Below are 53967 nucleotides of genomic sequence, written 5' to 3'. Positions count from 1 at the left end.
GCCGCTGGATCACCGGCGCGGAGGCCCGGCGCTACGTGCATCTCATGCGGGCACGCCATGATGCCGTGCTGATCGGGGGGGGAACCGCGCGGGCGGATGATCCCGGGCTGACGGTGCGCGATCTGGGCGATGTGCCTTCCCCCGTCCGCGTGGTGGCCGCTGCGGCGCTGGACCTGCCGGTCGATGGCCAGCTTGCGCGCACGGCGGCGGAGGGGCCGCCGGTCTGGCTGCTCTTCGATGCCGCGCGTGCCCCTGCCGCGGCGCGACGCTTCTGGGAGAAGGCGGGTGCGCGCCTGCTGCCGGTGTCCCCGGACGCGACGGGTGGGCTGGACGCGCGTGCCATGCTCGCAGCCCTTGGCGCGCAGGGCCTGACGCGGGTGTTCTGCGAGGGGGGAGGGATGCTCGCGGCTTCCCTGCTTCGCGCGGCGGTCGTGGACGATCTGGCCATGTTTACAGCCGGTCGCGCGATAGGGGCGGACGGTCACGCCGCCGTGGGGCCGCTGCTGCTCGACCGACTGGCGGATGCGCCGCGGTTCAGCCTGCGGGAAAGCCGGGCGATCGGTGCTGACATGCTGACCCAGTGGGAGGCGGTCTGAAGCATCGCCGCCTTGCTCCGTCTTGCCCTTCACGCCCAGTGGAGCTAGGGGTAGGCGCGAAAGGAACCGGCCATGTTCACGGGGATCGTCACCGATATCGGAGAAGTGCTGGCGCTGGAGCAGCGGGGCGATCTGCGCGCGCGGATCTCCACGCGTTACGACGTGGACCAGATCGACCTCGGGGCATCAATCGCCTGTGACGGCGTCTGTCTGACGGTCGTGGAAACCGGGCATTCCGACACCTCCGGCTGGTTCGAGGTCGATATCTCGGCGGAGACGATTGCCGCCAGCGCGCTTGGTGCGTGGGTCGCTGGCCGGCCGGTCAATCTGGAACGCGCGCTCCGCGTGGGTGACGAACTGGGCGGGCATATCGTCTCCGGCCATGTCGATGGCATGGCAGAGATCATGGAGATGCGTCATGAGGGAGACAGCACCCGCGTGACCCTCAAGGCGCCGGAGCTTCTCGCCCCTTTTATTGCACCCAAAGGCTCCATTGCGCTCGATGGCATTTCGCTGACGGTGAATGAGGTCAACGGACCGGACTTCGGGGTGAACCTCATCCCGCATACCAAACAGGTGACGACCTGGGGCAAGCTCGCCGTGGGTCAGGTCGTCAATATCGAGATCGATACGCTGGCGCGCTATGTCGCACGCCTGCGGGAATGGAGCAAGCCGTGATCGACCATACCCCCTCTGTCTATTCCGACGCCGTTTCCTCCATCGAGGAGATCATCGACGATGCCCGGAACGGCAGGATGTTCATTCTTGTTGACCATGAAGACCGTGAAAACGAAGGCGATCTGGTCATTCCGGCTCAGATGGCCACGCCCTCCGCGATCAACTTCATGGCGACCTACGGGCGCGGGCTCATCTGCCTTGCCCTGACTGGAGACCGGATCGACGCGCTGAAGCTGCCGCTCATGTCGGCCAACAACTCCACCCGGCACGAAACCGCCTTCACCGTGTCCATCGAGGCGCGGGAAGGCGTGACGACCGGGATCTCTGCGCATGACCGCGCGCGTACCGTCTCGGTCGCGATCGACCCCACCAAGGGCGCGAGCGATATCGGCACGCCGGGCCATGTCTTTCCGCTTCGCGCGCGAGAGGGGGGCGTGCTCGTCCGCGCCGGCCACACCGAAGCGGCGGTGGATATCGCCCGGCTGGCTGGTCTCAACCCCTCGGGCGTGATCTGCGAGATCATGAACGAGGACGGGACGATGGCGCGGTTGCCCGATCTCGTCGCCTTCGCACAGAAACATGGGATCAAGATCGGTACGATTTCCGACCTGATCGCCTATCGCCGTCGCTACGACAACCTCGTGCATGAGGTTGCCGTGAAGAAGGTCACCTCTGCCTATGGCGGCGACTGGCTCATGCGGCTCTATTCCGATGAGACGCAGGCGGCGGAGCATATCGTGCTTTCCAAGGGCAATATCGGCCTGGCGGAGCCGCTTCTCGTGCGGGTTCACACGCTGGACCCGCTGGAGGATGCGCTCGGCATCGGCGGGGCATCGGGCAATCTGGCCGCGGCGATGCGCCTGATCGCGTCGGAAGGGCGGGGTTTGATGGTGCTGATCCGCGATACCTCCATGAAACTCTCCACGCAGGAGGAGGCCGCACCCCATACGCTGCGGCATTACGGGGTGGGGGCGCAGATCCTCGCGTCGCTCGGTCTGTCCAAGATCATCTTGCTGTCCAATTCGCCGACACCGCGCGTCGTCGGCCTTGACGGTTACGGTCTGTCCATCGAGGGCACCCGGCCGATCCCCAAGGAGTGAAACCATGGCCTCGGCCGAAACGCATTACTCGCCGCCGGTTCCGGCTTTCGACACAGCCCCGAAGGTTCTGATCGTCGTAGCGCCCTACTACAAGGATATCGCCGACGCGCTTGTCGCGGGGGCAAAGGCGATGCTGGAGAAGTCCGGCGCGACGTGGGAGCTGGTTGAAGTGCCCGGCGCACTTGAGATTCCGCTCGCCATCGGCATCGCGCTCCGGCAGTCGGATTATGACGGCTATGTCGCGCTCGGTTGCGTGATCCGGGGGGAGACGACGCATTATGAGACCGTGTGCAACGACAGCTCCCGCGGTCTGATGCAGCTCGGCCTTGGCGGCGCCTGTCTCGGCAACGGTATCCTGACGGTTGAGAACCGCGACCAGGCGGTGGTCCGCGCCGACCCGGATGGCCAGGACAAGGGGGGCGGGGCGGCGGCTGCGGCGCTGCATCTGGTCGCGCTCACACGCTCGCTGAAGCGCGTGCCCCGTGAAGTCGGTTTCGTGCGGAAGGCTGGCGAATGACCAGCGCTCCCAACAAACGGCAGATGCGGTCGGCTGCGCGGCTTTACGCCGTGCAGGCCCTGTTCCAGATGGAGGCCTCCGGCACCACTGTGGACAAGGTAATGCGCGAGTTCGAGACATGGCGTTTCGGCGCCGAGATCGACGAGGGAACGGCGCTGACCGAGGGCGATGTCGATCACTTCCGCAAGGTGGTGGAAGGCGCGGTGACCTGGCAGGCCAGGATCGACCAGATGACGGACCGTGCGCTGGTCGCCAAATGGCCCATCGACCGGATCGACCCGGTGATCCGCGCGTTGTTCCGCGCGGCGGGGGCGGAGCTTGCCGCCACCGATACGCCTCCGCGTGTCGTCATCACCGAATATGTCGATGTGGCGCATGCCTTCTTCCCGGATGGCCGGGAGCCGAAGTTCGTCAACGCCGTGCTTGACCATATGGCCCGCGAGGCCCGGCCCGAAGCGTTCTAGGGGGAGGGGGCGTCTTCGCTCCCCGCCCGCAACTCGACTTCGAGAAACCGCTCGAAGGCGTCGAGTTCCACCGGCTCAAATTGCCCAAAGCCCTGCATCCAGACGGAGGCTTCGCGCAAGGCGTCCGGGTCGAGTTTGCACCAGTTGATCCGGCCGCGCTTCTCCTGCGTGATGAGACCTGCTCCCGCGAGGATCGCGAGGTGCTTGGAAATCGCCGCGAGCGAGATGTCGAAAGGTTGCGCCACATCGCTGACGGCCATGTCATCTTCCAGCAGCAGCGCAAGGATCGCGCGCCGCGTGGGGTCCGCAAGGGCCGAAAACACCAAGTCCAGTCGAGTGTCCATGCGCCGCCATAGGCCGGAAGGCACCTGACGGTCAACCTGTCGGTTGAATAACACGCGCAAGCTGCGGGCGCCAACATGTCGCACACGGCTATAGGCCGAAAGTATTAATGATAATAAATCAAATAATAACAGTATATTACATCGCATTTCTAAATTAATATGTCAGCTTGACTTGAGCGCAAGCTCCCCCTAGGTTCGCCGCAACTTTCCGGAAGGTGCGGGAATGACGGAAGAACCGGATCAGGAGCGGCTGCGCCAGCTCGAAGAACGGCTCTCCCGAATGAAGCGGGACAAGGCCCCCGTCGCACGCAAGGAACAGGGTGGTTTCACCCAGGGCGAAGTTGCCTGGCGGATGGTGATCGAGATGGTCTCCGGTCTGCTGATCGGCTTCGGTATTGGCTACGGGCTCGACTATCTGTTCGGGACGCTGCCGATCCTGCTGGTGATCTTCACTCTTCTCGGTCTTGTGGCCGGGGTAAAGACGATGCTCGGCACCGCTGCCGAATTGAACGCCAAGACCGGGCAGGCGCCTGCCAGCCGCGACGACGAGGGAAACTGACTTGGAACACGAAAGCTCGAGCCCCTTTGCGATCCACCCGATGGATCAGTTCGTCGTCAAGCCGCTGTTCGGCGGCGGCGAGGTTCACTGGTACACGATCACCAATGTGACGCTGTGGCTCGCTCTCGCCGTTCTGGCCATTTTCGCGGTGCTGGTGCTCGGCACCCGTCGTCGCGGGATCATCCCGTCGCGCAGCCAGTCCGTCGCAGAGCTGATCTATGGCTTCATCTACAACATGGTGGAAGAAGTGACGGGGCATGAGGGGGTGAAGTATTTCCCCTGGGTGCTTACCTTCTTCCTGTTCATCCTGTTCGGGAACCTGCTGGGCCTGATCCCTGGTTCCTTCACCACGACCTCCTCCCTTGCCGTGACGGTGACGCTGGCGCTGCTGGTGTTCTTGGGGGTCACGATCATCGGTTTCATCCGCAAGGGTCCGGGATTTCTCAAGATGTTCTGGGTGACCTCGGCGCCGCTGGCGCTGCGGCCGATCCTTGCCGTGATCGAGGTGATCTCCTACTTCGTGCGTCCGGTCAGCCACTCCATCCGGCTTGGCGGCAACCTCATGGCGGGCCACGCCGTCATCAAGGTGTTCGCCGGTTTCGCCACCGTTCTGGCCATCGCGCCGGTTTCCATTCTCGCTGTCACCGCGATCTACGGGCTGGAAGTGCTCGTGGCCGTTGTGCAGGCCTACGTCTTCACCATTCTGACCTGCGTCTATCTGAAGGACGCGGTGGGCGACGCCCACCACTGACCCCGGTCGGATCAACTTATCCCAGCCATTCCCATCAAGGAGATACGACATGGAAGGCGAACTCGCTCTCATGGGCAAATACCTCGGCGCTGGCCTCGCGGCCATCGGCCTCGCGGGCGCTGGCCTCGGCGTCGGTAACATCGCCGGCAAATTCCTCGAAGGCGCGCTGCGGAACCCGTCCGCTGCTCCGGGCCAAACGGCGAACCTGTTCGTCGGCATCGCCTTCGCCGAAGCTCTGGGCATCTTCTCGTTCCTGATCGCCCTCCTCCTGATGTTCGCCGTCTGATCCGACGGATCGACGAACGACAGTAGGGCGGTGCCTGGCGCCGCCCGCTTCAGGCTTTCGGGGGACGCGACATGGATTACGCACAGGAGGAGGCGGTCGCCGCGGCGGGTATGCCGCAGCTCGACTTCTCGGTCTGGCCAAACCAGATCTTCTGGCTCCTTATCGCGCTTGGCGCGATTTACTTCATCCTGACGCGCATCGCGCTGCCCCGGATCTCCGGCGTGCTGTCCGAGCGTAACGGGACTATTGCCAACGACATCGCCCAGGCGGAAGAACTCAAGCTGAAGGCGAAAGCGGCGGAGGAGGCCTACACCAAGGCGCTCGCCGACGCGCGGACAGAATCTGGCCGCATCGCCGAGGCGGCCCGTGCCGAGATCCAGAAGGACCTCGATGCGGCGATCGCGCATGCAGATGCGGAAATCGCGGCCCGGACTGCCGAATCCGAAGCGCGGATCGCGGATATCCGCGCCGGTGCTGCGGAGAGCGTACGTGAAGTCGCGCATGAGACCGCGCGCGCCATCGTGACCGCTCTGGGTGGTCGTGCCGGCGACGACGCGCTGGTGCAGGCAGTCGATCAGCGGGTGAAAGGGTGAGGGTCATGCGAATCATAACGACCACCGCCGTGGCGCTGACGGTTGCGAACCCAGCGCTCGCTGCGTCGGCGAACGGGTTCTTCACCTTCCACAATACGAACTTCACGGTGATGCTAGGCGCGCTGGTCTTTGTCGCCATCCTGCTGTGGTTCGGTGTGCCGGGCAAGATCATGGGCCTGCTCGACAAGCGGGCAGTCACGATCAAGAGCGAGCTGGAAGAAGCGAAGGCGCTTCGTGAGGAGGCGCAGAAAATCCTGGCTTCCTATGAGCGGCGCCAGCGCGAGGTTCAGGATCAGGCGCAGCAGATCGTCGCGAACGCGAAGAAGGAAGCCGAGGCTGCCGCCGCGCAAGCCAAGGTCGATCTCGAACGCGCTGTCGTTCGGCGGCTGCAGACTGCCGAAGGGCAGATCGGTGTGGCGGAAGCCGAAGCCGTGCGCAAGGTGCGTGACGAGGCTGTGGCTATCGCAGTTGCCGCCGCAGGCGAAGTCATTGCCAAGCAGATGACCAGGGATGAGGGGAACGAGATGATCGACCGCTCCCTTGGCGAAGTGGAAAAGCGCCTTCACTGAAGGCGTCTGTCCAGACGGAAAAAGCCCGGCAGCATTGCCGGGCTTTTTCCATTTCAACATCGGATGAGCTACCGCGCCGGTTCACCCATTCGGGCGGATGGTGATTTCCACACGACGGTTCTGAGCACGGCCCTCTACGGTCGCGTTGCTGGCGATGGGCTGGGTCGAAGCGCGCCCGACGGTGCTGATGCGGTAGGCGGGAACACCATTGGCGGTCAGCACATTGGCGACCGATTGTGCGCGGCGCTGGGACAGGTCCTGATTATGCGCCGCCGTTCCGGTGGAATCGGTATGTCCGGTCACGACGATGGTGCTGTTGGGATACTGGAGAAGGTTGTTGGCGACAGCAGAAATGTCGCGCTGGGTCTGGATGCTCACCGTCGCGCTGTCCGTGGCGAAGGTAATCGCTTCCGGCAGCGTCACAACGAGTTCGTTGCCGGTGTTAACGATGCCGATATTGGGGTTGTTGACGTCGCGCCGCAGGTCAGCGGCCTGTGCGTCCAGCGTGGAGCCGAGCGCCCCGCCGATGCCTGCACCGATCGCACCGCCGACAGCGGACGTGACCCATTTGTTGTGCGACTTGCTTGTGGAGCCGATAGCGGCGCCGCCAAGCGCGCCCAGAATGGCGCCGGTCTGCGCCCCGGAGTTGCTGCCATCGCCCGTCGCGCAGCCGGAGAGCGCGAAGGCCCCGAGCATCGCGGTGATGAGATAGGTTTTTGCGTGCATGTCCCGCCTCGCCCTGTGCTTTTTCTTTGCCCGAGATCACGGGCACACGGGCTATAGCACCGCCGCTCCCGATGCGGCAACTCAGGCAAGACATTTCACGAAAATGCGAACGCTTTCAGCTGATTGCCGCGTCAAGACGCGCGGATTCCCACGCCAGCATGGCGCGTTTGACCGGAAGCCCCCAATGATAGCCGGTCAGCCGCCCGGTGGAGGAGATCGCCCGGTGGCAGGGGATGATCCAACTGATCGGATTGCGGCCCACTGCTGCCCCGACGGCACGGTTGGCCTTGGGAGAACCAATGGCGCGCGCGATCTCACCATATGTCGTCACGTGACCGGTGGGGATCTGCATCAATGCCTCCCACACCTTGATCTGGAAAGGCGCCCCGATCAGATGGAGCCGGGTTTCACCTTCGCCACCAAAGGCGGGGGAGAGCAGGGCTGCCACGCTTTCATCGGCCTGAAAGGTCGCCCGGGGCCAACGTGACGTCATGTCGGCCATCGCCGCTTCACGCCCGGTTTCCTCTGCAAAGGCCAGCCCGCAAAGCCCGCGCTCCGTCGCCATGACAAGCGTGTCGCCGAAGGGGCTCGCGGCAAAGGCGTGGCGGATGGTCAACCCCGCGCCCCCTTTGGCGTAATCGCCGGGGGACATGGCTTCCCAGCTCATGAACAGGTCATGCAGGCGCGACGGCCCCGAAAGGCCGCTGGCGAGCGCGGTGTCCAGCACCGTGAACCGCTCCGCCAGCAGCCGGCGTGCATGGCCGAGCGCCAGATACTGTTGATACCGCTTGGGCGAGACGCCAACCCAACGGGAGAAGGTGCGCTGGAAATGCGCGGGAGACAGGCCCAGTTGCGCGGCCAGCGTCTCAAGCGGCACTTCCCCTTCGCGGTCGATGATGTCCAGCGCGCGGGCGATGAGCGCATAGTGATAGCTGGCGGGCGAGATATCGTTGGACATGGCGTTTCTCCTTGCCCGTAACATAAGCCCGCAACCGCGCTTTCGCGACCCGGATCCTGCGGAATGCTGAGGGGGGTTGTCGTGCTGCCCGCGGGGAAGTAGGCGAGGAGCATGGTCAGACAGCTCGACTACAGCGACATGAAGGAGATCTTCCGCCGGTTCGAGGAGCGGGAGCCCGAGCCTGTGGGGGAGCTGAACTACACCAACGCCTTCACGCTGCTGGTCGCGGTGGCCCTTTCCGCGCAGGCGACGGATGTCGGTGTCAACAAGGCCACGAAGGGCCTGTTCGAAGTGGCCGATACACCCGCGAAGATGCTGGCCCTGGGCGAGGAGGGCCTCATCTCTCACATCCGCACCATCGGCCTTTACCGCAACAAGGCCAGGAACGTGCTGAAACTCTCCGCCCTGCTGGAGGAGCATTTCGGGGGAGAGGTGCCGTCCTCTCGCGCGGCCTTGGAGACGCTCCCGGGGGTGGGGCGGAAGACGGCAAATGTGGTGCTGAACACGTGGTTCGGCTTCCCCGCACAGGCGGTAGACACCCATATCTTCCGCGTCGGCAACCGGAGCGGCATCGCCGTCGGGCGCAATGTGGAAGTGGTGGAGCGGGCGATCGAGGATAACGTGCCCGTTGAATTCCAGCGCCATGCGCATCACTGGCTGATCCTGCACGGGCGCTACACCTGCAAGGCACGTGCGCCCCTTTGCCCCGTCTGCCTGATCCGGGACATCTGCCTTTACGAAGAAAAGACGCTCGCGGGCGGCAAGATGTCCGCTCCGATTGATCCTTGAGCCGAAAGCGCTACGTGCCGCCCTGTTCGCAAGGAGGATTCCATGACCACTCTCTATTTCCGCAACGGCACCTGTGCGCTTGGCCCGCATATCGCGCTTGAATGGATCGGTGCGCCTTATGACGCGGTCGTTGCCCCTGCCGGTTCGGCGGAACTGCTGGCGATGAATGCTTCCGGTGCCGTGCCGGTGCTGAAGGAGGACGATGGTTGGGTGCTGACCCAGGCAGGCGCGATCCTGCGCTACCTGCTGATGAAGCACCCCGAGTCCGGTCTGGGCGGAGAAGACGGCGCGCGCGGTCAGGCGGAGCTCGAACGCTGGATCTGCTTCCTCACGGGCGATCTGCATCCCGCGTTCTATCCCGTCTTCATGCCCGACCGCTACACCGCCGACCAGAGCGATGGCGCGAAAGCGAAGGTTGTCGAAGCGGGTGTCGGGCTGGTGCGGAAGAATCTCCGGCTGCTGGACGCGCAGCTTGAAGGGAAAGAATGGATCCTCGGACCCCGGTCGGTCGCGGATGCCTATGCCTTTCCGATGATCCGCTGGGCGCGGGCCAAGCTGCCCGACGGGCTTGACGCCTATACGAATGTCCTGGCGCTTTATGACCGGCTGGCCGCAGATCCCGCCGTGCAGCGTGCCGTCAAGTTTCAGGCGGAGGCGAAAGCCCCCTGAGGCGCTTTTGGGCTTCCGTTCCGACGGCGAAAATCGGAGGGTCCGGCCAATTCAACGGAGGCCCGAATGAAGAAATACCAGGTCGTCGGCATCGGTAATGCCATGGTTGACGTGCTGTCTCGCACCGACGATGCCTTTCTTGAGCGGAATGGCGTCCAGAAGGGCATCATGCAGCTCATCGACATGGATCGCGCGGTTGAGCTCTATGGCCATATCGGGCCCTCGCGGGAGATATCGGGTGGCTCGGCGGCCAATACGGTCGCCGGCATCGCCGGGCTGGGCGGGCGGACGGCCTATGTCGGCAAGGTGCGGGATGACCAGCTCGGCGCGATCTTCGCCCACGATCTGCGGGCGCAGGGTGCCGATTACGACACGCCGCTCGCCCCCGCCGGTTCTCTGCAGGAGACAGGGCGCTGCATCGTGCTGGTGACGCCGGATGGCGAGCGGTCGATGAACACATATCTTGGCATGTCGGAATTCCTGACGCCTGCCGATATCGACGAAGGCCAGATGGCGGCGGCGGACTGGATCTATCTGGAAGGCTACCGTTTCGATGGGCCGGAGAGCATGGAAGCCTTCGCCAAGGCGATCCGGGCGACGAAAGGGGCGGGGGGCCGCGTGTCTCTGACCCTGTCGGACCCGTTCTGCGTGGATCGTCATCGCGATGCCTTCCGGCAGATGATCCGGGAGGATCTGGACCTGCTCTTTGCCAACCGGGCGGAGATCGTCTCCATGTATGGCGGCACGTTCGAGGAGGCGATGGCCGCCGCGGCGGCAGAGCTGGAGATTGCCGTGGTGACGGATTCGGAGAACGGCGCCCATGTGATGCAGGGCGGTCAGCACTGGCATGTTCCGGCGGTAAAAACCGCGATCGTGGATGCGACCGGCGCGGGAGATCTGTTTGCTGGCGCCTTCCTCTGGGGGCTGTCGGAGGGTTATGAGCCGGAAATCTGCGGCCGGATGGGCTGTCTGGCTGCGGCGGAGGTCATCTCGCATATCGGGGCGCGCCCGGAGCAGGATCTGCGCGCCCTGTTCGCGCGGAACGGGCTGGTCTGAGCGGGTGGAGGCGGGGGAGCACGCTCCCCCGCACCCCCTGTCCGGTGGGCAGCGCCCCCCCCCGGAGCCCCTCGATCCGTCAGCGGCACCAGTCGATCGGCGTCTCCCCCCTTGCCGTTAGCCAGTCATTCGTCCGGCTGAAAGGACGCGAGCCGAAGAAGCCTCGGTAGGAAGAGAGCGGCGAAGGGTGGGGTGAGGCGATGACATGATGGCGGGAGAGGTCCACCGTCCTTGCCGCCAGCTTCTGTGCGGGCCCGCCCCAGAGGATGAACACGAGAGGCCGGAGCGCCGCCGCGCGCGCCAGCACTTCCGCCACGAGGGGTGCCCAGCCCAGCCGCGCATGGCCGTTCGCCTCTCCAACGGGAACAGTGAGGGCGGTGTTGAGAAGCAGCACGCCCTGGGCCGCCCAGCGACCGAGATCGCCGTCAGGCGGCGTGCAGCCGATATCATCGGCCATCTCGCGGTAGATATTGCGGAGCGAGGCGGGGAGCGGCCTGCCGGGTGGAACCGAAAAGGCCAGTCCATCGGCATTTCCCGCGGTCGGGTAGGGATCCTGGCCAAGGATCACCACGCGCGCCTTTTCCGGTGGACAGAGATCGAGTGCCCGGAACACCGCCTCCGGTCCGGGCTGGAGACTGCGCGGATCGGCGACGAGCCGGGCGCGGACATCCCGCCAGTCCCGGCCGAAGAACGGCAGGTCGGCCCAGGCGGCGGGCGGCGTCGCGGTCTGAAACGTCATGCGGCCTGCGTCAACGCGGCAAGGCGGTGCACCTTGTCGCGGGCGGAGCCGCTGTCGATGCTCTCGCGGGCAAGCTGCACGCCATCCTTCAGCGTCGCGACGCGCCCCGCCACGACGAGCGCCGCCGCGGCATTCAACAGGACCGCGTCGCGATAGGCGCCCTCCGCACCATCCAGAAGCGCACGCAGCGCGGCGGCATTCTCCGCCGGGGTTCCGCCGAGGATCTGCTCGAAAGGATGGACGGGGAGGCCCGCTTCCTCCGGGTGGATCTCCCGCTCCGTCACCTGACCGTCTTTCAGTTCGGCGAGCTGCGTGGGCCCGGCGATGGAGATCTCATCCGTACCGTCGCCCCCGTGGACGATCCACGCGCGGTCCGATCCAAGGGCTGCCAGCGTCTCGGCCACCGGGCGGTTGAGATGCGCGGCATAGGTGCCGGTGAGCTGACGGCGCACCCCGGCGGGATTGGTGATCGGCCCCAGGATGTTGAAGATCGTGCGGGTGCCCAGTTCCGTCCGCGTGGCCATCACGTGCCGCATGGCGGGGTGATGGATCGCCGCCATCATGAACCCGATGCCGATCTCCGCGAGCGCCCGCTCCACGACGGGGGGGCCGACCATCACGTTGATGCCCAGTTCCCCCAGCGCATCGGCGGAGCCGGATTTGGAGGAGAGGTTGCGGTTCCCGTGTTTGGCCACGATCACCCCTGCTCCAGCCGCGACAAAGGCAGCGGCGGTGGAGATGTTGAGCGTACCCTTGCCGTCGCCCCCTGTGCCTACGATGTCTATCGCGCCTTCGGGTGCGCGGACGGCGTTGCAGCGGGCGCGCATGGCGCTGGCGGCGGCGGCATATTCCTCTACCGTCTCTCCCCGCGTGCGGAGCGCCATGAGCAGCCCGCCCATCTGCGACGGCGTGGCCTCGCCCTCAAAGAAGGCGGCGAAGGCGGTCTCCGCCTCCGTGCGGGTGAGCGGCCGTTCCGCCGCAAGACCGATCAGCGGGCGGACGCGGTCGCTCATGCCGCCTCTCCCGTGGAGAGCGGGCGGGTTGCAATCCCTGCGCCTTCCAGGAAGGTCGCCAGCATCCGGTGGCCATGCTGGGAGGCGATGCTTTCCGGGTGGAACTGGACCCCCTCGATCGGCAGGTCGCGGTGCTTCAGCCCCATGATGGTCCCGTCGGCCAGCCATGCCGTCACTTCGAGACTGTCGGGCAACGTCTCCCGTTCCACGATCAGCGAATGGTAGCGGGTGGCCTCGAAGGGCGTGGGAAGGCCCGCGAAGACACCTGCACCCGCATGTTCGATCCGGCCCATCTTGCCATGCACGATCTCTCCCGCGCGGACGACACGTCCCCCGAAGGCCTGACCGATGGCCTGATGGCCAAGGCACACGCCGAAGAGCGGCGTCCGGGTTTCCGCCGCCGCTTCCGTGAGAGCGAGGCAGATGCCCGCCTGTGCAGGGTCGCAGGGTCCGGGGGAAAGCAGGATGGCGGCGGGGTTCATCGCCATGGCCTCCTGCACGTTCAGGGCATCGTTGCGCCGCACGACGACATCCGCGCCGAGTTCGCCCAGATAGTGCACGAGGTTATAGGTGAAGCTGTCGTAGTTGTCGATCAGCAGGAGCATGGCGCGGCCCTCCGTCGTATGTCTGGCGCTTGTTCGTGACCGGTCCACCGGCCCGTCGCCCGAGTGCCTTTGGGGGTGAACCCGCGCCGGACGGCGGCTATAGATGTTCAGGTCGCAGCGTCCGGGTCAAGGCCTCCGGGGGCTGCGGGAACTGTTTTGCGGGGAGCGGACGAGTGGCGAACGGGTTGTTGAAAGGAGTACTGTCAGGAATGGCGGTCGGTGTGATCGTTGCCGCCGGTGTTTCGGTCCTTTCCATACCACGTCAGGATGCCGCCCCCGCGGTACCGCTGCCACGCGTAAGTTCCGACTCCGCCGGCGCGGAGGAGACCCCGCCACCCCCGCCGGAAGCTCCTGCACCGCAGGCCCCCGCCGGAGAGATACCCGCCGCGGAGACGCCCGGCGGAGAGACGCCGGACGGCCGGAGCCCAGCCGACCAGACACCAGCCGGGCAGACAGCCGCCGGGCAGATACCAGCCGGGCAGACAGCCGCCGAGCAGAGTTCAGCCAACCGGAACGGCGAGGAAGCAACGCCACCCGCGGCACCGGCGACAACCGCTCCTGCGGCGGAACCTGCGCCGGAGCCTCCGGCATTTGAGCCGCCGCCGCCCCCCGAAACCGAACCCCCGGCGGAAATTCAGCCCGCTCCCGCCGTGCCCGCAGCGGGCAGCGACGCGCCCGCGCAGGACATTGCCGTTCCCCCTTCCGCGCCGCCCCCCCCGGAGGAAGCTTCCGCAGTGGAGCCGATCCCGTTCGAGCCGCGGCCAGCCCAGACGCCGGAGGCTCACGGCCCGCGGCTCGCGATCCTGCTGCTCGATGATCCCGAAGTGCCTGACCTGGCAGAACGCATCGGCGCGGTGTCGTTTCCGGTGAGCATTGCGCTTGATCCCCGCAACTCCGGGGACGCGGCCCGTTTCGCGGCTGCGGGAGTGGAACTGGTGGCGGTGGAACGGGAGGAGGAGCCCACACCGCTGGCCGGAGCCACGGCCCGGCTGCGTCTGGACGGAGAGGGCGGGCACCTGCTTCGTCAGGATGGCGGGGCCTTGAGCCTTCCTCTCGTCGCATCCGCAAGCGAGGAGCCGGTGTCCCGGCCGCTGGATCGTGCGCTTTACCGGGCGGCGCAGTCCGGTTCGGCTGTGCTGCTGCTGCAGCCGACCGAGGAAAATCTCCGTGCGCTTGGCGCCTGGCTCTCTCACACCGATGTGGAGGTCGTGCCGCTCTCGACGCTTGAGAACTAGCTGATCGGCTTTCCCGCCACATAGACCGTACGGATGGCGCGATCATCGCCCATCATCACGGTGGCGAAGATCTGCTCCCAGACAGTCTCGGCTCGTGCGGAGCGTTGTGCGATTGCGGGAGTGGAGGAGAGATCCACCGCGATCATGTCCGCCTCCATCCCCACGCGGATCGCCCCGATCCTGTCGCCCAGATGCAGCGCTTCCGCGGAGCCTGCGGTGGCCAGCCACCAGAGCGCTGCCGGATGGGTGGGCGCATGGCGGAGCTGCCCGACTTCATAGGCCGCAGCCATGGTTCGCAGCATTGAGAAGGAGGAGCCGCCCCCCGTATCCGTCGCCAGGCCGACAAGCTGCCCTTCGGCCTTCAGCCCCGCCATGTCGAACAGGCCGGACCCGATGAATGTGTTGGACGTGGGACAGTGCACAAGGCTCGCACCGACCTCCAGCAGGCGTGAGCGCTCCCGCGCGGTAAGGTGGATCGCATGGCCGTAGATGGCGCGCTCTCCCAGCAGGCCCTGCGCTTCATAGGTGTCGAGATAATCGCGTGCCTGCGGATGCAGCGCCTTCACCCAGTCGATCTCATCGGTCTGCTCGGACAGATGTGTCTGCATCAGGCAGTCCGGGTGCTCCTTCCAGAGCTGCCCGACCATGTGCAACTGCTCCGGGGTGGAGGTGGGCGAGAAACGCGGCGTGATGACATAGGACAGCCGCCCGCGCCCATGCCACTTCTCCAGCAGCCGCTTTGAATCGTCATAGGCGGATTGGGGCGTATCCCGCAGCCCGTCCGGCGCGTTCCTGTCCATGCAGACCTTGCCGGTGAGAGCCCGGAGACCGCGCGCCTCCGCCGCCTCGAAAAAGGCGTCCACGCTTTCGGGGTGGATGGTGGCGTAGCTGCAGACGGTGGTGGTCCCGTTGGAAAGCGTGAGGTCGAAATACCGCTCCGCGATCCGGCGGGCATAGGCCGGATCGGAGAACCGCATCTCCTCCGGGAAGGTATAGCTGTTCAACCAGTCGATGAGCCGTTTGCCCCAGCTCGCGATGATGGCCGTCTGGGGGTAGTGTACGTGGGCATCGACGAAGCCGGGAGAGATCAGGGCCTCGCCGTGGTCGATGATCTGTGCCTGCGGTGCCTCCCGCGCAAGACGTTCGCGCGGACCGACGGCGGCGATGCGGCCGTTTTCCACCAGAACCGCCCCATGGCTGTCGATGCGAACGGCTTCCGGCCCGTCGCGGAACGGATCCCCGTCAAAGGTCATCACCTGTCCCGCGATCAGCGTCTGCATGTTCGTCTCCCTGCTTCGGTCGGGGCCACCCTATGACGGCGGCCGGGCTGGGTAAATGCGTCGCGGGACCGGGTAGGGGCGTGCGGCGGGGTGCAGGGCGCTCTCGCCCGTCGCGCTCCCGGCAGCGTGTTGATTTCCTGCGCCGCCGCCCCTGTTCCGCAGCGGCGGTTGCCGTTAAGGTCCGCCGCGAGTCCAGCCAGCCAGCCACGGAGTCGCCATGACCGAGCCCGAAACCTCCCGGCGCGAGGAAGATGCCCATGCGCTGGATCCAGATCGCGTGGAGGCCATTGTCGAGGCGGTGGAGGCGGAGGATGCGCCGCTGCTCGATGCGCTCATGGAGCCTCTGCACGCCGCCGACATCGCCGACCTTCTGGAGCAGATCGGCCCCGGTGAGCGGCGGGCGCTGATCCGGCTCTGGCCGGGCGGGATCGACGGCGACATTCTCTCCGAACTGGGAGAGGGCGTCCGGGAAGAAGTCATCGAGGCGCTGCCGCAGGACGTGCTGGCCAATGCCGTCCGGGAACTCGATTCCGACGATGTCGTGGACATCATCGAGGATCTGGAGGAGCCGCAGCAGCGCCAGGTTCTCGATGCGCTGGACGATGCCGACAGGGTGGCGGTGGAGCAGGCGCTCTCCTATCCCGAGTACACGGCGGGCCGTCTCATGCAGCGGGAGGTGGTGACCGCGCCCGAGGACTGGACGGTGGGGCATGCCATCGACTTCCTGCGGAACGAGGAATGGCTGCCGGACCAGTTCTATCACGTCGTGCTGATCGATCCGCGTCACCGGCCCACGGGCTATGTGGCCCTGGGCAAGATGCTCTCCTCCCGCAGGGACAGGAAGCTCTCCGAGATCACGGAGGACAGCTACCGGACAATCCCCGCCACCCAGAGCCAGGAGGATGTGGCCTATGCCTTCAACCAGTACCACCTCATCTCCGCGCCGGTGGTGGATGCCGACGGGCGGCTGGTCGGCGTCATTACCATCGACGACGCGATGAGCGTGCTTGAGGACGAGGCCGAAGAGGACATCCTGCTTCTGGGCGGGGTGGGCGACGAAAGCCTGTCGGATGGGGTGCTGGAAACCGTGCGCCTGCGGTTTCCCTGGCTTTTCGTCAATCTCATCGCGACGAACCTGTCGGCACTGGTGATCGGACATTTCGAGGGCGCCATCGCCCAGATCGTGGCGCTGGCCGCGATCATGCCGATCATCGCCTCCATGGGGGGGAACACGGGGACGCAGACGCTGACCATCGCCGTCCGCTCGCTCGCCACGAAAGACCTCACCTCCTCCAACGCCTGGCGCGTCGTGCGACGGGAGCTGATGGTCGGCATGACGAACGGGATCATCTTTGCCACGCTCATGGCCTCTGTCGGGTGGCTGGGTTATGGATCGGCGCTGCTCGGCGGGGTGATCGCGGCGGCCATGGTCATCAACCTGATCGTCGCGGCCATCGCGGGGACGCTGATCCCGCTCACACTCAACCGGCTAGGGCTGGATCCGGCGCTGGCGTCGGGCACCTTTGTCACCATGACGACGGATGCGGTGGGGTTCTTCTCCTTTCTCGCGCTGGCCTCGGCGGTGCTGCTGTGAGCGGGGGGGAGATCGCGCGCGTGAAGTCCGCGGCGCGGCAACTGGCGCGGCAGCGCCGGGACGGCGCGGACAGGGGGCTGGGCCTGCGCGCGGCGGAGCGGCTCAGGGCAGAGATAGGCCCGCCCGATGGCCACCCCATCGCCGCCTATCTGCCCATCGGAAGCGAGATCGACCCCCTTCCCGCACTGAGCGGATGGCCCGTTTGCCTGCCGGTCGTGGAGGGCAGGGGCCAGCCCCTGCGATTCCGGCTCTGGGAGGAAGGCGCGCCGCTTGCCCCCGGCCCCTTCGGCACAAGCCACCCCGAACGGGGAGAATGGGTTCAGCCCAGGTATCTGGTCGTGCCGCTGCTCGCCTTTGACCGGGGCTGCATGCGGCTGGGATATGGCGGCGGGTTCTATGACAGGACGCTCGCCATGCTCCGCGCACTGCACCCCGTGCGTGCTATCGGCTTTGCCTTCGCGGTGCAGGAGGTGCCGGTTGTGCCTGTGGAGGATACAGATGCGCCGCTGGATGCCGTCGTGACCGAGCGCGAGACGATCCGGAGACGGTGATCAACCATCCGGCGGCGCGGGGGACGCCCCCCCGCGACCCCCGGCGTCATCCTTGCACGCGGGCACGGGCGTTCCTCGGCCGGGGAGGATGCGCCGCGCGCGTTAAAAACGGTGTGCGCTCCAGCGCGGCAGACGCTATGATCCGCTTATGTCGATCTGGAGCCGCATAAGGGATGCGCTGTCCGCGCTTGCACAGGGGGAGAGCCTCTCCGCCGTGTTCGAACGGCTGCGCGCGCCGCCCGAACGCTCCGTCGCCTTCACCATCGCCGTGATCGCGCTGGGCGCCAAGATGGCAAAAGCCGATGGCGAGGTCACGCGGAGCGAAGTCGCCGCCTTTCGCGAGGTGTTCCACATCCCGGAGGAGGAGGAACCGAACGCTGCCCGCGTCTATAACCTCGCCCGGCAGGATGTGGCGGGCTACGAGGCTTATGCCCGCAAGATCGCCGGCATGTTCCGGGCGGAGAGCGATCCGGTGCTCATCGACCTGATGGACGGGCTGTTCCGAATTGCAGTGGCCGACGGCGGCTTTCACGAGATGGAAGAGGCGTTCCTGAAGGACGTGGCGGAGATCTTCGGGCTCTCCGACCGCTGTTACCGGTCACTACGCGCGCGCCATGTTCCCGATACCGAGCCAGACCCCTATGAGGTGCTGGGCGTTTCGCCCGATGCACCGATGACGGAGGTGCGCAACGCGTGGCGCAGCGCGGTGCGCGACTCGCATCCCGACCGGATGCAGGCAAGGGGCGTGCCGCAGGAGGCGGTGCGGCTGGCGGAGCGGCGTCTTGTCGCCATCAACCGCGCCTGGGAGACCATCGGGCGCGAGCGCGCGGCCTGACCCGGCTCATGCGGATCGCCACCTATAATGTCGAATGGTTCAACTCCCTGTTCGATGATGCGGGCCGGCTCTTGGAGGACGACGGCTGGTCCGGGCGCCACGGCGTGCGGCGCGCCGCACAGATCACGGCCCTGGGCACGGTATTCCGGGCGGTGGATGCGGATGCTGTCATGGTCATCGAGGCCCCCGACGATTCCCGCCATCGCGCCACGCATGTGGCTTTGGAGAGTTTTGCCGCGCGATTCGGGCTGCGGACCACTACCGCACTGCTGGGGTTCAGGAATGACACGCAGCAGGAGATCGCGCTGCTTTATGATCCGGCGCGGCTGACGGCGCGGCACGATCCGATGGGAACTTTCACCGGGCGGCGGGGAAGCCATCCTTTGCCGCGGTTCGACGGAACCTACCGCATCGACCTCGACATCGACGGGACGGAGGATGTCGTCACCTTCAGCAAACCGCCGCTGGAGGTGGCGGCGGTATCGGCATCGGGGCGCGCCTTTCGCATGATCGGCGTGCATATCAAGTCCAAAGCCCCGCATGGCGCGGTGGACGAGGATGAGGTGATGCGCTTGTCGATCCAGAACCGGCGCAAGCAGCTCGCGCAGGCCATCTGGCTGCGGGAGCGGGTGCTCGCGCACCTTGCGCGAGGCGACTCGCTCATGGTTATGGGGGATTTCAACGACGGGCCAGGGCTGGACGAATACGAGAAGCTCTTCGGCCGCTCTGCGGTCGAGATCGTCATGGGCTGGAACGCGCCGAAACCGGAGCGGCTCTATGATGCCAATGCCCGGCGCGCGCTTGCCCAGCGGATCGCAGCGCAGCCTGCGAGCGCACGCTTCTGGCTGCCTGACGAGGGGAGCGGCCACTACCTGTCGGCACTGCTGGATTACATCATGGTATCGCCGGACCTCCGCGCCCTGCAACCGCGCTGGCGGATCTGGCATCCGTTCGACGACCCCGCCTGTTATGGCGATCCGGTGCTGCGGGAGGCGCTGCTCACCGCCTCCGACCACTTCCCGGTTTCGATCGACCTGCCGCTCTGAGGCGCGGGACGGGTTGAGCGAATGCGGGTATGCGCTAGATGAGTGGGGCTGCAGGGAACCTTCGTCATGATCCGTTCACACCATCGAATCCCGTTTCTTCTGGCCGCCGCATTGGCGATGACGGCGGGGGCGATGACGGCGGGCGGCGGCTTCGCGCAGACGAACCCGCCCGATCCGCCCCCCAGCCTTTCCGATCCGGGCACGGCCCCGAACGAGGTGGAGCGCGGCTTCGACATGTTCCGCGAGGGAGCGGACGCGATGTTGCGGGGGATTTTCGGCGAAGTCGGCCCCGCGCTTAGGGCGCTTGCCGACCGGATCGGCGATCTGAGGAATTATGAGTCGCCCGAGGTGCAGGAGAACGGCGACATCCTCATCCGGCGCAAGCCAGATGCCCCGCCCTATGTGCCGCCGCCGGCAGACCCTGCCGCGCCGACGAAGCCGGGAGTGGACCTGTGATCAACCCTCGGCCGGCGAAGCAGCCATCTGCCGCGCCACACGAACCGCCGTTTCCACCTGCAGCCCTGCACCGAGCGCCTTGAACCGGGCGGCGGCGACCTCTCCGTAGAGGCCCTCCATCTCCGGCTGAAGGATGAGTTCGAGCTTCTTCTTCTTCGGGTAGTACTTCAGCTTGCCGCCCATTTCCGGCGTCTCGACAAAGAACATCGCCCCGAAACGCATCGCGCGCCCGAGCACTTCCGCGTCCTGAATTTCCTTGTCGCTCAGCAGTTGCAGAAGCGGCTCAAGCCGGCTGCCGGAACGGGAGTTCTTGTAGCGATGCAGCAGCGCCAGCCCCAGAAACACACGGCCCGGATGATCCAGCCCGCCGAGATTGGCGCGTGTGGCGTTGTCGAAACAGACCTCCGCCCGGTAGTCGGGATGGGCGCGCCATGTCGTATCGTGCAGCAGGCAGGCGGCCTTGATGAGCCGGAGACGGTCGGGCGGGGCGTTCTTGTATATGGGCGACAGAAAGTCGAAAAGTTTCTTGCCGAAGCCGGGCATACGCGCGCTGGAGGCTTCGGTGAAGCGCGCGGCTTCGATCAGCGGGTCGCGCCGCCGCAACTTCTCCGGCATCTGCTCATAGAGCAGCCCCTCCCTGATACCGTAGGAGGACACGTCGATCTCCCGCGGGCGGAAGATGGTCACGAGCTGTTCCAGCACATCGGCCGCCAGGGGCACCAGCGCCATCCGGTCGCTGGAGACCCCCGTTTGCAGGCGCAGCCAGTTGAGATCGGAACGCCGGATCCAGCCGACCGTGTCCAACACGGACTGCCGGCTCATCCGGTATTCATGCAGGACCGTCAGCGGGTAGGCTTTCCGCTCCATGTCCAGCCGGGCAATGGCGCGCCACGACCCGCCGACGAGGTAGATGCGCTCATGCTTGGCGCCGATCAGTTCCTTCGCTTCGATCAGGATGCGGCGGATATGCTTCCGCAGGGCGACGGCATCCCCCTCCACCTGCTGAAGGCGGAACGGTCCGAGCGGCAAGGAGACGCGCTTGCCAATCGCTCCCTTGCTGACAAGGGCGAGTTCCATCGAGTTGCCGCCGATATCGCAGACGATGCCCTCCGCGTCCGGCCAGCCCAGCAGAACGCCCTGCGCCGAAAGCCGCGCCTCCTCCGAGCCGTCGATGATGTGAAGGCGAAGCCCGGTCTTTTCGAGCACCTCGGCAGAGAATTCCGGCCCGTCCTCCGCCTCGCGCACCGCAGCGGTGGCAACGACGGAAAGACGCATGATATCCATGCCCTTGGCGATCAGGGCGAACCGCTCCAGCGCTGACAACGCACGGGCGCGGCCCTTCGGGTTGAGCCGACCCGTCGCAACGAGGCCTTCTCCCAGCCCCGCCATGATCTTTTCGTTGTAGAAATAGGCCGGAGACCGTGCCGCCCCATCGAATACGACCATCCGCACGGAGTTTGATCCCACGTCGATCACGCCTACGCGGGACAAGGCCCGCACGGACGGATCCTCAAAGAGCGGCGGCCCGAACGGGCCCCAGCCGTCGGCAGGGGGGGTGGATGTGGCGTCCATCTTCTGCGGCTCCTCTCGGCTCAACCCCCGAATAGCCTTTCCGGTTGCCAATGGTCAATCAACTGGGGCCTGCAAACTGGGGCCTGAGGACCCGGCGTCAATCCACCGAGAGCGCGAGCACCGGCGCATCCGCCGCACCCGCCGTCCCCCGCCCGGAGAGCGAGGGGTTCTCCATGAAGAACCGATGGCAGTTAAAGGCCTCTGTCCCGAGAGGCGGAAGATAGCGCTGATAGTGACCGTCCGGCGCCAATACCCAGCTTTGCTCCACATCGGCGAGGTTCGCCGCCATGATCTGGCTGAGGATCTGCGTCCGCACCGTGCTGTTGACGATCTCGATCAGTGTTTCTACCCGTCGGTTGAGGTTCCGCCCCATCCAGTCGGCGGAGGAGATGAACACCCGCGCCCGCTGCGACGGCAGGCCGTGGCCATTGCCGAAGCAGACGATGCGGCTGTGTTCGAGGAACCGGCCGACGATGGACTTGACCCGGATGGTTTCCGACAGGCCCTTCACGCCGGGGCGAAGGCCGCAAATGCCCCGGATGACCAGCGTGATCTTCACCCCCGCCTGGCTGGCGGCGTAGAGCGCGTCGATCACTTCCGGGTCGATGAGGGAGTTCATCTTGGCCCAGATCTCGGCGCGGCGCCCGGCGCGGGCGAACTCGGCCTCCCGCGCGATCATGGCCAGGAGGTTGGGTTTCAGCGTCAGCGGAGAGATGGAGAGATTCTCCAGTATCTCTGGTTGCGCGTAGCCTGAGAGATAGTTGAACACTTTCGTCGCGTCGCGCCCGAGCGCCGGATTACAGGTGAACAGGCTGAGGTCGGTATAGATGCGGGCGGTAATCGGGTGATAGTTGCCGGTGCCGAAATGGGTATAGGTCACGAGGTTGTCCCCCTCGCGCCGCACGACGGTAGAGATCTTGGCGTGCGTCTTGTAGTTGATGAACCCATAGACGACATGCGCGCCCGACCGTTCCAGCCGCCGCGACTGACGGATATTCGCGGCTTCGTCGAACCGGGCTTTCAGCTCCACCAGCGCCGTCACCGATTTGCCCGATTCCGCGGCCTCGCACAGCGCGCCGACGATGGGGCTCTCGCGGGAGGTGCGGTAGAGCGTCTGCTTGATCGCCAGCACGTTGGGATCCCGTGCCGCCTGCTCGAGGAAGCGGATCACCATGTCGAAGGTCTCGTAGGGGTGGTGAAGGAGCATGTCCTTCTGCCGGATGGCGGCGAAGATGTCGCCGTCATGGTCCTGCACCCGCTCGGGCACGCGGGGCGTGAAGGGGGGCCAGAGGAGGTCGCGCCGGTTGTCGAGGATCAGTTCCTTCAGGTCGGCGATGCCGACGATGCCGCGACCTTCCGCCACCTCGTCCGGCGTGACGCCCAGCTCCTCCATGATGAGGCTTTGCAGCTCCGGCGGGGCGCCGGCGGAAATCTGCATGTGGATGACTTCACCCCGGCGGCGGCGCTTCAGGGCGACTTCGAACTCCCGCACCAGATCCTCGGCCTCGTCCTGCACTTCGATGTCGCTGTCGCGCAGCACGCGGAAGGAGCAGGAGCCTACCGCCTTGTAGCCGGGGAAGATGGAGTGGAGGTGCAGCATCAGCACCTCCTCCAGCGGCAGGAATCGCGCCTCGCCGTCCTTGCCGGGCAGCCGGACGAATCGGGAGATCTGCTGCGGGATCGGGAGAAGCGCGTGCAAAACCCGGTTGTCCGTCTCCCGGTGCAGTTCGAGCGCGAGGCAGTAGCCCATGTTGGGGATGAAGGGAAACGGATGCGCGGGGTCGATCGCCAGCGGCGAGAGCACGGGAAAGACCTGCGCCAGAAAGTATTCGTCAAGGAACCGTTCGTCCCGCCGCGTGAGCTTGGAGGGGGTGAGCAGGGTGATCCGCTCCTTCTCCATCTCGCGGCGGAGCTTGTTCCAAGTGGTCTGCTGGGTCTGCATGAGCCGCCGTGCATCGGCATGGATCAGTACGAGCTGCTCTGCCGGCGTGCGGCCGTCGTCGGACAGGCTGGTCTTGCCCGCCTTCGCCAGCTCCATCAGCCCGGCGACGCGGACGGTGTAGAACTCGTCCAGATTGGTGGCGGAGATGGTCAGGAACCGCAGCCGCTCCAGCAGCGGTACACGTGGATTCTTTGCCTCCTCCAGCACACGCCAGTTGAAGTCGAGCCAGGAAAGTTCCCGGTTGAAGAACCGGGACGGCCCATCGGCTTCGCCCGAGGGGAGGGTGACAGGTGCGGGAAATCCGCAGTTGAGGAAATCGGATGGAGATGTCATGCCGCGCTTATCATTCACACTTGTAACCCGCAGATGACAGCCGCCCCGGTCTCTGCTGTGAATACAGTATCTGCCCTTCCTTCTGCCGCTGTCCAGAGCGACTTGGGGTGGAGGATCACGCGTCGGCGGGGATCAGGCTTGCAAGAACGACCTGCGCCAAAGGGCGGGTGACAGCACGCCCCTCCGCCAGCGCCGCGCGGTCCAATGCTGCCACGAGCCTGCGGGCGAAGGCCAGCGAACGATCCATCCGCGTCACGAGCCAGTCCACGACCTGCGGTTGCACGGCGATCTGGCGGTCGGCGAACTGCTTGGTGAGCACGGCGGTCAAAAGCTCGTCATCGGGGCGGGAGAGACGGGCGACGGGCAGGGTGGCGAGACGGCTCGCCAGATCGGGGAGCAGGAAGGGCCAGCGCGCGGGCTCGTCAGAGGCCGTGAGCAGAAGCCGCCCGCCGTCTTCGCCCAGCACGTTGTAGAGGTGGAGGAGCGCCGTCTCCCCCTCACGCTGACCGGCGATCTGATCGGCATCCTCTATGACGATCCGCCCCCAGGCGGCGAGCGCGAAGGGCGAGGTTTCCACCAGGTCCGCCGGGTGCAGGATCACGGCCCCGGCCTCGGCTGCCCAGATGGAGGCGAGATGCGTCTTGCCCGCCCCGGGCGGGGCGATGACGGCGAGTTTGCCCTCCGGCCAGTCGCGCCAGCCGTCAACCATCGCCACGGCCGTCGCGTTGGCGGGTGAAACGAAGAAATCCCGCCGCCCCATCGCCTCCGGCAGCGGCAGGTCGAGCGGGAGCTGCCGGCCGGGCAGGTCCGACTCCATCGTCCGCCCGTCAGAGATCGTCGACATCGAGAGGACGAGGCGCTCCGCGATAGAGCCGGCTGTCCTTGTAACGCTCCACGAGGAAGCGGCAGATGACACCGATGGCGGCGGAGACCGGCACCGCCACGAGCATCCCCACGAAGCCGAACAACGCCCCGAAGGCGGAAAGCGCGAACAGCAGCCAGACCGGATGAAGCCCGACCGATTCGCCCACCAGCTTCGGCGTGAGATAATTTCCCTCGACCATCTGGCCGATGACGAAGATGCCGACCACGACGAAGATCCAGAACGGATCGTTCCAATACTGGTAAAGCGCCACCCCGATGGAGGTCACGCCGCCCACGAAGGTGCCGAGATAGGGGATGAAGGCGATCATGCCCGCGAATACCCCGATGAACAGCCCGTATTGCAGACCCACACCCATGAGCGCGAGGCCATACCACGCACCGAGGATGATGCAGACGGTGAGCTGCCCCCGGATGAACCCCGCGAGGGCGAGGTTGATCTCTCCCGCAAGGCGATAGATGGTGGGCGCGTGTTCGCGCGGCAGGAGGCTGCGGACGCGGGCGACCATCCTGTCCCAGTCCAGCAGCATGTAAAAGGCCACCACCGGGACGACGACGATGAAGATCGCCGCGTTGATGACGCCGAACAGCGATTGGACGACCGTATCGGCAAAGATGCTCGCCCTGTCCTGCACGGCGGCGGCCACGGTATTGAGCGTCTGGCGCATGGTGCTTTGCTCGTCCAGAAGCTGGGGATAGTGGATGTCGATGTAGCGCTGGAAGGCGTCCACATAGCTCGGGGCGGCCTCGATCAGGCTCGCCCCCTGCTGGATCACCATTGGCAGCACCAGCAGCAACAGCAGGCTGAACACCATCAGCGCGGCCAGCGAGATGATGACGGTCGCCATCAGCCGCGACAGCCCGATCCGCTCCAGCCGGTCTGCCAGCGGGTCCAGAAAATAGGCGATCGCGCCCCCTATGAGAAAGGGCAGGATCACATCGCCCAGCACCCAGAGCAGCACCAGAAAGACCAGCGCGGCGATGCTCCAGTATTTCACCTGTTCCTTGACGGTCAGTTCCATGTCGCTCTGTTCCCACGCATCCGATAGCCCCGCCCAAACGTGGCTCATCGCCTGACCGTTTCATCTATGCAAGCCGTCCCCGCATCATCCGTGGCGCGGCTTGCCTGTGACATTGGGATGGCTTAGCAGGGGCGGCAACGTCTTTCTTCTGATCCCGGAGCGCGCGCGATGAGAATGTCCCGCTATTTCCTGCCCGTCCTGCGGGAAAACCCGGCTGACGCCCAGATCGTCAGCCATCGCTACATGCTGCGCGCGGGGATGATCCGGCAGCAGGCGGCAGGCATCTATTCCTGGCTGCCCCTTGGCTTCAAGGTGCTCTCGCGGATCGAGCAGATCGTGCATGAGGAGCAGCAGCGCGCAGGCCATATCCCCTTGCTGATGCCCACGCTTCAGCCCGCCGACCTGTGGCGCGAATCCGGCCGCTACGACGCCTATGGGGAGGAGATGCTGCGCATCACCGACCGCCACAAGCGCGAGATGCTCTATGGTCCGACGAACGAGGAGATGATCACCGATATCTTCCGGTCGGCTGTCGGCAGCTACAAGGACCTGCCGCTCACCCTCTATCATGTCCAGTGGAAGTTCCGCGACGAGATCCGCCCGCGTTTCGGCGTGATGCGGGGGCGCGAGTTCCTGATGAAGGACGGCTACAATTTCGATCTGGACTATGAGGGCGCCATCGCCTCCTACAACCGCCATGTGGTGAGCTACCTGCGCACCTACGAGCGGATGGGCCTGACCGCGATCCCCATGCGGGCCGATTCCGGCCCCATCGGCGGCGACGACACCCATGAATTCCTCGTGCTGGCGGAAACCGGCGAGTCGGAAGTGTTCTATGACGAGGCGATCACCAAGCTGAAGCTCGGCGACCGGAAGGTGGACTACTACGATCCCGCCGAAACGGCCGCCATCGTCAAGGAATGGACAACCCCCTACGCCCGGACCGACGAAACCCACGACGCCGCCGTGTTCGATGCGGAAGTCCCCGAGGAGCGCCGCCGCGTCTCCCGCGGGATCGAGGTGGGGCAGGTGTTCTACTTCGGCACCAAGTATTCGGAGCCGATGAAGGCGCTCGTCGTCAATGACAAGGGCGAGCGGGTTCCGGTGCACATGGGCTCCCACGGGATCGGCGTGTCGCGTCTGGTGGGCGCGATCATCGAGGCCAGCCATGACGAGAAGGGCATCATCTGGCCGGAAGGCGTCACGCCCTTCCACGTGGTCATCGTGAACGTCAAGCAGGGCGACACCTCCACCGACAGCGCGTGCGAGGCGCTCTATTCGGCGCTGAAGGCCAAGAGCCTCGACCCGCTCTATGACGACCGGGAGGACCGCGCCGGGGCCAAGTTCGCCACCGCCGATCTGATCGGCATTCCGTGGCGGATCACCGTGGGGCCGCGTGGCGTCGCCTCCAACCTCGTCGAACTGACGAGCCGCCGGACGGGTGAAAGCGTCGAGATGAAGCCCGAAGCCGCCGTCTCGCGCATTGCGGAAATCTACGCGGGCCTCTGATCCCCTCGCGGCCCGCGCACGACTGCGTGTGGCCGCTTGACCTTCCGGGAGCAGGCGGCCACGGTCCCGCCCCGCGAGACCCAACCCGACGGACCCCATGCGCACCAAGCCCTTCGCCGCCTTCGAATGGATGATCGCCTGGCGCTACCTCCGCGCCCGGCGCGAGGAGGGGGGCGTCAGCGTGATGACCTGGATCAGCCTGATCGGCATCACCCTTGCCGTCTTTGCGCTGATCGCGACGCTCGCCGTGCGCTCGGGCTTCCGGGAGGAGTTCGTGAACACCATCCTCGGCGCCAATGCCCATGTGACGGTGTTCGCCGACCGGATCGACGATGCGGGCCGCATCGACAGGACGATCCCGGACTATCTTCCGCTGGCCCAGCGGATCGCCGCCGTGCCGGGCGTGATCCATGCCTCCCCCCAGATCCGGGGGCAGGTCATGGCCAACGCAAACGGGCGCAATGCCGGGGTGGAAGTGCTGGGCGTCAGCCATGACGACCTGAAAGCCATCCCCGGCATCCAGCCCGGGCCCCGTAGCGCAGGCGACATCGACGCCTTCGATCAGGGCATCGCCATCGGGGCGGGGGTGGCGCGCTCTCTGGGCGTGGGGGTCGGAGACAGGGTGCGCCTCATCTCGCCCGACGGGGTGCAGACGCCGTTCGGAACCTCGCCGCGGGTCAACGCCTACGAGGTCGTCTATATCTTCTCCGCCGGGCGCTACGACATTGACGAGACACGCATCTACATGCCGCTCGCCGAGGCGCAGAGCTACTTCAACCGCGAGACGCTGGTGGATGAGATCGCCGTCACGGTCCAGCGCCCCGAGGAAGTGGAACGCTTGCTCCCCGCGCTGCTGCAGGCGGCAGGCCCCTCTACCAGCTTCTGGACATGGCGGGACAGCGCCGGGAGCTTCCTCCGCGCGCTGGAGGTGGAGGACAATGTGATGTTCGTCATCCTCTCCATCCTCGTGCTGATCGCGGCGATGAATATTGTCTCCGGCCTCATCATGCTGGTGAAGAACAAGGGGCGCGACATCGGCATCCTGCGCACGATGGGGCTGACGGAGGGGTCCATCCTGCGGGTGTTCTTCATCTGCGGGGCCTCGGTCGGGTTGATCGGCACGCTGGCGGGTGTGATCCTCGGCTGCCTGTTCGCGATCTACATCGACCCCATCTTCTCCTTCGTGAACTACGTCATGGGGGGCGGAGTCTGGGATCCGTCGATCCGCGGCATCTACGCGCTCCCCGCCAGGCTGGAGGCGAAGGACGTGCTTTCCGCCGTGGTCCTGTCGCTCGTCCTGTCCTTCGTCGTCACCCTGTTCCCGGCACGGCGGGCGGCGCGGATGAACCCAGTGGAGGCGTTGCGGTATGAGTGAAGTCCTGCGGCTCGACGGCATCCGGCGCACCTATGGTGGAGATACAGCGGCCCCGGTGGAGGTGCTCCGTGGGGTCAGCCTCACTCTCATGGCGGGGGAGGCGGTGGCGCTGGTCGCTCCCTCCGGCGCGGGCAAATCGACGCTTCTCCATATCGCGGGCCTGCTGGACACCCCCGATCAGGGGCGCGTCTTCATGGGTGGGCGCGAGATGACCGGGCTTTCTGACCGGGAGCAGACGGACGCCCGGCGGTCGGAAGTCGGTTTCGTCTATCAGTTCCACCATCTGCTGCCGGAGTTCTCGGCGCTGGAGAATATCGTCCTGCCGCAACTGGCCGATGGCCGTCCCTGGCGCGAGGCGGTTGACCGGGCGGAGAGCCTGCTGGGCCGAGTGGGTGTCAGGCCGCGCGCCGCGCACAGGCCCGCGGCTCTTTCCGGGGGGGAGCAGCAGCGCGTGGCCTTCTGCCGTGCTCTGGCGAACCGGCCGCGGCTCCTGCTCGCGGATGAGCCGACGGGAAATCTCGACCCTGAAACATCCTCGCTGGTTTTCGATACGCTGATCGAGCTGGTGCGGGAGACGGGGCTTGCCACGCTCATCGCGACCCACAACCTCGATCTCGCCGCCCGGATGGACAGGGTCGTCCGGCTGGAGGCAGGCAGGCTCGTCTGATCAGGCGGACTTCTTCATGGCAAGGGCCAGCGCCGTATAGGTCACACCCTGTGTCAGCAGATCAACGGCAAGAAAGATGCCCAACACCCAGACGCTGTTACCCGGCCAGCCGGCCACGATGACCACCCCGGCGAGTGCGGTGATGATGCCGCCGATCACCACCCATCCCCATCCCTCCGTCGTGCGTTCCTGCAGGCCGATCACCAGCCGCACCAGCCCCACGACGATGAGCAGCAGCCCCACGGTAATGGTGATCGCCGCTGTCGCCACCGCCGGGTTGACGAAGACGAAAATTCCCGCGACCGCATAGAGCAGCCCCGCGAGAACTCCCAGAATCGTGCTTCCCCAGGTGCGGACGCTGAAGGCATGAACGATCGCCAGGACGCCGCCTGCGATCATCATGATCCCCACCCAGAAGACGGATGCGACTGTCGCGACCAGCAGGTTCGCCGCCGCGATCAGCCCGAAGGCCAGAAGAAGAAGGCCAAGGGCCAGAAACCAGCCCCATTTCTGGCGAAGCTCGGCGCGAATGGCATTGTCGGACGTCACGGACATGGGCAAACCTGACAGGGGAGCGTTCAGGATCAGCTAGCGCAACATGGACATGGTCAAAGGCCCGACAGGAGCTGTGCCGGGCCAAAAGGTCTCATTTCCGGCGACGCGCCGCGAATGCCAGCCCACCCATGGCCGCAAAAAGGAGCGGCGCGGTGGCCGGCAGCGGCACGGGCGCGACGGTAGCCCCGAAATAAATCCTGTCCAGCGAGGCATCCACAGCCGGGCGGGTGCCGATCAGAGTGAAGGAAATTGCATTCACCTGTGTGAAATCCGCGCTCCCGCTGAAGTCGGAGAAGCGGAAGATCACCTCGGCCGGGTCGCTGAATTCCTCGACGAGAAGGGTATTGAAGGTTGAGACGCGGCCCTGCGTATCGGTTATGGAAAACGCCATCGCGATATCGGCATCCGCAAAGACTACGCTGAAGAACACCGCATCATTGGTGCCGCCATCGGTCACGTCCAACCCGCGCAGGCCGGTCGAATTCTGGCCGTCCCAGGTGATCGTGCCGGTCCCGCTGGTGCGGGAGGCGTTGTTGAAGTCAAGATATCCGTCGCCGGTTTCAAGCGACGTGCCGTTCAGTCGGCTCGTGCTGTTCGTCACCGACATGTCGCGATATCCGCCGACCGCGACCGTGCTGGGCGCGCGGATCTCGGACCGCGCGAAATTCCCGCTCGGCGCCCTTGCGACGACGTATTGCGGCGCAACGAATTCATCAATGACGATGGTGGCGGCGTTCCCTGCATCGGCAGCGGTAACGGCGGCTACAGCAAGGATCGCGGCGAGCGCATGTTTTTTCGACATGGATGTAGATCCTTCTGGCTTTGGCTTGACGGGGCGTTTGATTGTCAGGGGGCAGCGTGATGCATCGATAGTAACTCAAAATTGAGTTATATCCAATCAATACACGCATAGATAGAAATTTTCGCGAGGAAAAAACTGTTTCTAGCTTTCGCCCAGAAGGCTCCCACCGCTTTCATCCTTGAGCGCGATGCCCGTCAGTCGTCGCGACAGGGCCTCCCCCACAAGCCACGAGATCAACTCCGCCGCCCTTTCGTGGCTCAACCCGCCCAGATCGTGGATGTTGGAGACGCAGTTGCGCTCACTGTCCTGACGTCCGGGACGGGGGTCGTAGGTGATATAGGCGCCAAGGCTTTCCGCAACGGACAGCCCCGGCCGCTCTCCGATGAGGACGAGCGACAGCCGTGCCCGCAGGCCCGCGCCGATATCGTCGCCGATGGCCACCCGGGCCTCGCTCGCCAGCACAACGGGCGCAAAGCTTACACGGGGCAGGGCGTCCATGACGCCTGCCGCGATGGCTGCGGCATGGCGGTTGACGGCGAGCGCCGACAGCCCGTCGGCAATGACAATGGCCACGTCGCTGCCCGCGTCCTGCATTCGCTCAAGATCAGCCGCCCGCACGCGGCGGCCAAGATCGGGGCGCCGGAGGTAGGTCTCCCGATCCCCGGCGCGGCTTTGCACGGAAAGGGTTGCGCGGGGAGCAAGCGCTGCGGCGATGGCTTCCCATTCCACGGGTGCGCGGATCGCATCGCGGGCGCGGGCATGGCTCGCCTGAAAGTCCAGCACGGCAGACAGCGGCGCTGCCCCGCCCCGGGGATCCAGCCGCAGCCGTGCGGGGGTGAGGCGGCGGAGGCGGGCAAGCGTCGGATCTGTCGGAGCGGTCATGCGGGAAGTCCCATCCGGCGGGCAAGTCCGTCCACATCCGGCAGCGCGCGTGGCCCCGCTCCCCACCCGGCGAGGCCCATCCTCTCCAGCCAGGCCGCGAATTCCGGTGCCGGGCTGCGGTCGAAGACACGGCGGAGCCAGGCGGCATCCTCAAACGCAAGGCTCTGGTAGCTGAGCATCACGTCATCCGAGCCGGGCACGCAGATCACGAAGGTCACACTCGCGGCACCCAGCAGCGTCATCAGCGTATCCATGTCGTCCTGATCCGCCTCGACATGGTTGGTGTAGCAGACATCCACCCCCATCGGCAGGCCGAGGATCTTGCCGCAGAAATGATCCTCCAGCCCTGCGCGCATGATCTGTTTGCCATCGTAAAGATATTCCGGGCCGATGAAGCCCACGACCGTATTCACCAGGAGCGGGGAGAAGGCCCGCGCCACGCCATAGGCACGTGCCTCCAGCGTCTGCTGATCGACCCCGTGATGGGCGCCCGCCGACAGCGGTGCGCCCTGGCCCGTCTCGAAATACATCACGTTCTGCCCGACGGTGCCGCGGTTCAGCCCCCGTGCGGCGGCATCGGCCTCCGCCAGCACCGCCAGATCGACGCCGAAGCCGCGGTTCGCGTCCTCCGTCCCCGCGATCGACTGAAAGACGAGATCGACCGGCCCGCCTGCCTCCATGATGCGCAGGGTGTTCGTCACATGGGTGAGAACGCAGCTTTGCGTGGGGATGGCGAAGTCCTGCCGCAACCGGTCCAGCGCGTGAAGGATCTCGGTGCAGTTGCGCAGGTTGTCGGAGGCGGGATTTATGCCGATGACCGCATCGCCCGCCCCTTGCAGCAGCCCGTCCAATACCGCCGCAGCAATGCCCCGCAGATCGTCGGCCGGGTGGTTGGGCTGCAGCCGCGTGGAGATCCGTCCCGCCAGTCCGATGGTGTTGCGAAAGGCCGTCACCACCTCCACCTTCCGCGCGACGGCGATCAGATCCTGGTTGCGCATGAGTTTGGAGACGGCAGCGACCATTTCCGGCGTGAGCGCGGGACGCGCGGCCTCAAGCGTTCGCGGCGTGGCGGCTTCCGACAGCAGCCAATCCCGCAGATCACCGACCGTCATTGCGGCAAACGGGGCAAAGGCGGCAGCGTCGTGGCTGTCGATGATAAGGCGGGTGACCTCATCCCTCTCATAGGGCACCAACGCTTAGTTCAGGAACGTTGCAAGCGGCAGATCGGCCAAAGCATAGCGCGCGGCGACCCGCTGGGCCTCCGTCCCGGCCGCGATCCCCGCAAGCGCATCGCCGGACCGGGCAGGCGTCGCAGCGGCGAGCAGGGCGGCGAGCCCGTCGAAGGCGAAACGCTCCCCACCAAGGGTTGAGCGATAGACAGGCATGGCATTCCTCCGTCAGCGCGGTGATGATCGCCTGTAAGCCACCGCCTTTCCAGCCCTAGAGATAGGAATGGATCGGCAAATGACCGACAATCCACGACAATGCCCGTCGCGCAGGCGACGCCTTGGGTTCATACCAGATTTCGGGCAGTTGCGAGGCGTCCTGACCCTCCAGCGACTGATCCCATCGGATCCAGCGGCCATGGAGCGACAGGTGAAAGGCATTCTGCGGGGCCATCGCCGCGTCCTGCCAATCGCAGAGCGCCCCGACCAGTTCGGGGGCCTCGAATACGACGCCGACCTCCGTATTGAGAAAGGCAGAGCGGAGGTCGTAGTTGAAGGAGCCGATGAATGCTGTCCGCCGGTCGATCACGAAGGTCTTGGCGTGCAGCATGCGGCCCCGCCGCGCGCCTTCGTCCGTCGGGGCATACTCATGGAGTTCCACCCCGTCCGTCAGCAATGGCACCCGGTAGCGGCGATAGGCGCCGTGGACGATAGAGTGGTCGGTCGTGGCCAGCGCATTGGTCAGCAGTCTCACCTCCACCCCGCGCTCCCGCAATTCGCCGAGTTGCGCCATCCCCGGCTTTCCGGGAACGAGATAGGGCGTAATCATCTCGAACCGTTGTTCCGCCTGATTGATAAGCCGGCCGAGATGGGTAGGCAGCCACTCCTCCCGCTTTTCGCCCCGTGCCTTTTCGGGCGGATCGGTGACGATGCGGAAGGTATCGGACCAGACGAGCCTGTCCAGCCCGGGCAGAGCATCATCGCCCTTGAGCGCGTGGGAGAGGTACTCGCGCCCCCGCCGGTGACGGCGAAGTGCGCCGATGCGGCGGCGGAAGCTCACGAGGTCGTTGATCCGCTCGGACCACAGCGCAGAAAGCGGCAGGGCGAGATCGCTGTTCCAGTAGGCATCGAACATCGTCTCCACCTCGGCGACCACGGGGCCGGCGAGCAGCATGTCGGCATCCAGCGAATTCCGCCTGCGCCTGCGCGCGGCGTCGAAATAGCTGTCGCCGATGTTCCGCCCGCCGATGATCGAAATCCGACCGTCCACCGTCCACGACTTGGTGTGCATCCGCCGGTTGTAGCGGACGAGCGCCAGCGCCATCTCGATCCCCCGGCGGAGCGCGCTCTGCCGGTTGACGATCGGGTTGAAGATCCGCATCTCCACCCGGGGATGTCCATTGAGGTTCAGCCATTTCGGGTCGATCCCGAGGACGTTCACATCGTCCAGCAGGATACGGATGCGGACCCCCCTGTCAGCGGCGGTCAGCAGTTCTCCCGCCAGCAGGTTGCCGGTGATGTCATCCTTCCAGATATAGTATTGCAGGTCGATCGAGCGGGTGGCGCGGCGGATGCTCTCGAACCGCGCGGCAAAGGCATCCTGCCCGCAGAACAGCAGGGCGCCGCCGCTCATCCCGGGATGCGCCGTCTCCAGCGGGTCGAGAACCGTGTCGAAGGGACTTGGGCGGACGGTCCGCGGCAGTGCGTGACTATCGGGCCCGCTCGCCCTCCGGGCGAAACGCCCGAAAGACCAGAGCGCGAAAAGCGACGCCCCGACAGCGACAGCGACAATCAGGGAAAGCCAGATAAGCCAATGCATGGAGCGGCGTCAGAGGCTTGGCGGCGCATCGACGCCCAGCCTGATCCGCGCGGTAAGCGGCAGGTGGTCCGAAGCGATACGGGACAGCGGTGTCTGATGCGCATGCAGATCAATGAGTTCCGCGTTCTGGCAGGTGTAGATCCGGTCAAGCGGAAGGAAGGGCCGTCGCGCGGGGTAGGTCGGCACGCTCCGCCCGTCGCCGCCCAGATTGCGCAGCGGTGCCAACGCGCCGAAAGGCGCCCGCCGCCATTCGTTCAGATCCCCCATGAGGACCGTGGGCCGACCCTCCGCTTCATCCTGCAACCGGCTCAGAAGCTGGGTCTGGAGCAGACGGGAGGAGCGCAGCAGCCCCAGATGCGCGGCGATCAGCCGGAGCGGCTGGCCATTCAGCCGGGCATCCACCATGACCGCCCCCCGCGGCTCCAGCCCCGGCAGGTGCACGGGACGGACATCCTCCAACTCCGCGTTCCGCATGAGGACGAGATTGCCGTGCCAGCCATGCGCCGCGCGCCCCAGCCGGTCGGTAAGCGGAATGGGCTCCAGCCCCGTGCGCTCGCGGATTTCCCCCAGATCGAGCACCCCCGTCCGCGCGCCGAAGCGGCGGTCCGCCTCCTGCAGCGCGATGGCATCCGGCGCGATCTCTGCGATCACCCGCGCGGTGCGGGAGGGATCCCGCTTCATGTCCAGCCCCACGCCCTTGTGGACGTTGTAGGAGGCGAACAGCAGCGGATCGGGCTTCACCGCAGAGGATGCGGTCTCCGGCGCATGGGGCTTCGGCACAGGTGGCTTTGACATAGCGGGCTTCGGCTCAGCGGGCTTCAAACCGGGGTTCAGCTCGGGCTTCAACTGGGGCTTCGGCTGGGCCGGAGGGGGAGGGGTGTCGTGATCCATCCGCAAGATGTGGTGCGGGAGCGGGCCTCTGGCAAGCGGCATCTGCGCGGCTCGCGGCTGGCGAAGCCGGGGCGGATCGGTTAAGCGGCGACAACGCCATCAGCGAAGGTGCCCCGGATGCATGTCGCCACTCTACTTGTCTCTCCCGAACGGGGCGGATTGACCGCCGGAATCGTGGATGCTCTCACCCGGGATTGGGGCGGAGGAGACACGCGCTGGCTCGCCCCGGCCATCGCGGCGGAATTCGATCTTGCGGGCAGGCCCGCCGATCTCTGGACGCGGTGGGAGCTGTTGCAGGCACAGGGGGTCGATCTCGTTGTGCAGCCAGCGGCGGGGCGGCGCAAGCGCATGCTGCTGGCCGACATGGACTCCACGATGATCCAGCAGGAGTGCATCGACGAGCTGGCCGATGAGGCCGGTGTCGGTCCTCGCGTGGCCGAGATCACCCGCCGCGCCATGAACGGAGAGCTGGATTTCGAGGGCGCGCTGCGGGAGCGGGTCGGTCTTCTGAAGGGGCTTCCCGTCTCCGTCATCGGCAAGGTGCTGGCGGAGCGGATCACCTATACCCCCGGCGGTCGGGAGCTGATCGCCACGATGCACGCGAATGGCGGCCATGCCGTGCTCGTCTCGGGCGGGTTCACCTCCTTCACCAAGCCGGTGGCGGCGCATCTCGGGTTTGACGAAAACCGGGCGAATACCCTGCTGTCGGCGGAGGGTGCGCTGACGGGAGAGGTGGCGGAGCCGATCCTCGGCCGTGCCGCCAAGGTCGCGGCGCTGGAGGAGATTTCCGCCCGTCTCGGCATCGCGGAGACGGATGTCATCGCCGTCGGCGACGGGGCGAACGACCTTGGAATGCTGGAGCGGGCGGGCACCGGCGTCGCACTCCATGCGAAGCCCGCCGTGGCCGCTCAATGCGACGTGCGGGTGAATTTCGGCGATCTCACCGCGCTGCTCTACATTCAGGGCTATGCGCGCGAGGAGTTCGCTGCCTGACAGGCGGGGGACCGGTTGCGCCTCGCCGGCCGGGCGCTCCCGGCCGAGCCCGAGGATCAGGCGGGAAATCCGGGCGCGGCGGTGACGATACCCGTCTCAAGTCCGCGCCAGTTGCTCTGGATGGCATTCAGCCGCTTCCGCGCGGCGGGATGTTCGCCGTCCAGCACCCCCAGATGCACAAGGAGGGCGGTGATCGCCGCTTCCGAGCCGCGCGTGCCGCCATCCACGACCTTCAGCGCCACGCCAAGCCGCTGCTCCGGCAGAATCGCGACGAAGACGGCCTCCGCCCCGGTCTTGATCGCGACGCGTCCGCCCATCGCACGCATCAGTTCCGTGCAGGCGCGGCCCTCTCCGGCGACCAGTTCCGGGTGCGCGGCCATGGCCCGGTGCAGACGCGCCGCCGCCCGTTCCCGCAGCGACCCTTCCGGGTTGGCACCCGCGAAGAAGGCCATCGCGCGGGCAAGGCCGGTGACGGTGGTGGCGAAGTTCGGCGCGGAGCAGCCGTCGATCCCGTAGCCGGGAGAGGAAAGGCCCGTCGTCGCCTCGAACGCCTCCTTCACCGCCTGCTGAACGGGGTGATCCGGCTCAACATACTCCGGCCCGCCGCCAAGATGCCTGTTGAGGGTCAGGAACCCCGAATGCTTGCCCGAGCAGTTGTTGTGGATCTGGCAGGGCTGCCTCTCCGCGCGGATCAGGCCGTTCCGGGCCGTCTCATCCCCCGGCATGTGGCATCCGCAGCGCAGGTCCTCCTCCCGCAGTCCGAGCGCGGCGAGCCACGTCTCCACCATGTCGGTATGGAGCCGCGCGCCGCTGTGGCTTGCGCAGGCAAGCGCCAACTGCGCCTCCGTCAATCCGGCGGCCTCTGCGGCTCCGCTTTCGAGAAGCGGCAGCGCCTGAATCATCTTGCAGGAGGAGCGGGGATAGATGAGCGTCTCCGGCTCTCCCCAGCTTGCGATGACGCCATCCTCCGCATGGACGATCACCGCATGGCCGACATGCCGGCTTTCCAGCCTTCCGCCCCGCCAAAGTTCCGCCATGGGAATCGCGTCTGTCATGTTGCCTCTCACAGAAATGCGAACTTTGTCCGACGGGGGTTTCGTCCGGCGACGGCTTTGCGCTAAGAACTAAGCACTTGAAACAGCGTCCGCCACACCAAAAGACCGCGAAAAGCGGTGGCAGGCGGGGGACAGAGGCAGAGAGACGGAGGCTGTGAGCCAATGACACCACGCATCCTGTGCGCCATCGCCGGCATGACCGCAGTCATGGGACTGGCCACGGCCGCATCGGCGCAACAGACGACTGCCTCCGGGCAGAAGGACGACTGGAGCTATTTCGCATCGCAAAGCCCGAAGGAATGCTGGGCGGTGACGAGCCCGAAATCCTCCACCGCCTCGCGCGATGGCAAGCGGGCAGAGGTCTCGCGGGGGGATATCCGGCTCTATATCACCTATCGCGGCGGTCAGCCGGAGGTCTCCTTCGCGGGCGGCTATCCCTTCGCCGCGAATTCCACGGTTTCGGTGGATGTGGGCGGCTCCAAGTTCGAGATGTTCACGGATGGCGACTGGGCCTGGCCCGGCACTCCCGCTGATGACCAGCGTCTCGTCGCCGCGCTCAGGGGCGGGGCCGAAGCGGTGATCACGGGGCATTCGCAGCGGGGAACGGATACACGTGACGTATTCTCGCTGAAAGGCGTGACGGCGGCGGTTGACGAGGCGGCGAAGCTCTGCCGCTGAGGCTGATTGCCGTCAAAATCCGGTAACAATGCGCGGGGTAGTTTCGCTTTCCCGCAAGATGGGCTATATGGATGGCCTGCCCAGAAGCCGGATAGTCGAAATGAACGCCCCCGACAGACCCGTTGTCACGCCCGCTGCTCCCGATCCGGCGCCGCAAACCGGCGCTTCCGCTCCCATCACGCAGGACGTGCTGACCATTCCGCGCAAGCTGCCGGAGACGGGGCGGACGAACCTTGTCGGCCTGACACGCGAGCAGCTTCGCGATGCCCTGATCGCCGCCGGCACCCCGGAGGGGCAGGCAAAGATGCGCGTCGGTCAGGTCTGGCAGTGGATCTACCAAAAGGGCGTGCGCGATTTCGCGGCGATGACCAATCTCGCCAAGGATTACCGGGCGCTTCTGGCAGAGAACTTCACCGTCGATGTCCCGGAGCTTGTCTCCCGGCAGATCTCGGCGGATGGCACGCGGAAATACCTTGTCCGCATCGCGGGCGGGCATGAGGTGGAGACGGTTTACATCCCGGAGGAGGGGCGCGGCACGCTTTGCGTCTCCTCGCAGGTGGGCTGTACGCTGACCTGCACCTTCTGCCACACCGGTACGCAGAAACTCGTTCGCAACCTGACCCCGGGGGAGATCGTGGGGCAGGTTCTGCTTGCACGGGACGATCTGGGGGAATGGCCTGCGCCCGGACGTGCCCCGAAGGATGAGACGCGGCTGCTCTCCAACATCGTGCTGATGGGCATGGGCGAGCCGCTCTACAATTTCGATGCCGTGCGTGACGCCATGAAGATCGCCATGGACCCCGAGGGCATTTCGCTCTCCCGCCGCCGGATCACGCTTTCGACCTCCGGCGTCGTGCCCATGATCGCCCGCACGGCGGAGGAGATCGGCTGTCAACTCGCCATTTCCTTCCACGCCACCACGGATGAGGTGCGCGACAAACTGGTGCCGATCAACAAGAAATGGCCGCTGAAGGAGTTGCTGGAGGCGCTTCGGACCTATCCTAAGCTGTCCAATTCCGAGCGGATCACCTTTGAATACGTCATGCTGAAAGGCGTGAACGACAGCGACGACGACGCGCGCCGGCTGGTTAAGCTGATCCGTGGCATACCGGCCAAGATCAACCTGATCCCCTTCAACGAATGGCCGGGGGCCCCTTACCAGCGGTCCGACTGGGAGCGGATCGAGAGCTTTGCCGAGATCGTCTATCGTGCGGGCTATGCCTCTCCCATCCGCACGCCGCGGGGCGAGGACATCATGGCCGCCTGCGGCCAGCTCAAATCCGCGACCGAGCGGGCCCGGAAAAGCCGGGCGGAGATCGCGGCCGAAACCGCGCGCTGAGCCGGGCTATCCAAGCAGCAGATCGCGGAGCACGACCGCTTCGTTGTGCTCCGTATCCCGCGCGCCGTAGAGAAGGGTGACGACCTCCCCCTCCGCCTCCGCCTCCGTGCGAAGCTGGTTCAAGGCCGTGTCCTGTGCCTTCAACTCCTCCAGATAGCGCGCCCGGAATTCCGGCCATTTCGCCGGATCATGGGCGAACCACCGGCGAAGCCCGTCACTCGGCGCGAGGTCTTTGCGCCAGTCGTCGAGCGCCGCCCGCTCCCGCGTCATGCCGCGTGGCCAGAGCCGGTCCACCAGGATGCGCTTCCCGTCGGCGGGATCGGGCGGATCATAGACCCGTTTCAGGCGGAGATGGCTGGCGAGGGATGGCATGGCGGCTCCCGCTCCTTCCACCTTGTCACATGCCGCACAATCTCCCATCTCCAAGGCTGGACGCGCGGCTTTCTTGCCGGGAGCGATGGACAGACGCTGCCGGGAGGGATAGTCGTGTGCGCAATGGACGGGGCGGGAGGCCCCGGTCTTCCCCCGTGACGAGGCACCCGATGGCCAGCCTGAACGATATCCGATCGACCTATCTCGACTTCTTCCGCCGCAACGGACATGCGGTCGTGGAAAGCTCTCCGCTCGTTCCGCGGAACGACCCGACGCTGATGTTCACGAACTCCGGCATGGTGCAGTTCAAGAACGTGTTCACCGGTGTGGAGCATCGCGATTACACCCGCGCCACCACCGCGCAGAAATGCGTCCGCGCGGGCGGCAAGCACAACGACCTCGACAACGTGGGCTATACCGCGCGGCACCACACATTCTTCGAGATGCTGGGCAACTTCTCCTTCGGGGATTACTTCAAGGAGCAGGCGATCCCCTTCGCGTGGGAACTGCTGACGAAGGATTTCGGCATCGACGGCAAGCGTCTGCTGGTCACGGTCTATCACACGGACGACGAGGCGGCGGCGATCTGGAAGAAGGTCGCGGGACTGCCGGACGAGCGGATCATCCGCATCCCGACCGATGACAACTTCTGGCGCATGGGGCCGACCGGCCCCTGCGGCCCCTGCACGGAGATCTTCTTCGATCACGGCGAGCATATCCCCGGCGGCCCGCCCGGCAGCCCGGATGAGGACGGCGACCGGTTCATCGAGATCTGGAACAACGTCTTCATGCAGTACGAGCAGTTCGCCGACGGCACGATGCGCGATCTGGAGTCGCAGTCCATCGACACCGGCATGGGGCTGGAGCGGATCGGCGCGCTGCTTCAGGGCAAGCACGACAACTACGACACCGACCTGATGCGCCATCTGATCGAGGCGTCGGCGCATGCGTCCTCCACCGATCCCGACGGGCCGGGCAAGATCCACCACCGGGTCATCGCGGACCATCTGCGCTCCACCTCCTTCCTGATCGCCGACGGGGTCATGCCCTCGAACGAAGGGCGGGGCTACGTGCTGCGCCGCATCATGCGGCGGGCGATGCGGCATGCGCATCAGCTGGGCGTGGCGGAGCCGCTGATGTACCGCCTCGTGCCCGCGCTGGTGCGCGAGATGGGTGCAGCCTATCCCGAACTGCCGCGCGCGCAGGCGATGATCGAGGAGACGCTGCGGCTGGAGGAAACCCGCTTCCGCCAGACCCTCGACCGCGGCCTTCGGCTGCTCGACGACGAGTTGTCCAGGATCGGTGAGGGCCAGCCGCTGCCGGGCGCCGCGGCCTTCAAGCTTTACGATACCTACGGCTTCCCGCTGGATCTGACGCAGGATGCACTGCGCGAGCAGGGACGGACGGTCGATGTCTCGGGCTTCGATGCCGCCATGGCGGAGCAGAAGGCCAAGGCCCGCGCCTCCTGGGCCGGGTCGGGAGAGACGAAGGACGCCGCGATCTGGTTCGATCTGGCGGAGAAGAACGGCTCCACCGAATTCCTCGGCTACGATACCGAGAAGGCGGAGGGCGAGATACTCTCCCTGGTCCGGGACGGGGCCGAGGTCGGAAAGGCCGGCGTCGGCGAAAGCGTGCAGATCGTGGTGAACCAGACGCCGTTCTATGCGGAATCCGGTGGTCAGGTCGGCGATGCCGGTCTGCTCAAGACCGATACCGGCGCCGCCCGCGTCACGGATACGAAGAAATCGCAGGGCGTCTATATCCATATCGCGGAAGTCACGCTGGGCGAAATCGTGGCCGGGCAGGGTGCGGAACTGAGCGTCGATCACAACCGGCGGCAGGCGATCCGGGCCAACCATTCGGCCACGCACCTGCTGAACGAGGCGCTGCGCCGGACGCTGGGAGATCACGTCGCGCAGCGCGGCTCGCTCAACGCCGATGACCGGCTGCGCTTCGACTTCTCCCATGGCAAGGGCCTGACGGCGGAGGAGCTGAAACAGGTCGAGCATGAGGTGAACCACCACATCCGCCAGAACGGCGCGGTGGAGACCCGCGTGATGACGCCGGATGAGGCGCGCGGCCTCGGCGCGCAGGCGCTTTTCGGCGAGAAATACGGCGATGAGGTGCGCGTCGTCTCCATGGGTCTGCTCGACGGTTCCGGCAAAGGGGCAGACGGCAAGACCTACTCGCTGGAGCTTTGCGGCGGAACACATGTGGGGCGGCTGGGCGAGATCGGCCTGTTCGTCCTGCTGTCGGACAGCGCCTCCTCGGCCGGTGTGCGGCGGATCGAAGCGCTGACGGGGGAGGCCGCCCTGGCCTACCTCGAAGAGCAGGTCGGCCGTCTGGGCGAGGTCGCCTCCGTTCTGAAGGCCGGGCCGGGTGAGGTCGTCGATCGCGTGAAGGCGCTGGTCGATGAGCGTCGCGCGCTTCAGAACGAAGTGGCGCAGTTGCGCCGCGAACTGGCGATGGGCGGCGGCGCACAGGGCGGCGCGGATGCCAAGGACATCGGTGGCGTCAAGTTTCTGGCGCAGGTCGTTTCCGGTGTTTCCGGCAAGGATCTGCCCGCGCTGATCGACGAGATGAAGGCCCGTGTCGGTTCTGGTGCGGTGCTGCTGGTGGCCGATACGGGCGGCAAGGCGGCCGTGGCCGCTGGCGTGACAGCCGATCTGACGGCGCGCCTGTCGGCGGTCGATCTGGTGAAGGCGGCGGCGCAGGCGCTTGGTGGCAAGGGCGGCGGCGGCCGACCGGACATGGCACAGGCCGGGGGCGCGGATGCGTCCAAGGCGGAAGAGGCGATCCGCGCTGCGGAAGCTGTTATTGCGGGGTAAGGAATGAGCGCTCTCTGGATAGCCCATGTCGAAGTGACGGACGCGGAGGCCTATGGCAAATACGCCAAGCTCGCCGGTCCCGCGCTGGCGAAGTTCGGCGGCGTGTTCCTCGCCCGCGGCGGACGCTATGTTCAGCTCGAAGGCAATGAGCGGACGCGGAATGTCGTGGCCCGCTTCCCCTCGGTGGAAGCCGCGGTGGAGGCCTACAACAGCCCCGACTATCAGGAGGCCCTGTCGCACGCGAAAGGCGCCTCCATCCGCGATCTCGTGGTGGTCGAAGAAACCGCCTGATCTTTGCGAGACACACTTCAGACGCCTCCTTCGGGGGGCGTTTTGCGTTTAGAAGGGGGGAAGTGCAGGCTTCCACGGGACCGGAACTTTCTTAAAGAAAATCAATATGATGGGTTTTGCCGCACATTGCCGCAAAACCATGAACATTTTCAGAACATCGCGGGCAACTGTAAAGCGCAGGATCGCCGCGCTGAAATGAAGAACCCCGGTGCGCTGGCGGGCGCAACCGGGGCAAATAACAAAGCAGATCAGCTTCGACCGAAAGCCTACAAGAAGCCGAATCGCAGCGCAATGGCCCGCTACGCGCAGGACCGTCACAAGCGCGCCGCCCGCATCCTCGGCTATGCGCTGACTGCCGATGCCCCGGATGTCTGGGGGCAGGCATCGGTCATCTTCTCCGCGCGGCTCACCGAAATGGAACTGGCCTCGCTCGCCTTCGCGGCGCTCCGCGCGCTCGATGAGGGCGCGCGGGAGCTTGTGTGCGAAGCTGCTGCTGTCGGGGGCCGCGCATGAGCCGCGACGACGACGACCGCATCAAAGACGTGCGCAACATCATGTCGAACCCGGAAACCGTCTTTTCGAACACCGAGTTCGAAGCGAGGCGACAGCAGCGCGTTTCCGAGCAGGCGTCGCCGCAGGACGGCCGGAGCCGGTTCTTTGTGGCATCCAATCTCGACGGCAAGGATGTTCCGCCGCGTCATTGGTTGGTGGACGCCCTGATCCCGTCCGGCACCGTGACGCTCCTGTCGGGTGACGGCGGCACCGGCAAGTCGCTGATCGCCCTGCAACTGGCCGCTGCCTGCGTCATGGGGAAGCCTTGGCTGGGGCGGGAAATCACGCATGGCCCGGCGCTGTTCATTTCCGCCGAGGACGACGAGGACGAACTGCACCGCCGTCTGTCCGATGTGGTCGAGGCGGAGGACGCAGACCTTGCTGCCCTGGACCGTCTCGCCCTGCGCAGCCTTGCGGGCGAGGACGCGCTGCTGACGGCGCTGGACGCGCGCACGGGCATCCAGCGCGCTACCCAACTCTTCCGGGAGATCGAGGCCTACATCGCCGACCTTCGGCCGGTGTTGGTGGTGCTGGACACGCTGGCCGACCTGTTCCCGGGCAACGAGAACGATCGGTCCCAGGCACGGCAGTTCATCGGGCTCCTGCGCGGGCTGGCGATCCGGCATGAATGCGCGGTGGTGGTACTCGCGCATCCGTCGCTGTCCGGCCTTCAGAGCGGCTCCGGCACGTCTGGCAGCACCGGATGGAATAACTCCGTCCGGTCCCGCCTGTACCTGCACCGCGTCTTCCAGGGCGACGACGAGCTGAACCCCGATGCGCGGGTGCTGGAGACCATGAAGTCGAACTACGGCCCCACAGGCGCGGAAATCGCCCTGACGTGGCGAGACGGCGTGTTCGTGGCCGAGGCGCAGGAAACCGGACTGGACCGCGCCGCCAGACGCAGCAAGACCACGCGCAAGTTCATGGAGCTGCTGCGCTTGCTTCATCAGCAGGGCCGGGATGTGAACAGCCGGAGCGGCCCGAACTATGCCCCAACCGTATTCGAGGGCCATCCCCAAGCTGAGGGCATCACCAAGCGCGCTTTCCGCGATGCCATGGAAATCCTGTTCTCCCAAGGGGCGATCCGCAACGTCCAAATCATGCGCGATAGGAAGCCGACCACCGTTATCCAGGAGGCAGAATGATGGGTGCGAAACTCCCCGCGATCTCCCCGCGATCTCAAAAAACCGGCTGCGATCTCCCCGCGATCTCCCCGTGCGGTTCCCCGCGATCTCCCCGCGATCTCGGGTGCGAAACTCCCTCCCTTCCTAAAGGAAGGGAATATAGCGTGCCGCCCTCGGACGGCCGGCACAAGCCTACTCTGGTCTCCGCCCATATCGAGGCGCTGGCGGATCGGGTGTTACGTCTGATGGTCTCGCACCGTGATCCGGAACAGTTCTTCGTCGAGCGCAGCTCCATTGCTGGTGAAATGCGCCGGTTGGCGCGGGCGGTGCGCTGATGGCGAACTGGCCCTACAACACGTCGAAGTGGACCAAGCTGCGGCTGGCCAAGCTGAGCCTGCATCCTCTCTGCGAAATCTGCGAGCGGCGTGGCTTGGTGGTTCCGGCCGAGGCTGTCGACCACTTCACCCCGATCCGGCAGGGTGGTGCGCCGTTTCCCGAGCTGCCCGGGCTGCTCTCGCTGTGCGTCCGGTGCCACAACGAGAAGACCGCGAGCTTCGATCGGCAACATGGCCCGGCCTTCCGTCGCCGGTTCAAAGGCTTCGATACCGACGGCAATCCGGTCGATCCGTTCGACGCGTGGCACGGGGAGGGGGCCGCTCAAGGACGGGAAAGCCTTGCAGCCCGCACCGACGTCGAAGTGTCGCGCAGATTTAAAAATGAAAACTGAGGGTTAGCGATGGGATTGCGCGGAAAAGGGGCCAAGCCGAAGCACCTCGAAGTGGTTTCCACCGGTCAGGGCAGCCTCTTCACGCCGGAGGAAGGCCGGCCGATGCGCCGGCAACTGCCGTGGGAGGTGCCCGGCATGTCGCGCATCGGGCGCGTCGTGGCGTTTCTGGAGGATCTGCCGATCACGCAGGGCTCCCTTGCCGGTTCCAAGCTCCAGGTGCGCCCTTTCCAGCGCCGGTTCCTCGAAGCCGTCTATGCCGAGGATGAGGACGGCACCCGGCCGGTGCGCACCGCCGTGCTGTCGATGCCCCGGAAGAACGGCAAGACGCAACTGGTCGCCGGTCTCGCTCTCTGCCACCTCCTCGGCCCGGAGTCGGAGAGCCGGGGCGAGGTCTATGCCGCCGCCAACGACCGCTTCCAGTCGGGCAAGACGTTCAACGAGATCATCGCGATCCTCGACGCGCATCCCGAACTCGACGCCCGCGTGAACGTCACCAAGTTCCGCAAGGAGATCGAGGTGCTGACCGGCCAGGGCAAGGGCTCCATCTTCGCCGCACTCTCCGCCGATGTGGCGGGCAAGCACGGCCTCTCGCCCTCCTTCATCGTCTATGACGAACTCGGCCAGGCCCCGAAGCGCGACCTCTACGAGGCGCTCGACACCGCCATGGGCGCGCGGGACAATCCGCTGATGTGCGTCATCTCCACCCAGGCGGCCGACGATCACGCCATCATGTCGGAGCTGGTGGACTACGGCCAGAAGGTGAACGCCGGCGAGCTGGACGATCCCGCCTTCCACCTGACCTTCTATGGCGCGGCCGACGCGGACGATCCGTGGCACCCCGACACCTGGGCGAAGGCGAACCCGGCGCTTGGCGACTTCCGCAGCCTGTCGGACGTGAAGCGCCAGGCGGCGCAGGCGCAACGCATGCCCTCGGCCGAGCATAGCTTCCGCAACCTGATCCTGAACCAGCGGGTGAGTGCGCATGTCCGCTTCATCGCCAAGGCGGAATGGGATGCCAACGGCGGCGCGCTGCGGGCGGACCTCGCCGGGCGCACCTGCTACGGCGGGCTCGACCTCTCCGCCTCCCGTGACCTCACAGCCTTCGTGCTGGTGTTCCCGGATGAGGCGGGCGGCTTCGACGTGCTCTGTCGCTTCTACCTGCCCGAGGCGGGCCTGCGGGACAAATCCGAGGCCGACCGGGTGCCCTATGACGTCTGGGCGCGGCAAGGCATCCTCACAGCCATTCCAGGGGCCACTGTGGACCCGTCCTTCGTCGCCCAGGACATTGCCGAGGCGGCGGCCGAGTTCGGCCTCCAGGGCCTCGCCTATGACCGCTGGCGCATCGAGGATCTGAAACGGGAACTCAACGCCCTCGGGGCGGAGTTGCCGCTGGCCGAGTTCGGCCAGGGCTTCAAGGACATGGCCTCGGCCATCGACCTCATGGAACGGCTGGTAGCCGAAGGGCGGCTCCGCCACGCCGGCAACCCGATCCTGACCATGTGCGCCGCGAACGCCGTCATCGAGCGGGACGCGGCGGGCAATAGGAAACTGGCCAAGCACAAGAGCACGGGCCGGATCGACGGGTTGGTGGCTCTCGCAATGGCGTTGGCGGTGTCAGGCCGAGTGGAGCCGGAGGCGCTTCCGGCCTGTCTGGCGGAGCTGATGGCGATCCGGTAAATATCTATTGACAGGCGTCAATATAACATCGCATTAGACGCCTGCGTTAAGTACGCATTATCGTAATAGTATGAAATTTAAGGATTATAATGGCTAAAATAACAGTAAAACAACTTGAAGAAAAAATACTTGATTTAGAGGAGATAGTGTTGGTTATTCGAGCTGCGGGGAAAACGCAGGTCGAAGACTACGAGTTCGAAAGAAAATCCTCAAAAGAGAGTAGTGTGTCAGACTGGATCGAGGGGCGCCTCAAGAAGTCCATCAACGACCTGGAGTTCCAGATTGTGAGCGGCGATGGAACAAAACCCCATGGAAGAACGAAGCTTAAAAAGCTTCGCGAGAGTTACAGTCACTAATCAAGTGTAGCACAAATGCCGCCCCTTAGGGCGGCATTTGTTTTTTCTAACGTTTTAATCTCAGTCCAGCCCCGCCACCGTTCTCGGGGATGAACTCAATGCCTGCGGCTTCGAGGGCGTCGCGGATTGCTTCGATCGTTGAGGTACGTGGCGACCGATCACCCTTCTCGAAGTCTATTACGGTGGCCCGCGCGACACCGGAGAGCGTTGATAGCTCCGATTGTTCCATACCGAGAAGGGCGCGGGCAGCGCGGCACTGTGCTGGTGTCATATCATTTCTTACTTGAAGTCAGATTTTAAGTCTGACATGGTGTCAGACACTAGCACATCTAATCCGATTAACAACGGAGCCTAGAATGCCGAACGTCATTTCGGCAGCCGTCCCCGGCTTGCCTTCTGCCACCCTCGCCGAGATCCACGACCTGCTGACCCTCGCGCTCGACGCGACGGAGAAGGAATTCGGCTACACCGACACCGAACGCGAGGCCCGCAGCTACACCCGCCGCGCCCGCGCCCGGATCACACGGCTGATCGACGCCAGGGCCGAGGAGGGCGCGCTGTGAACCGCCGCGACGTTCTGCGCGGTGTTGCCGCGTCTCCGCTGGCCGCGCTTCCCCTGTCGGCGCATGGCGCTGATCCGCACCAGACGTGGCTCGAAGAGTGGCGCGCGACCGAACAGGCGTGGGTCGACGCTGGCGAAGATACCCCGGAAGCCGACGCGATATGGGCGCGGCGCAGCGAACTGGATGCCCTGATCGCCACCACGCCCGCCACCTCGCTTGCCGGTGCAGCCGCACAATTGTCGTGGGTGATGGAGGATGCGCAGGGGCAGTGGGGCTACGTGGGTCACTGCAACGCCGTGGGTTCGGCCAAGGCGCTGCTTCAGCGGTTCACGCACTGATCATGCGTCTAACGCTCAAATGGAATTGACTAACTTTCCATGAGAGTGTTAGTCATATCGCATGAAACCCGGTCCCTTTGTCAGCCTTGTTGCCTTGCTCGGACGCCTGGACGAGAAAACGCTCGCCGTTCATGCGCGGGCGTTGCGCGACGCGGGCATTCTGGAAAAGGGTGGTCGCGGCCGCAGCGGCCTCGAAGTCGATCATGTCTATCTCGCAAAGCTGCTGATCTCGCGGATGGGCACCGCCAGTCCCGCCCGCGCGGTAGAGACATACCAACGCTTCGCGGCCATGCAGATGCCCCACGATGCCGGACATTGGCTGATCCAGTCCCGTCTTCCGAACCCTGACCACACGCTTCTCGACCTCATCACCCTTCTTTGTGATCCGGCCGCCCCGCTGTCCCCGAAAACGCCCTTCGAGGTGACCTTTATCGGATCGGCCATGGTCGAAGTCAAAATCGGGAAAGAGACGCTGACCTACATTGACCGGAACGAACTGGAGAAGGGTGCGGCCGAATTCGTTGCCGCCGAGGGCAGCGACGACGAGCTTGCGAAGCTCCGTGTCCAGGCTTTCCTTTCGCCGATGTCCATGCACGGGATCGTTGAGAGCCGAACGTTCAATTCGCAATGGCTCCAGATGTTGAAAGATCTCCTCTTCGTTCACGAGGAGCCACCGAAGCCCGCTTAATCAACGCAGCCGGCCGGGGTGGTCAAAGTTTGGTCGCAGAGCCCACCCCGGCCTTTCACCCTCAAACCCGTGAAAGGAATCAAGAATGTCCTCTCTTAACACGCTGCGCGAGACCCGCGCGAGCAAGGTCGCGGAAATGCGCGGCCTGACGGAGGCCGCGCAAGCGGCCAATCGCGATCTGGACGAAGGCGAGCGCCGCCGCTTCGACGCGTTGGAGACGGAGGTGCGCGGACTGACCTCGCGCATCACCGACGCGGAAAAGCTGGCGGAGTTCGAGCGTTTTGAGGCCACGGCTGAGCACGTGTCTGGCGCCGGTGCGACGCGCGAGTTGCGCAGCTATTCGCTGTCCAAGGCGATCTCGGAATCGATGAATGGTCGGCTGACCGGGCAGGAAGCCGAATGGCACCAGGAGCTGTCGCGCGGGCGGGAAGCCCGGGGGGTGATGATCCCCATCGAGGTGCTCATGGAGCATCGCGCACTCACCACGACTACGCCGGTCGCGGGGCCGGGGGGGAACCTCGTCGGCCGGCAGGTCGGCACGATCACCGATCACCGCCGGCCGGCGCTGGTCACGGAGTGGCTCGGGGCCACGGTGTTGCGTGGCCTGACCGGCAATCTGGACCTGCCGCGTCTGACGGAGAGCGGTACCGCTTCCTGGGTGGCGGAACACGCGCCCGCGACCCGTTCGGATGCCAAGTTCGGCAAGGTCTCGATGGGGCCGAAGACCGTCGCGGCGGAGTACGAGGTGTCCCGCCGGATGCTGCTGCAATCGTCACAGGCGCTGGAACCGATCCTGCGGAACGACCTCTCGCTGCTCCTGCGCGAGAAGCTCGACGCGGCGGCGATCCGGGGCGGGGGTGTCAATGAGCCGGTCGGCATTCTGGCGAACCCATCCGTGCCGACGATCACCGGCGGCCCGATCTCCATCGAAATCACCGCCGACATGATCGGGGCGATGGAGATGGCGAATGTCGACGGGGTGAACGGCTTTCTGACGCATCCGAAGGTGGTAGGGGAGGCACGCAAGATCAAGGATGGTGAAATGCCCCTCGGCGCGGGCCTCGTCTTCCATGACGCACCTGTGGCGATCTCGACGCAGATTCCGACCGATCTCGGAGTGGGCGACGACAAATCGGCGCTGATCTACGGCGCGTGGTCCAACCTCTACATCGGCTACTGGTCGGGGGTGGATATCCTCGTGAACCCCTATCACGCGGACGTGGCCTCAAAGGGCGGGGCGCTGCTACATGCCTTCCTTGATGCCGATGTGGTGGTGCGCCACCCCGAAGGCTTCGTCTGGTCGGAGATCGGCTGATGGAGCGGCGGGCCTTCCCTGCGGAGCTTCGCGCCAGCGGGCGGCGGCTGGAAGGCTACGCCGCCACCTTCGGCACGCCGGCCGAAATCGGCGATGCCTTCACCGAAACCATTGCGCCAGGGGCTTTCCAGGCGTCTCTGGCGGGCACGCGGGACATCCTTGCACTCGTCGATCACGATCCGGGCAAGGTGCTCGGTCGCACCCGTTCCGGCTCTTTGCGCTTGTCCGAAGACGGGCGCGGGCTGGCCTTCTCGCTCGACCTGCCGGACACGCAGGCCGGGCGCGATGTGCTGGCGCTGGCCGAACGCGGCGATCTGGGTGGCATGTCCTTCGGCTTCACGGTGACCGATGAACACCGCGCGGGGAGCCAGAGGGAACTGCGCGCCGTGGATCTCTTCGAGGTTTCGGTAGTCTGCGCATGGCCAGCCTATCCCGGAACCGCGGTGCAAGCTCGCACCAAGCCGCAATCGCGTCCCGCGCTGGCCCATGCCGCGCGGTTGATCCGCATTCTGGAGGCTGGCCAATGACGATCCTCTCCCGCATCCTTGGCCGGGAACGTCGCGCCCAGACGACCGTTGCCACCTCCGATCCCTACCTCGCGGAGTTCCTCGGGCAGGGCGGTCGTTTCGGCGCGGTCGATCCGACCCGCGCCTCGGGCCTGCCCGTCGCGCTGCGCTGCATCACGCTGACCGCCGAACTGATGGCTTCCGTGCCGCTCTTCCTTTACCGCACCAATGACCGGGGCGGCCGGGAGCGGGCGAATGATCATCCGCTCTATGGGGTGCTGCACGACGCGCCCAACGGCGTGCAGACCGCCTTCGACTTCCGCAATACTCTCGTCGTGGACCTGTTGGTCCAAGGCAACGCCTATGCCGAGATCACCCGCAACGGGCGCGGCCAGGTGGCCGCCCTGCGCCGCGTCGATCCGCGCGCCATGTCAGTGGAACGGCTTGCGAACGGCCGTTTGCGCTACAGGGAGAGCGGCGCGCCGGGCAAGATCTTCCTGCAAGACGAGATGCTGCACCTGCGCTGGCGCTTCGGCCACGATGGGATCATGGGCGTCTCCCCGCTGCAGCTCGCCCGCGACGCCTTCGGGCTCGCGATGTCGCAGGCGGATACGGCCGGGACGCAAGCGGAGAAGGGGTTTCGGCCCGAGGGCGTTCTGGCCTTCCCCCAGATGATCACTGGCGCGCAACGGGCCGATCTCCTCGCCGGGCTGCGAGAAAAGATCATTTCCGATGCCAGCACCTCCGGGATCCTCGTGCTGGACGGCGGGATTGAATGGAAGCCGATGGCCTTCAGCTCCAAGGATGCGGAGTTCCTCGAAAGCCGGAAGCTGTCCAATCTCGATATCTGCCGGGTGTTCGGCGTTCCGCCCTCCGCCGCCGGGATTACGGACAATGCGACCTATTCGAACATCGGCGAGGAAAGCCGGGCGCTTGTCCAGCGCTGCCTCGCACCGATGGCGAAGCGGATCGAACAGGCGATGAACATGGCGCTGCTGACCGAGGAGAGCCGGAAGACCTTCTTCGTGGAGCACGACTTGGCGGGGCTGCTGCGCGGCGATCTAGGGGCGCGGTATGAGGCCTACCGCATCGGCCGCGATGGGGGCTGGCTCTCCCCGAACGAAATCCGCCGCCTTGAAAACCTCCCCGAGATCGACGGCGGCGACGAATACCTGTCGCCGCTCAACATGCAGCGCATCGGGCAGCGTGAGGGCAAGCAGTGAGACAGCGCATTGTCAGCGGCACCCGCCCGCCGTCATTCGTATCGAGAACCACCTTGGCGGCGGAATTGGACATTGGCGAAAGCACGGTTGACGATTGGGTGAGGCGTGGACTTCTGCCGAAGCCGATCAAGCGCGGAGGCGCTGTTCGATGGAACTGGGCGGAAGTCTCAGCGTCTCTTGCACCCGAGAAGGCCGCTGAGGCCGATCCTTTCATGACAGGGCTCGATAATGTCCCGTAAGGTTTCACTGCCTCGCCACGTCCACTGCGTCGTGTCGCGGGGGAGGGAGTATTTTTACTATCAGGAGGGGCGGGGCTCGCAGCATGCAGGCGAGCGTATCCGTCTCCCCGATGATCCCAAAACGCCGGAGTTCTGGCAGGCCGTTCGCCAGGCGCAAGGCCTGAGCGGTGCGCCCGTGGCGAACACGATAGCGGCCATAATCGACAGTTACATATTGGCTTGGCCGATGCTGCCCCGGAAGCTCTCCGAAGGGACGCAGGATCAATACCGACGCTACCTCAAGGTGGCGCGCAATGCATGGGGCGATCTGCCGGCGGAAGGCCTACGACCGAAACACGTGCAAGCGCTCATCGAGAAAATCGGCGCCACGCGGCCCGGTGCGGCGAACAATACTCTCGATGCCCTGAAAGCGATGTGCCGATGGGCTATGGGGCCGCGCGAAATGATTGATCGCGATCCGACCTTGGGTGTCCAGCGCTACCAGCAAGGGGAGGGCCACAAGCCCTGGACGCCCGAGCAGCTCGAATGTGCCGAGGAGCACTTCACGGGGCCGCTGCGCAGGGCGTTCTATCTCGCGCGGTACACGGGTCAGCGGGAGAGCGATATTATCCGTCTGAGCCCCAACGACATAGATGAGGGCGGGTTCAGCTTACCCCAGAAGAAGAGCGGCGTTCGTCCCTGGTGCCCGATCTTCCCTGAGCTGGAAGCTGTCATGGCGGACTGGGTCAAGCAGCCGGGCCCCTATCTCTTGCAGGCTACTGGCAGGAATGCTGGCCGGCCGTTCACCACCAACGGCCTCTGGAAGCTCTACGACCGGGAGCGGACGAAACACGCGATTCTTGAGGGTGCCGTGTGGCACGGGCTACGTGCCAACGCCGTGATACGTCTCCGGCAAGCTAATTACACCGCCCTGCAAATCTCCGACATGGTCGGAATGTCGGTCGAAATGGTCGAGCGCTACTGTCGCCATGCAGACAGAAAGAGAGGCGGGCAAGCGGTGCTGAGGGAAATCCGTGAACGTCAGCAAGAAGAAACTGTAAAACGCTGAAAAATCGTAAAGCAAAAAGAAAGGAAAATCAGGTGCTTACGGAGGAAAAATCAAAGTGCAGGCTTCTGTTGCCAGGTGCCTGCGAACCCCGCCTTACAGTGCTACCTGCAAGGACTTAGTTTCGGTACTCGAACTGCTTACGCAGCCAGAGCGACCGGAGCACGGTTGTTGTTGGCAACTGTACTTTTGGACCGGTAACGGTGGTACCTCACCGAGCGAAAGCAATCACCTTTACACGTTCGTCGATCCTGTTTCGGCCCCCTCCGCCCCCAACAAGGGTGTTTGGTGGAGCCGCCGGGTACCGCCCCCGGGTCCGATCCGCTTATTCCGTGCGCGTTTATCGCCATAGTCCGAAGCAAGCCCCGGACAGGGAAGGATATAGACCGCTCCGTGGCTGCGATCAATGGGCGGGGCGACGGGATGCGGGTTTTCTCTTGGAACCTGAATAAAATATCATTGGCCTGGTCATCCGATCCTGCGCGGCGGCCCGCATGATTTCGGGAGGCACACCGGCAATGATGTTTCGCCGCTGGCAAGGATAAAACCTGTTGCGGCATCGCCTTATCTGGTCTCAGTCTCAGTCTCAGTCTCAGTCTCAGTCTCAGTCTCAGTCTCAGTCTCAGTCTCAG

At 65.5% G+C, this 53967-nt stretch carries 59 protein-coding genes, 1 other RNA gene and 1 pseudogene (1 of these 61 cut by a window edge); 40 read left to right on the top strand and 21 right to left on the bottom strand.

Translation table 11 applies throughout. The features are described from left to right. The 5 genes from ribD to nusB form a co-directional block, all read left to right on the top strand. Nucleotides 1-596: the 3' portion of a bifunctional diaminohydroxyphosphoribosylaminopyrimidine deaminase/5-amino-6-(5-phosphoribosylamino)uracil reductase RibD gene (ribD, locus tag RT513_RS00745; RefSeq protein ID WP_290689499.1), read on the top strand. It extends 517 nt beyond the left edge of the window; 596 of the gene's 1113 nt are visible here — the last part of the coding sequence; its start codon lies beyond the left edge, outside the window; it ends in the stop codon at nucleotides 594-596. Between the two features lie 72 nt (nucleotides 597-668). Beyond that, the gene (locus RT513_RS00740; RefSeq protein WP_290689497.1) at nucleotides 669-1274 is read left to right on the top strand and encodes a riboflavin synthase; all 606 of its coding nucleotides are present in this window, start codon (nucleotides 669-671) and stop codon (nucleotides 1272-1274) included. Next, a complete protein-coding gene (gene ribB, locus RT513_RS00735) occupies nucleotides 1259-2374 on the top strand; it encodes a 3,4-dihydroxy-2-butanone-4-phosphate synthase (protein WP_179209091.1) in 1116 nt (371 codons plus the stop codon). The genes RT513_RS00740 and ribB overlap by 16 nt, the downstream gene beginning before the upstream one ends. A 4-nt stretch (nucleotides 2375-2378) precedes the next feature. Beyond that, nucleotides 2379-2891, top strand: coding sequence for a 6,7-dimethyl-8-ribityllumazine synthase (locus RT513_RS00730; RefSeq protein WP_088213839.1), 513 nt, complete (start codon nucleotides 2379-2381; stop codon nucleotides 2889-2891). Further along, nucleotides 2888-3355, top strand: coding sequence for a transcription antitermination factor NusB (nusB, locus tag RT513_RS00725; RefSeq protein ID WP_088213838.1), 468 nt, complete (start codon nucleotides 2888-2890; stop codon nucleotides 3353-3355). Before RT513_RS00730 ends, nusB begins: the two co-directional genes overlap by 4 nt. Here nusB and RT513_RS00720 read toward each other — a convergent pair. Next, nucleotides 3352-3699 carry an ArsR/SmtB family transcription factor gene (locus RT513_RS00720; protein ID WP_290689494.1) on the bottom strand — a complete coding sequence of 116 codons (348 nt, stop codon included), beginning with the start codon at nucleotides 3697-3699 and terminating at the stop codon, nucleotides 3352-3354. The two genes, nusB and RT513_RS00720, sit on opposite strands and share 4 nt — an antisense overlap. Before the next feature lie 223 nt (nucleotides 3700-3922). Between RT513_RS00720 and RT513_RS00715 the strand changes: the two genes are divergently transcribed. From RT513_RS00715 to RT513_RS00695, 5 genes are all read left to right on the top strand, one after another. Continuing rightward, nucleotides 3923-4258: an AtpZ/AtpI family protein gene (locus RT513_RS00715; RefSeq protein ID WP_035740992.1), complete on the top strand. Its 336-nt coding sequence runs from the start codon at nucleotides 3923-3925 to the stop codon at nucleotides 4256-4258. A 40-nt stretch (nucleotides 4259-4298) separates the two neighbouring features. Next, nucleotides 4299-5009, top strand: coding sequence for a F0F1 ATP synthase subunit A (locus RT513_RS00710; RefSeq protein ID WP_290689805.1), 711 nt, complete (start codon nucleotides 4299-4301; stop codon nucleotides 5007-5009). Between the two features lie 49 nt (nucleotides 5010-5058). Next, nucleotides 5059-5295: a F0F1 ATP synthase subunit C gene (locus RT513_RS00705; protein WP_035706080.1), complete on the top strand. Its 237-nt coding sequence runs from the start codon at nucleotides 5059-5061 to the stop codon at nucleotides 5293-5295. Between the two features lie 71 nt (nucleotides 5296-5366). Further along, on the top strand, nucleotides 5367-5888 hold the full coding sequence (locus RT513_RS00700) for a F0F1 ATP synthase subunit B' (protein WP_290689490.1): 522 nt from the start codon (nucleotides 5367-5369) through the stop codon (nucleotides 5886-5888). Between the two features lie 5 nt (nucleotides 5889-5893). Beyond that, on the top strand, nucleotides 5894-6457 hold the full coding sequence (locus RT513_RS00695) for an ATP F0F1 synthase subunit B (RefSeq protein ID WP_290689488.1): 564 nt from the start codon (nucleotides 5894-5896) through the stop codon (nucleotides 6455-6457). An 81-nt stretch (nucleotides 6458-6538) separates the two neighbouring features. On the opposite strand, the gene RT513_RS00690 is transcribed toward RT513_RS00695, so the two are convergent. Both RT513_RS00690 and RT513_RS00685 read right to left on the bottom strand, forming a co-directional pair. Next, nucleotides 6539-7183, bottom strand: a complete 645-nt coding sequence (locus tag RT513_RS00690) for an OmpA family protein (protein ID WP_088213835.1) — start codon at nucleotides 7181-7183, stop codon at nucleotides 6539-6541. 115 nt (nucleotides 7184-7298) lie between these two features. After that, nucleotides 7299-8141: a methylated-DNA--[protein]-cysteine S-methyltransferase gene (locus RT513_RS00685; protein WP_088213834.1), complete on the bottom strand. Its 843-nt coding sequence runs from the start codon at nucleotides 8139-8141 to the stop codon at nucleotides 7299-7301. A gap of 111 nt (nucleotides 8142-8252) precedes the next feature. On the opposite strand from RT513_RS00685, the gene nth reads away from it, so the two are divergent. From nth to RT513_RS00670, 3 genes are all read left to right on the top strand, one after another. Further along, nucleotides 8253-8930, top strand: a complete 678-nt coding sequence (nth, locus tag RT513_RS00680) for an endonuclease III (protein WP_290689485.1) — start codon at nucleotides 8253-8255, stop codon at nucleotides 8928-8930. Between the two features lie 42 nt (nucleotides 8931-8972). After that, a complete protein-coding gene (locus RT513_RS00675; protein ID WP_290689483.1) occupies nucleotides 8973-9599 on the top strand; it encodes a glutathione S-transferase family protein in 627 nt (208 codons plus the stop codon). 66 nt (nucleotides 9600-9665) lie between these two features. Further along, the gene (locus RT513_RS00670) at nucleotides 9666-10655 is read left to right on the top strand and encodes an adenosine kinase (protein WP_290689481.1); all 990 of its coding nucleotides are present in this window, start codon (nucleotides 9666-9668) and stop codon (nucleotides 10653-10655) included. Between the two features lie 79 nt (nucleotides 10656-10734). Here RT513_RS00670 and RT513_RS00665 read toward each other — a convergent pair whose 3' ends face one another. The 3 genes from RT513_RS00665 to RT513_RS00655 are packed head-to-tail and all read right to left on the bottom strand — an operon-like array spanning nucleotide 10735 to nucleotide 13012. Beyond that, nucleotides 10735-11394, bottom strand: a complete 660-nt coding sequence (locus RT513_RS00665) for a uracil-DNA glycosylase (RefSeq protein WP_290689479.1) — start codon at nucleotides 11392-11394, stop codon at nucleotides 10735-10737. Then, a complete protein-coding gene (trpD, locus tag RT513_RS00660) occupies nucleotides 11391-12407 on the bottom strand; it encodes an anthranilate phosphoribosyltransferase (protein WP_290689477.1) in 1017 nt (338 codons plus the stop codon). Before trpD ends, RT513_RS00665 begins: the two co-directional genes overlap by 4 nt. Continuing rightward, nucleotides 12404-13012: an anthranilate synthase component II gene (locus tag RT513_RS00655; protein ID WP_088213828.1), complete on the bottom strand. Its 609-nt coding sequence runs from the start codon at nucleotides 13010-13012 to the stop codon at nucleotides 12404-12406. Before RT513_RS00655 ends, trpD begins: the two co-directional genes overlap by 4 nt. A 209-nt stretch (nucleotides 13013-13221) precedes the next feature. On the opposite strand from RT513_RS00655, the gene RT513_RS00650 reads away from it, so the two are divergent. After that, nucleotides 13222-14247: a hypothetical protein gene (locus RT513_RS00650; protein WP_290689474.1), complete on the top strand. Its 1026-nt coding sequence runs from the start codon at nucleotides 13222-13224 to the stop codon at nucleotides 14245-14247. On the opposite strand, the gene guaD is transcribed toward RT513_RS00650, so the two are convergent. Next, nucleotides 14244-15527, bottom strand: a complete 1284-nt coding sequence (gene guaD / locus RT513_RS00645; RefSeq protein WP_290689472.1) for a guanine deaminase — start codon at nucleotides 15525-15527, stop codon at nucleotides 14244-14246. The genes RT513_RS00650 and guaD overlap by 4 nt on opposite strands. Nucleotides 15528-15744: 217 nt before the next feature. On the opposite strand from guaD, the gene mgtE reads away from it, so the two are divergent. The 5 genes from mgtE to RT513_RS00620 all read left to right on the top strand — a co-directional run bounded on the left by mgtE (nucleotide 15745) and on the right by RT513_RS00620 (nucleotide 20009). Beyond that, nucleotides 15745-17121, top strand: coding sequence for a magnesium transporter (mgtE, locus tag RT513_RS00640; RefSeq protein WP_088213825.1), 1377 nt, complete (start codon nucleotides 15745-15747; stop codon nucleotides 17119-17121). An 11-nt stretch (nucleotides 17122-17132) separates the two neighbouring features. Continuing rightward, nucleotides 17133-17672, top strand: coding sequence for a 5-formyltetrahydrofolate cyclo-ligase (locus RT513_RS00635; RefSeq protein ID WP_373447778.1), 540 nt, complete (start codon nucleotides 17133-17135; stop codon nucleotides 17670-17672). A gap of 148 nt (nucleotides 17673-17820) precedes the next feature. After that, nucleotides 17821-18507, top strand: a complete 687-nt coding sequence (locus RT513_RS00630; protein ID WP_290689469.1) for a molecular chaperone DjiA — start codon at nucleotides 17821-17823, stop codon at nucleotides 18505-18507. Nucleotides 18508-18515: 8 nt separating this feature from the next. Further along, nucleotides 18516-19553 (top strand): endonuclease/exonuclease/phosphatase family protein, encoded by a 1038-nt coding sequence (locus RT513_RS00625; protein WP_290689467.1) that lies wholly within the window; start codon nucleotides 18516-18518, stop codon nucleotides 19551-19553. 66 nt (nucleotides 19554-19619) lie between these two features. Beyond that, on the top strand, nucleotides 19620-20009 hold the full coding sequence (locus tag RT513_RS00620; protein WP_088213821.1) for an AAA+ family ATPase: 390 nt from the start codon (nucleotides 19620-19622) through the stop codon (nucleotides 20007-20009). Here RT513_RS00620 and RT513_RS00615 read toward each other — a convergent pair whose 3' ends face one another. The 4 genes from RT513_RS00615 to RT513_RS00600 all read right to left on the bottom strand — a co-directional run bounded on the left by RT513_RS00615 (nucleotide 20010) and on the right by RT513_RS00600 (nucleotide 25760). After that, nucleotides 20010-21581, bottom strand: a complete 1572-nt coding sequence (locus RT513_RS00615) for a Ppx/GppA family phosphatase (RefSeq protein WP_290689464.1) — start codon at nucleotides 21579-21581, stop codon at nucleotides 20010-20012. Between the two features lie 97 nt (nucleotides 21582-21678). Further along, complete coding sequence (locus RT513_RS00610) at nucleotides 21679-23856, bottom strand: RNA degradosome polyphosphate kinase (protein ID WP_290689462.1); 2178 nt, start codon at nucleotides 23854-23856, stop codon at nucleotides 21679-21681. Between the two features lie 115 nt (nucleotides 23857-23971). Continuing rightward, nucleotides 23972-24700, bottom strand: coding sequence for an HdaA/DnaA family protein (locus RT513_RS00605; protein ID WP_290689460.1), 729 nt, complete (start codon nucleotides 24698-24700; stop codon nucleotides 23972-23974). Further along, entirely contained in the window at nucleotides 24684-25760 is a 1077-nt protein-coding gene (locus RT513_RS00600; RefSeq protein ID WP_088213818.1) for an AI-2E family transporter, read from the bottom strand. The genes RT513_RS00605 and RT513_RS00600 overlap by 17 nt, the downstream gene beginning before the upstream one ends. Nucleotides 25761-25928: 168 nt before the next feature. Here RT513_RS00600 and proS point away from each other — a divergent pair, with 168 nt between their 5' ends. From proS to RT513_RS00585, 3 genes are all read left to right on the top strand, one after another. Then, nucleotides 25929-27269: a proline--tRNA ligase gene (gene proS / locus RT513_RS00595; RefSeq protein WP_290689455.1), complete on the top strand. Its 1341-nt coding sequence runs from the start codon at nucleotides 25929-25931 to the stop codon at nucleotides 27267-27269. Between the two features lie 97 nt (nucleotides 27270-27366). Then, on the top strand, nucleotides 27367-28644 hold the full coding sequence (locus RT513_RS00590) for a lipoprotein-releasing ABC transporter permease subunit (protein WP_088213816.1): 1278 nt from the start codon (nucleotides 27367-27369) through the stop codon (nucleotides 28642-28644). Beyond that, nucleotides 28637-29311: an ABC transporter ATP-binding protein gene (locus RT513_RS00585; protein WP_290689452.1), complete on the top strand. Its 675-nt coding sequence runs from the start codon at nucleotides 28637-28639 to the stop codon at nucleotides 29309-29311. Before RT513_RS00590 ends, RT513_RS00585 begins: the two co-directional genes overlap by 8 nt. Here the strand turns inward: RT513_RS00585 and RT513_RS00580 are convergent, their stop codons facing one another. The 6 genes and pseudogenes from RT513_RS00580 to RT513_RS00555 all read right to left on the bottom strand — a co-directional run bounded on the left by RT513_RS00580 (nucleotide 29312) and on the right by RT513_RS00555 (nucleotide 35330). Next, the gene (locus tag RT513_RS00580) at nucleotides 29312-29866 is read right to left on the bottom strand and encodes an HdeD family acid-resistance protein (protein WP_088213814.1); all 555 of its coding nucleotides are present in this window, start codon (nucleotides 29864-29866) and stop codon (nucleotides 29312-29314) included. 91 nt (nucleotides 29867-29957) lie between these two features. Beyond that, nucleotides 29958-30668, bottom strand: coding sequence for a VPLPA-CTERM sorting domain-containing protein (locus RT513_RS00575; RefSeq protein ID WP_290689449.1), 711 nt, complete (start codon nucleotides 30666-30668; stop codon nucleotides 29958-29960). 141 nt (nucleotides 30669-30809) lie between these two features. After that, nucleotides 30810-31550 carry an ethanolamine ammonia-lyase subunit EutC gene (eutC, locus tag RT513_RS00570; RefSeq protein ID WP_290689447.1) on the bottom strand — a complete coding sequence of 247 codons (741 nt, stop codon included), beginning with the start codon at nucleotides 31548-31550 and terminating at the stop codon, nucleotides 30810-30812. Continuing rightward, nucleotides 31547-32935, bottom strand: a pseudogene (locus tag RT513_RS00565) (ethanolamine ammonia-lyase subunit EutB). The gene eutC and the pseudogene RT513_RS00565 overlap by 4 nt, the downstream one beginning before the upstream one ends. 55 nt (nucleotides 32936-32990) lie before the next feature. Continuing rightward, nucleotides 32991-34535, bottom strand: coding sequence for a phospholipase D-like domain-containing protein (locus RT513_RS00560; protein ID WP_290689445.1), 1545 nt, complete (start codon nucleotides 34533-34535; stop codon nucleotides 32991-32993). 9 nt (nucleotides 34536-34544) lie between these two features. Beyond that, nucleotides 34545-35330: an endonuclease/exonuclease/phosphatase family protein gene (locus tag RT513_RS00555; RefSeq protein ID WP_143413105.1), complete on the bottom strand. Its 786-nt coding sequence runs from the start codon at nucleotides 35328-35330 to the stop codon at nucleotides 34545-34547. Nucleotides 35331-35543: 213 nt separating this feature from the next. Here RT513_RS00555 and serB point away from each other — a divergent pair, with 213 nt between their 5' ends. After that, nucleotides 35544-36419 (top strand): phosphoserine phosphatase SerB, encoded by an 876-nt coding sequence (gene serB / locus RT513_RS00550; RefSeq protein ID WP_290689442.1) that lies wholly within the window; start codon nucleotides 35544-35546, stop codon nucleotides 36417-36419. Nucleotides 36420-36475: 56 nt separating this feature from the next. Here serB and RT513_RS00545 read toward each other — a convergent pair whose 3' ends face one another. After that, complete coding sequence (locus tag RT513_RS00545; RefSeq protein ID WP_290689440.1) at nucleotides 36476-37474, bottom strand: asparaginase; 999 nt, start codon at nucleotides 37472-37474, stop codon at nucleotides 36476-36478. Nucleotides 37475-37636: 162 nt separating this feature from the next. Here RT513_RS00545 and RT513_RS00540 point away from each other — a divergent pair, with 162 nt between their 5' ends. Beyond that, nucleotides 37637-38152 carry an invasion associated locus B family protein gene (locus tag RT513_RS00540; RefSeq protein WP_088213807.1) on the top strand — a complete coding sequence of 172 codons (516 nt, stop codon included), beginning with the start codon at nucleotides 37637-37639 and terminating at the stop codon, nucleotides 38150-38152. A 100-nt stretch (nucleotides 38153-38252) separates the two neighbouring features. Further along, nucleotides 38253-39491, top strand: coding sequence for a 23S rRNA (adenine(2503)-C(2))-methyltransferase RlmN (gene rlmN, locus RT513_RS00535; protein WP_290689434.1), 1239 nt, complete (start codon nucleotides 38253-38255; stop codon nucleotides 39489-39491). 6 nt (nucleotides 39492-39497) lie between these two features. Here the strand turns inward: rlmN and RT513_RS00530 are convergent, their stop codons facing one another. Further along, complete coding sequence (locus RT513_RS00530; protein ID WP_290689432.1) at nucleotides 39498-39863, bottom strand: DUF488 domain-containing protein; 366 nt, start codon at nucleotides 39861-39863, stop codon at nucleotides 39498-39500. 170 nt (nucleotides 39864-40033) lie between these two features. Here RT513_RS00530 and alaS point away from each other — a divergent pair, with 170 nt between their 5' ends. The 8 genes from alaS to RT513_RS00490 all read left to right on the top strand — a co-directional run bounded on the left by alaS (nucleotide 40034) and on the right by RT513_RS00490 (nucleotide 47418). Then, nucleotides 40034-42691 (top strand): alanine--tRNA ligase, encoded by a 2658-nt coding sequence (alaS, locus tag RT513_RS00525; RefSeq protein ID WP_290689430.1) that lies wholly within the window; start codon nucleotides 40034-40036, stop codon nucleotides 42689-42691. Between the two features lie 3 nt (nucleotides 42692-42694). Next, on the top strand, nucleotides 42695-42982 hold the full coding sequence (locus RT513_RS00520) for a DUF1330 domain-containing protein (protein ID WP_290689428.1): 288 nt from the start codon (nucleotides 42695-42697) through the stop codon (nucleotides 42980-42982). A 3-nt stretch (nucleotides 42983-42985) separates the two neighbouring features. Next, entirely contained in the window at nucleotides 42986-43495 is a 510-nt protein-coding gene (locus RT513_RS00515; protein WP_313533436.1) for a hypothetical protein, read from the top strand. Next, complete coding sequence (locus RT513_RS00510) at nucleotides 43492-44679, top strand: AAA family ATPase (RefSeq protein ID WP_290689424.1); 1188 nt, start codon at nucleotides 43492-43494, stop codon at nucleotides 44677-44679. The genes RT513_RS00515 and RT513_RS00510 overlap by 4 nt, the downstream gene beginning before the upstream one ends. A gap of 143 nt (nucleotides 44680-44822) precedes the next feature. After that, on the top strand, nucleotides 44823-44993 hold the full coding sequence (locus RT513_RS00505; RefSeq protein WP_290689422.1) for a hypothetical protein: 171 nt from the start codon (nucleotides 44823-44825) through the stop codon (nucleotides 44991-44993). Beyond that, the gene (locus RT513_RS00500) at nucleotides 44993-45385 is read left to right on the top strand and encodes an HNH endonuclease (protein ID WP_290689420.1); all 393 of its coding nucleotides are present in this window, start codon (nucleotides 44993-44995) and stop codon (nucleotides 45383-45385) included. Before RT513_RS00505 ends, RT513_RS00500 begins: the two co-directional genes overlap by 1 nt. A 9-nt stretch (nucleotides 45386-45394) precedes the next feature. Continuing rightward, nucleotides 45395-47062, top strand: coding sequence for a terminase TerL endonuclease subunit (locus RT513_RS00495; protein ID WP_313533435.1), 1668 nt, complete (start codon nucleotides 45395-45397; stop codon nucleotides 47060-47062). A gap of 89 nt (nucleotides 47063-47151) precedes the next feature. Beyond that, nucleotides 47152-47418, top strand: coding sequence for a hypothetical protein (locus RT513_RS00490; protein WP_290689416.1), 267 nt, complete (start codon nucleotides 47152-47154; stop codon nucleotides 47416-47418). A 46-nt stretch (nucleotides 47419-47464) separates the two neighbouring features. On the opposite strand, the gene RT513_RS00485 is transcribed toward RT513_RS00490, so the two are convergent. Beyond that, nucleotides 47465-47689 carry a helix-turn-helix domain-containing protein gene (locus RT513_RS00485; protein ID WP_290689414.1) on the bottom strand — a complete coding sequence of 75 codons (225 nt, stop codon included), beginning with the start codon at nucleotides 47687-47689 and terminating at the stop codon, nucleotides 47465-47467. Nucleotides 47690-47774: 85 nt separating this feature from the next. On the opposite strand from RT513_RS00485, the gene RT513_RS00480 reads away from it, so the two are divergent. From RT513_RS00480 to RT513_RS00450, 7 genes are all read left to right on the top strand, one after another. After that, nucleotides 47775-47981 (top strand): hypothetical protein, encoded by a 207-nt coding sequence (locus RT513_RS00480; RefSeq protein ID WP_290689412.1) that lies wholly within the window; start codon nucleotides 47775-47777, stop codon nucleotides 47979-47981. Continuing rightward, nucleotides 47978-48319 carry a hypothetical protein gene (locus tag RT513_RS00475; RefSeq protein WP_290689410.1) on the top strand — a complete coding sequence of 114 codons (342 nt, stop codon included), beginning with the start codon at nucleotides 47978-47980 and terminating at the stop codon, nucleotides 48317-48319. The genes RT513_RS00480 and RT513_RS00475 overlap by 4 nt, the downstream gene beginning before the upstream one ends. Before the next feature lie 61 nt (nucleotides 48320-48380). Further along, on the top strand, nucleotides 48381-49007 hold the full coding sequence (locus RT513_RS00470; RefSeq protein WP_290689408.1) for a hypothetical protein: 627 nt from the start codon (nucleotides 48381-48383) through the stop codon (nucleotides 49005-49007). 85 nt (nucleotides 49008-49092) lie between these two features. Next, nucleotides 49093-50322, top strand: coding sequence for a phage major capsid protein (locus tag RT513_RS00465; RefSeq protein ID WP_290689406.1), 1230 nt, complete (start codon nucleotides 49093-49095; stop codon nucleotides 50320-50322). Next, complete coding sequence (locus RT513_RS00460; protein ID WP_290689404.1) at nucleotides 50322-50849, top strand: HK97 family phage prohead protease; 528 nt, start codon at nucleotides 50322-50324, stop codon at nucleotides 50847-50849. The genes RT513_RS00465 and RT513_RS00460 overlap by 1 nt, the downstream gene beginning before the upstream one ends. Beyond that, complete coding sequence (locus tag RT513_RS00455) at nucleotides 50846-52051, top strand: phage portal protein (protein ID WP_290689402.1); 1206 nt, start codon at nucleotides 50846-50848, stop codon at nucleotides 52049-52051. Before RT513_RS00460 ends, RT513_RS00455 begins: the two co-directional genes overlap by 4 nt. 228 nt (nucleotides 52052-52279) lie before the next feature. Next, nucleotides 52280-53338, top strand: a complete 1059-nt coding sequence (locus RT513_RS00450) for an integrase (RefSeq protein WP_290689400.1) — start codon at nucleotides 52280-52282, stop codon at nucleotides 53336-53338. Between the two features lie 54 nt (nucleotides 53339-53392). Here the strand turns inward: RT513_RS00450 and ssrA are convergent. Then, nucleotides 53393-53746: a transfer-messenger RNA gene (gene ssrA / locus RT513_RS00445) on the bottom strand. Nucleotides 53747-53967 lie beyond the last annotated feature (221 nt).

Source organism: Haematobacter sp., from assembly GCF_032102465.1.
Lineage (GTDB): Bacteria > Pseudomonadota > Alphaproteobacteria > Rhodobacterales > Rhodobacteraceae > Haematobacter.
This window is presented reverse-complemented; position numbering and strand designations above follow the sequence as displayed.

What these genes read in the sequence shown, in the direction of transcription:
- RT513_RS00520 (WP_290689428.1), top strand. Translation starts at nt 42,695, where the DNA reads ATGAGCGCTCTCTGGATAGCCCATGTCGAAGTGACGGACGCGGAGGCC.
- RT513_RS00605 (WP_290689460.1), bottom strand. Translation starts at nt 24,700, where the DNA reads ATGTCGACGATCTCTGACGGGCGGACGATGGAGTCGGACCTGCCCGGC.
- RT513_RS00665 (WP_290689479.1), bottom strand. Translation starts at nt 11,394, where the DNA reads ATGACGTTTCAGACCGCGACGCCGCCCGCCGCCTGGGCCGACCTGCCG.
- RT513_RS00585 (WP_290689452.1), top strand. Translation starts at nt 28,637, where the DNA reads ATGAGTGAAGTCCTGCGGCTCGACGGCATCCGGCGCACCTATGGTGGA.
- RT513_RS00540 (WP_088213807.1), top strand. Translation starts at nt 37,637, where the DNA reads ATGACACCACGCATCCTGTGCGCCATCGCCGGCATGACCGCAGTCATG.
- RT513_RS00485 (WP_290689414.1), bottom strand. Translation starts at nt 47,689, where the DNA reads ATGACACCAGCACAGTGCCGCGCTGCCCGCGCCCTTCTCGGTATGGAA.
- nth (WP_290689485.1), top strand. Translation starts at nt 8,253, where the DNA reads ATGGTCAGACAGCTCGACTACAGCGACATGAAGGAGATCTTCCGCCGG.
- eutC (WP_290689447.1), bottom strand. Translation starts at nt 31,550, where the DNA reads ATGACCGCTCCGACAGATCCGACGCTTGCCCGCCTCCGCCGCCTCACC.
- RT513_RS00730 (WP_088213839.1), top strand. Translation starts at nt 2,379, where the DNA reads ATGGCCTCGGCCGAAACGCATTACTCGCCGCCGGTTCCGGCTTTCGAC.
- alaS (WP_290689430.1), top strand. Translation starts at nt 40,034, where the DNA reads ATGGCCAGCCTGAACGATATCCGATCGACCTATCTCGACTTCTTCCGC.
- RT513_RS00460 (WP_290689404.1), top strand. Translation starts at nt 50,322, where the DNA reads ATGGAGCGGCGGGCCTTCCCTGCGGAGCTTCGCGCCAGCGGGCGGCGG.
- RT513_RS00695 (WP_290689488.1), top strand. Translation starts at nt 5,894, where the DNA reads ATGCGAATCATAACGACCACCGCCGTGGCGCTGACGGTTGCGAACCCA.
- RT513_RS00650 (WP_290689474.1), top strand. Translation starts at nt 13,222, where the DNA reads ATGGCGGTCGGTGTGATCGTTGCCGCCGGTGTTTCGGTCCTTTCCATA.
- RT513_RS00555 (WP_143413105.1), bottom strand. Translation starts at nt 35,330, where the DNA reads ATGTCAAAGCCACCTGTGCCGAAGCCCCATGCGCCGGAGACCGCATCC.
- RT513_RS00685 (WP_088213834.1), bottom strand. Translation starts at nt 8,141, where the DNA reads ATGTCCAACGATATCTCGCCCGCCAGCTATCACTATGCGCTCATCGCC.
- RT513_RS00690 (WP_088213835.1), bottom strand. Translation starts at nt 7,183, where the DNA reads ATGCACGCAAAAACCTATCTCATCACCGCGATGCTCGGGGCCTTCGCG.
- RT513_RS00620 (WP_088213821.1), top strand. Translation starts at nt 19,620, where the DNA reads ATGATCCGTTCACACCATCGAATCCCGTTTCTTCTGGCCGCCGCATTG.
- serB (WP_290689442.1), top strand. Translation starts at nt 35,544, where the DNA reads ATGCATGTCGCCACTCTACTTGTCTCTCCCGAACGGGGCGGATTGACC.
- RT513_RS00670 (WP_290689481.1), top strand. Translation starts at nt 9,666, where the DNA reads ATGAAGAAATACCAGGTCGTCGGCATCGGTAATGCCATGGTTGACGTG.
- RT513_RS00610 (WP_290689462.1), bottom strand. Translation starts at nt 23,856, where the DNA reads ATGACATCTCCATCCGATTTCCTCAACTGCGGATTTCCCGCACCTGTC.
- RT513_RS00545 (WP_290689440.1), bottom strand. Translation starts at nt 37,474, where the DNA reads ATGACAGACGCGATTCCCATGGCGGAACTTTGGCGGGGCGGAAGGCTG.
- RT513_RS00675 (WP_290689483.1), top strand. Translation starts at nt 8,973, where the DNA reads ATGACCACTCTCTATTTCCGCAACGGCACCTGTGCGCTTGGCCCGCAT.
- RT513_RS00580 (WP_088213814.1), bottom strand. Translation starts at nt 29,866, where the DNA reads ATGTCCGTGACGTCCGACAATGCCATTCGCGCCGAGCTTCGCCAGAAA.
- RT513_RS00510 (WP_290689424.1), top strand. Translation starts at nt 43,492, where the DNA reads ATGAGCCGCGACGACGACGACCGCATCAAAGACGTGCGCAACATCATG.
- RT513_RS00490 (WP_290689416.1), top strand. Translation starts at nt 47,152, where the DNA reads ATGGCTAAAATAACAGTAAAACAACTTGAAGAAAAAATACTTGATTTA.
- ribB (WP_179209091.1), top strand. Translation starts at nt 1,259, where the DNA reads ATGGAGCAAGCCGTGATCGACCATACCCCCTCTGTCTATTCCGACGCC.
- RT513_RS00500 (WP_290689420.1), top strand. Translation starts at nt 44,993, where the DNA reads ATGGCGAACTGGCCCTACAACACGTCGAAGTGGACCAAGCTGCGGCTG.
- RT513_RS00715 (WP_035740992.1), top strand. Translation starts at nt 3,923, where the DNA reads ATGACGGAAGAACCGGATCAGGAGCGGCTGCGCCAGCTCGAAGAACGG.
- RT513_RS00495 (WP_313533435.1), top strand. Translation starts at nt 45,395, where the DNA reads ATGGGATTGCGCGGAAAAGGGGCCAAGCCGAAGCACCTCGAAGTGGTT.
- RT513_RS00450 (WP_290689400.1), top strand. Translation starts at nt 52,280, where the DNA reads ATGTCCCGTAAGGTTTCACTGCCTCGCCACGTCCACTGCGTCGTGTCG.
- RT513_RS00530 (WP_290689432.1), bottom strand. Translation starts at nt 39,863, where the DNA reads ATGCCATCCCTCGCCAGCCATCTCCGCCTGAAACGGGTCTATGATCCG.
- RT513_RS00710 (WP_290689805.1), top strand. Translation starts at nt 4,299, where the DNA reads ATGGATCAGTTCGTCGTCAAGCCGCTGTTCGGCGGCGGCGAGGTTCAC.
- RT513_RS00740 (WP_290689497.1), top strand. Translation starts at nt 669, where the DNA reads ATGTTCACGGGGATCGTCACCGATATCGGAGAAGTGCTGGCGCTGGAG.
- nusB (WP_088213838.1), top strand. Translation starts at nt 2,888, where the DNA reads ATGACCAGCGCTCCCAACAAACGGCAGATGCGGTCGGCTGCGCGGCTT.
- RT513_RS00600 (WP_088213818.1), bottom strand. Translation starts at nt 25,760, where the DNA reads ATGGAACTGACCGTCAAGGAACAGGTGAAATACTGGAGCATCGCCGCG.
- RT513_RS00705 (WP_035706080.1), top strand. Translation starts at nt 5,059, where the DNA reads ATGGAAGGCGAACTCGCTCTCATGGGCAAATACCTCGGCGCTGGCCTC.
- mgtE (WP_088213825.1), top strand. Translation starts at nt 15,745, where the DNA reads ATGACCGAGCCCGAAACCTCCCGGCGCGAGGAAGATGCCCATGCGCTG.
- RT513_RS00470 (WP_290689408.1), top strand. Translation starts at nt 48,381, where the DNA reads ATGAAACCCGGTCCCTTTGTCAGCCTTGTTGCCTTGCTCGGACGCCTG.
- RT513_RS00480 (WP_290689412.1), top strand. Translation starts at nt 47,775, where the DNA reads ATGCCGAACGTCATTTCGGCAGCCGTCCCCGGCTTGCCTTCTGCCACC.
- guaD (WP_290689472.1), bottom strand. Translation starts at nt 15,527, where the DNA reads ATGCAGACGCTGATCGCGGGACAGGTGATGACCTTTGACGGGGATCCG.
- RT513_RS00625 (WP_290689467.1), top strand. Translation starts at nt 18,516, where the DNA reads ATGCGGATCGCCACCTATAATGTCGAATGGTTCAACTCCCTGTTCGAT.
- RT513_RS00700 (WP_290689490.1), top strand. Translation starts at nt 5,367, where the DNA reads ATGGATTACGCACAGGAGGAGGCGGTCGCCGCGGCGGGTATGCCGCAG.
- proS (WP_290689455.1), top strand. Translation starts at nt 25,929, where the DNA reads ATGAGAATGTCCCGCTATTTCCTGCCCGTCCTGCGGGAAAACCCGGCT.
- RT513_RS00560 (WP_290689445.1), bottom strand. Translation starts at nt 34,535, where the DNA reads ATGCATTGGCTTATCTGGCTTTCCCTGATTGTCGCTGTCGCTGTCGGG.
- RT513_RS00655 (WP_088213828.1), bottom strand. Translation starts at nt 13,012, where the DNA reads ATGCTCCTGCTGATCGACAACTACGACAGCTTCACCTATAACCTCGTG.
- RT513_RS00630 (WP_290689469.1), top strand. Translation starts at nt 17,821, where the DNA reads ATGTCGATCTGGAGCCGCATAAGGGATGCGCTGTCCGCGCTTGCACAG.
- RT513_RS00455 (WP_290689402.1), top strand. Translation starts at nt 50,846, where the DNA reads ATGACGATCCTCTCCCGCATCCTTGGCCGGGAACGTCGCGCCCAGACG.
- RT513_RS00615 (WP_290689464.1), bottom strand. Translation starts at nt 21,581, where the DNA reads ATGGACGCCACATCCACCCCCCCTGCCGACGGCTGGGGCCCGTTCGGG.
- rlmN (WP_290689434.1), top strand. Translation starts at nt 38,253, where the DNA reads ATGAACGCCCCCGACAGACCCGTTGTCACGCCCGCTGCTCCCGATCCG.
- RT513_RS00575 (WP_290689449.1), bottom strand. Translation starts at nt 30,668, where the DNA reads ATGTCGAAAAAACATGCGCTCGCCGCGATCCTTGCTGTAGCCGCCGTT.
- trpD (WP_290689477.1), bottom strand. Translation starts at nt 12,407, where the DNA reads ATGAGCGACCGCGTCCGCCCGCTGATCGGTCTTGCGGCGGAACGGCCG.
- RT513_RS00465 (WP_290689406.1), top strand. Translation starts at nt 49,093, where the DNA reads ATGTCCTCTCTTAACACGCTGCGCGAGACCCGCGCGAGCAAGGTCGCG.
- RT513_RS00590 (WP_088213816.1), top strand. Translation starts at nt 27,367, where the DNA reads ATGCGCACCAAGCCCTTCGCCGCCTTCGAATGGATGATCGCCTGGCGC.
- RT513_RS00720 (WP_290689494.1), bottom strand. Translation starts at nt 3,699, where the DNA reads ATGGACACTCGACTGGACTTGGTGTTTTCGGCCCTTGCGGACCCCACG.